Here is a 42,587-nt window from a genome sequence, read left to right on the forward strand (position 1 = left end):
ACGACAGCGCGGGATGTCGCTGTCGTTGTTGTGCCTGTCATCCGGGAGCCGGAGAAGATGACAGTGGTGAAAAGAGTTGCAGGCGTTCACAGTATCTACCGTTCGGCAAATGGCGGTAGAGCTGTAGCCCGGATAAGCGCAGCGCGACCCGGGAAAAAGCCTTACTGATGCGTGAATCTCGGGCGTTTTGTCCGGGTCATTCTGCTGTCATTTTTCTTGCGCATGCTCTCGCGAGGCGCCGTGGCCGATAAGGGAAAATAAACGATGGGTAAAACGCTGACCATTTTCGATCTGGATAATACGTTAATTAAGGGAGACAGCAGTACGCTGTGGAGCCGCTTTATGGTGCGCGAGGGCTGGGTAAACGATCCCGATTACCTGGCGCGGGAAGCGCGGCTGATGGAGGACTACGACCGCGGCGAAATGAATATCGCCGATTACGTGGCCCTGATCCAGGCGCCGCTGATTGGCGTGGCAAAGCGGGATGTGGACGCGCTGCTGGCGCGCTGCGTACGCGAAGAGGTTATGCCGCGCGTGTATCCGCAGGCGTGGGATTTGATTCGGACTTTACAGGCGAAAGGCGAGCAGATGCTGGTGATCTCGGCGTCGGTCAGCCTGCTGGTACAGGCAGTTGCGGCGGAGCTGGGCATCGAGCAGGCGCTGGGCATTGACGTTGTGATGGCCGACGGCGGCTATAGCGGCGTGATTGCCGGTACGCCGAGCTATCAGCAGGGGAAAGTCGTGCGCCTTGAGCAGTGGCTGGCGGCCCATCCCGACTATTCGGGTGAGATAACCTTCTACACCGATTCGATTAACGATCTGCCGCTGTGCCTGCGCGCCGATCGCGTACGGCTGGTCAATCCCTGCCCGCAGCTGGCGGCGACGAACGCGCAGCACCGGTGGCCGGTGCTGGCGTGGCGGCTGTGATTTTCCCCCGGGTGGCGGCGTAAACGCCTTACCCGGGCTACTTTTTCGTGCAGTTTGGGTAGCCTGGACAGGCGCAATGCGCCGCCTCCGGGAATGTCGCGATATCAGGCCCCCCGGGGAAGCGCAGCGCGACCCGGGAAAAAATTAACCAGCTTTAAACAGCGGCACCGCGCTGCCGCCGATATAGCGGCGGCGCAGCCAGGCGGACAGCGTATCCATCGCCATCACCACCGCCACCAGCAGCAGGGTAATAAACATCACCACGTCCCAGTTCCACAGGCGCATATTTTCCGCATAAATCAGGCCGATGCCCCCCGCGCCGACAAAACCGAGTACCGCAGCGGAACGGGTATTCGATTCAATCTGATACAGGCTGAGCGCCAGAAACGTCGGAAAGGACTGGGTAAAAATGCTGAAGCGATGTTTCTGCAAACCGTTCGCCCCCACCGCCGTCAGGCCGCGTCCCGGCGAACGGTCAACCGCCTCATGCCCCTCGGCATACAGACGGCCCAGCAGCCCGGTATCCTGCATGATAATCGCCAGCACCCCGGCCAGCGGCCCGAGCCCAACGGCGCGGACAAAAATCAGCCCCCAGATAGCCATATCGATGCCGCGCAGCACGTCGAACAGGCGGCGCATCAGCAGGGCGATGAGCCCCGGAACAACGCCGCGCATAATGTTGCGCGCCGCGAGAAACGAGAGCAGCAGGGCGATGACCGTTGCGGTAAGCGTCCCGGCGAAAACAATCGCCAGGGTAATGGCGATTTGCGTGAAGTAATAGCGAAACGGCCAGTTGAAAAAGTCGTGCCAGACGAACATCCGCAGTAGATAGCGGCTGATTTGCTGCAGCCCGGCGGCGAGCTGCCCGCCGCTGATGCCGAACTGCATAAAGAACCAGACATAATAGAGCAGGCTGGCCAGCGCCAGCAGGCCGACATAGCGCAGATAGCGCCCCTGGGCCTGATATAAATGCCGATGCTGGCGGCGGCTGGCGGCGATATCCGGTTGTTTTTGCCACTGATTCATTTTTTTCCCTCCAGAACCCACTGCCGCAGGCGGCCGGACAGCATATCCAGCAGCGATACCACGATAATAATCAGCAGCAGCGTGATGCTGACCTGATCGTAACGATCCAGTTTGATGTTGGTCATCAGCTCCTGGCCGATGCCGCCCGCGCCCACCAGCCCGAGGATCGTTGAGGAGCGGAAGTTAATTTCGAGCCGCATAAAGCCGTAGGAGAGAAAAATAGGTTTCACCTGCGGCCACAGGGCAAAGCGAATACGCTGCAGATGCGACGCGCCGCAGGCGGCCAGGCCGCGCACCGGTTTATCCTGGGCGCTCTCCACCGCTTCATAGAACAGCTTGGTCAGGCTGCCGATGGTGTGCAGCATCAATGCCAGAAAGCCCGGTATCGCCCCGATACCAAAAGCCATCACGAAAATGACCGCCCACGCCAGCTCCGGCATGGTGCGCAGAAAAGCCACCAGCACGCGGACGGCAACCCGCAGCGGGGCAGGGGACCAGGCGTTGCTGGCGGCAACGAACCCCAGCAGGGTGGCTATCGCCACCGCCACCAGCGTGGACGCCAGCGCCAGCTGCAGCGTCTCCCAGATCAGCGGCAGCTGTATCGGCAGACGATAGCCCCAGTAAGCCAGCGAACCTTTGGTATGCGAATCGGCAAACAGGTCGGCGACGCGCAGCGTCGGCAGCGTCTCAAACATGTAGTCGAAAAAGTTGGGCAGCGAGTGCCAGATAGTAAAGAGATTAAACTCGGCCATGCTGCCGGCGGCAAAATAGAGCGCCAGCAGCAGCAGGGATCCGCTCAAGGTATCGCGCTTTTGTCGCGAGCGGACCTGCTGGTAATAGCGTTCGAATTCGGTATGGGTGTTATTCATGCGTCGCGGTGTCTTCAACGAGTCGCCGCTGCCCGCGATAGCCCGCGGGCGGCGGCGTCAGGGGCGGGATTAACGCGCGCTAACCAGCTCGCGTTTCATATCGATGATCTGCTGAAAATCAGCCACGCTGCCCGGGCCGATATGCTGAGTACCGCCCATCGCCTTGATAAAGCAGGCGTGATCGTCAGTATCGAGCTTTTTAATCGCGGTAACGACTTTGGCCTTAAAGTCCGCCGGCAGGGCATTGCTGACGAGGATCGGACCGTTCGGGATCAGCGGCGATTGCCAGATAATGCGAATTTGCTTCATCAAATCCGGGTGATCCATGCGAATCAGGCGGTTAAAGGCGCCGACGCTGTAGCCGCTGTTATAGTCGCCGACCATGGAGGTCCAGGTCACCGCGCCGGCAAACTGGCCGTTCAGCACCCCCAGAATGTCCTGCTCGTGGCCGCCGGAGAAGGTCACGCTGGAGAAGAAGTTATTATATTTGTTATCCGAGGTGCCGCCGAACTGCTGTTTAAAGGCGTGGTTCGGAATTAAAAAGCCGGAAGTGGAGTCCGGGTCGGCGAAGCCAAAGGCTTTGCCCTTCAGATCTTCTAACTTTTTATACGGACTGTCGGCTTTGACAATCACCACCGAGTGGTAGCCGCGGGACTGGTCTTTATCATCTACGGCAATCCCGACAATATCGACGGCCTTAGGATTGTTAATATAAACCGAAGCGTACGACGACGGCGACATGCTTAATACGACGTCAACTTTTCCGCCCAGCAATCCCTGAATCACGCCGGAGTAGTCGGACGAGTTACGCAACTTCGTATCGACGTTGAGTTCTTTATCGAGAAACTGTTTAACGCACTGGTTATCACCAATTTGCTGCGTTGCGTTCTGACCGCCAAGGATGCCCAGATTTAATTCCTTCGGTTGTTCAGCAGCGCCTGCCTGCCACGCCATCATAATGCCTGCAACCGCTGCGGATAAACGAACTGCGCCAGTGATGTACTTTTTCATTATTTTGCCCGTGTGAGTGAAATTTAATGCAATTGGCTAATTTCATCGCCGTACAGCCGGTGCAGAATTTCCTGATTCAGCTGCGTGGGATGGTCGTCAAAAATAATCTGGCCTTTGGCCACGCCGATAACCCGCGTGCAATATTCACGCACCAGCTCCACCGAATGCAGGTTTACCATTACGCTGATGCCCTGTTCGCTAATTTCGCGCAGGACATTCATAATTCGCTGCGTATTTTTCGGGTCAAGAGACGCGACCGGTTCATCGGCCAGCAAAATACCGGGGTTTTGCATTAATGCCCGGCAAATGGCCACGCGCTGCATCTGGCCGCCGGAGAGGTTTTCCGCCCGCTGTAGCGCCTGCGGCAGCATATTCATCCACTCCAGCAGGGAGATCGCGCGGGCGCGGTCGGCGTCGGGGAAGACTTTGAATAAGGATTTCAGGGTGGAAGTCTGGCTCAGGCGCCCCAGCAGCACGTTGGTCAAAACGTCGAGGCGCGGGACCAGACAGAAATCCTGAAAGATCATGCCGCACCGGCTGCGCCAGGCGTTTAACGCGCGGCCTGACAGCTTTGATACGTCCTGCGGCGTCCCCACTTCCGGGAAGCTCAGGATCTCGCCGCCGCTGGCGCTATGGGTGCCGTTCAGAAGGTGCAGAAGCGTCGATTTACCGGCGCCGGAACGGCCAATCACGCCAACCAGTTCGCCCGCATGAAGATCGAAACTGATGCTATCCAGGACGGTTTGCTGCGCGTTCCAGGATTTGCTCAGGTTACGTACGCTCAGGACCTTGCGTTGCCGGTCGGTATAGGGGGGCGTAAACGGTTGAAACTCGGTTTCTGCAACCGCAGCCAGAGAACTGTTCATAAATGCGTCCAGGTTCGTCAGTCAACTGGGCACTATTAATGGTGTTTTATATGACTGCCGGATGACAGTAAGACGAACAAATAGTGAACGGACGCAAGAGTTGGGGTAGTGGGTGGCGAAAAAGCCCGACAGGGCTCACACTTTTGTATCCACAAGCGGGAATTCGCGCAGGGTCTGCTACCTTTAATACGCTTTGGCAATGAGATTAATAATGATACGTATTTCCTCTGATAAAGATAAGGCGTTGTATGCGACATTAGCGGGGGAAATTTACCGCCTTGGGCGCAGAGGCATCATTCAGGATGTTCGTGCCAGGCTTCATGCTGAGTCGGTTTAACCGAATAGTTAATCTTTTCGTGCTTGATTACGATTGACCTCGATAAATTTTTAGTCGGCGACCAGGCCTTTTGTGCGGCGTGTAATTTCATTATTTACGCCAGTTAATGGAATTAACCACTGACTTTGTGTTGATTATTGGCATTATATTCTTATTTTTTGACTTTGTTTGACTTTTTTGCATTTTCGAATGAAACCCTCGTTAAGAATAGTCTTAACTGATAATGGCTAAGATCCTGGAACATATAATATTCACTTAAGAATCCCCGTACGCAGTCACAATAACCCTATGAAAATAAATGCTTTTTGTTTTTAACTCAATATTCTTATTTTTATTGTTTTGGCTTAAATTGACCTGTTCGGTAATTAGCCCTGAGAGCACTTATTGACACACATAGCGAAAAATCCTAAATTTGATAACACAAGAAACAAGCAAGTCATTTAGCGTTCTTTGTCTCAAGCAATACTATTTTGAGTTTTGGGTTGAATATATTAAAGAGGGAATTTGCTGACTTAGACTTTGCAGGCCTGGGCTATCAGCAGTGTTGTGATACGTTCAAGATTTCCAGGACTATGGGGTTTAACTTTATATGGATTATAAATATTCTTTGGATCAGTGCATCTGGCCAGCGCATGACAGTTATTTTCTTAAAGGACTCGCTGAGCTAATTATTGATATCGATAACTTAATTTACCTGTCACTTGAAAAGGTACGCCGGGAATTTGTATTTATTAATCTTAGCGCCAGTTCGCTGAACTATTTTATCCGCCGCGATAATGAGTGGCTGGCTGAAATGAAAGGCAAACAAATTGTATTAATTGCCGCAAGGCGCTCGGAAGCGCTGGCCAATTACTGGTATTACAATGGCTCTATTCGTGGCGTGGTTTATGTCGACTTAACGAAAGATATTCGTCAGGAGCTGGCATACGTTATTAATGGTCGTTTTCTACGCAAAGATATAAAGAAAGACAAAATTACCAACAGGGAAATGCAGATAATTCGTATGACGGCGCAGGGAATGCATCCAAAATCTATCGCCAAAATTGAAAATTGTAGTGTGAAAACGGTTTATACCCATCGGCGAAATGCCGAGGCGAAACTGTATTCAAAGATATATAAGCTCGCGCTGTAATTAGTAACAGACGTTAATTTTAAAATTGTGCACCAGGTCGTAACCCCAAAATAATTTGTGCCGCAATAAACATTATGCGGCCTGAACTATGGCGGGAAATGCACACAGACGTGGGACATCAGGTCCCTTAATAAACTCAGGATGAAAAAGCTATGAAAAAAAAGGTTCTTGCAATTGCTCTGGTAACCGCGTTTGCCGGTATGGGTGTCGCTCAGGCAGCTGACGTTACTGCTCAGGCAGTCGCTACCTGGTCCGCAACCGCCAAAAAAGACACTACCAGCAAGCTGGTGGTGACTCCGCTGGGCAGCCTGGCTTTCCAGTATGCCGAAGGGATTAAAGGCTTTAACTCACAGAAAGGCCTGTTTGATGTGGCTATCGAAGGTGACGCCACCGCGACCGCATTCAAACTGACCTCTCGTCTGATCACCAACACCCTGACTCAGCTGGATACCTCTGGTTCCACCCTGAGCGTGGGCGTTGACTACAACGGCGTTGCGGTCGAAAAAACGGCTGACACCACCATGATCGACACCGCGGCGGGCACGCTGGGCGGCAACCTCAGCGCGCTGTCTAACGGCTATAACACCGCTGGCCGTACCACCGCGCAGGACGGCTTCACGTTCTCCATCATCAGCGGCACGACCAATGGCTCTACGGCTGTCACTGACTACAGCGCCCTGCCGGAAGGTATCTGGAGCGGTGACGTCAGCGTACAGTTCGACGCGACCTGGACCAGCTGATCCTCTCGTAGCACCAGGCAGGGGGTATTCCCCCTGCCTTATTTCACGGACTGAATTCATATGAAAAAACACATTCTGGCCATCAGCCTGTTGCTCAGCACAATGACGCCAGCCCTGGCGCTGGATGTGGGCGATATCTCTTCATTTATGAACAGCGAAAGCAGCACGCTGAGTAAAGAGATCAAGAACACGACCGACAGCGGTCGCTTAATTAACATCCATATGGAACGCCTCTCTTCGCCGCTGGATGGCGGCAAGGTCATCCCGATGGATAAGCAGGACGAGATTTTACTGACCCCGGCCAGTCTGCTGCTGCCCGCGAAAGCCAGCGACGTGATCCGCTTTTTCTACAAAGGCCCGGCGGACGATAAAGAGCGCTATTACCGTATCGTCTGGTTCGATCAGGCGCTCAGCGATGCCCAGCGCAATGGCTCGACCCGCAGCGCGGTCGCCACGGCCTCGGCACGCATCGGCACTATCCTGGTGGTGGCGCCAAGAAAAGCAAACTTCCGCTATCAGTACGCCAACGGCACGCTGGTCAATACCGGTAACGCGACGTTGCGCATTCTTGCCTACGGCCCGTGTCTGAAGCCGGCTGACGGTAAAGAGTGCAAGGAAAATTACTTCCTGATGCCGGGTAAAGAGCGTCGCTTCACGCGCGTGAACGTTGCGGACAAAAAAGGACGGGTCGCGCTCTGGCAGGGCGAGCAGTTTGTTCCCGTGAAATAGACATTTCTTATGACGGATCAACATTATGGCTCAACCAGGGATCGCTCCAGGATTAAAAACACTCTTTGCCTCCGGCATGGTCATTTTGCTGGTTCCATTTAGCGTCACTGCCGCCTCCGACAAAGTACAGCAAATCGGCGGCGTGATTATCCCCCAGGCCTTCAGCCAGGCGCTGCAGGACGGAATGAGCATTCCTCTGTTTATTCACCTTAAAGGCAGCACCGGTACCCAGGACGATCAGCGGATCGGCAATGCCTTTATCTGGCTGGATAACGGCGTGTTGCGCGTACGGCAAATTCAGCTGGAAGAAAACGATAATAACGCCACCGTCAGCGAACAGACCCGCAAACAGCTCACCGCGCTGGCCAATGAAGCTTTCAGCAAAGAACTCAATATTAGCCTCACAGATGATGCGCAGCTACAGCTCAGCCTGCGCCAGCTGCTGCTGCAGCTGGTGGTGAAGAAGGAGGCGCTGGGTACGGTGCTGCGTTCGCGCAGCGAAGATATCGGCCAGTCCAGCGTCAACACCCTCAGCAGCACCCTGAACTATAACCTCGGGGTCTATAACAACCAGATGCGCAACGGCGGCAATAATACCTCCAGCTATCTGTCGTTGAACAACGTCACCGCGCTGCGCGAGCACCACCTGGTGCTCGACGGCTCGCTGTACGGTATTGGCTCCGGCAATCAGGACAGCGAAGTCTATAAAGCGATGTATGAGCGCGACTTTGCCGGTCACCGTTTTGCGGGCGGGATGCTGGATACCTGGAATCTACAGTCCCTTGGCCCGATGACCGCCGTTTCGGCGGGGAAGATCTACGGCGCTTCCTGGGGCAACCAGGCCAGTTCGACGGTATTCGATAACAGCCAGTCGGCCACGCCGGTGGTCGCCTTTTTACCCGCCGCCGGGGAGGTCCATCTGACCCGCGACGGGCGCCTGATGAGCGTGCAGAACTTTGCCATGGGTAACCACGAAGTGGACACCCGCGGCCTGCCGTATGGGATTTATGATGTCGATGTTGAAGTGATTGTGAACGGCCGGGTGGTCAGCAAGCGTACCCAGCGGGTCAATAAATTGTTCAGCCGCGGACGCGGCGCCGGCGCGCCGCTGGCCTGGCAGTTCTGGGGCGGCAGCTTCCATATGGACCGCTGGTCCGAAAGCGGTAAAAAGACGCTGCCGGCAAAAGACAGCTGGCTGGCGGGCGCCTCGGCCTCCGGGTCGCTCAGCACCTTAAGCTGGGCGGCGACCGGCTACGGCTATGACAACAACGCCGTTGCCGAGACGCGCCTGACGCTGCCGCTGACCGAATCCATTAGCGTGAATCTGCAGAATATGCTGGCCAGCGACAGCTCCTGGAGCAGCATCGGCAGCATCAGCGCCACGCTCCCCGGCGGCTTCAGCTCGGTATGGGTCAACCAGGAAAAAACGCAGATTGGCGACAGAATACGCCGCAGCAATGCCGATAACCGGGCTATCGGCGGCACGCTGAATCTCAATTCATTATGGTCAAAGCTGGGTACGTTCAGCATCAGCTATAACGATGACCGCCGCTATAACAGCCACTACTACACGGCGGACTACTATCAGACGCTTTATACCGGCTCGTGGGGATCGCTGGGCCTGCGCGCGGGCCTGCAGCGCTTTAATAACGGCGACAGCAGCGCCAGTACCGGGAAATATATTGCGCTCGACTTCTCGCTGCCGCTCGGCAACTGGTTCAGCGCCGGCATGACGCACCAGAACGGCTACACCATGGCCAACCTGTCGGCGCGTAAACAGTTTGATGAAGGCAGCATTCGCACCATCGGCGCCAACGTTTCACGGGCGATTTCCGGCGACACCGGCGATGACAAAACCCTCAGCGGCGGCGCGTATGCCCAGTTTGATACCCGCTACTCCACCGGTACGCTGAATGTGAATAGCGGCGTGGATGGCTATGTGAATACCAACCTGACTGCCAACGGCAGCGTGGGCTGGCAGGGGAAAAATATTGCCGCCAGCGGCCGCACCGACGGTAATGCCGGGGTGATTTTCAAAACCGGTCTTGAAGACGACGGCAAGCTGAGCGCTAAGGTGAACGGCCGTATTGTGCAGCTCTCTGGCAACCGTAATTACCTGCCGCTGTCGCCGTACAACCGCTATGAAGTGGAGCTGCAGAACAGCAAAAATTCGCTCGATAGCTACGACATCGTGACCGGGCGCAAGAGCCAACTGACCCTTTATCCGGGGAACGTGGCGGTGATTGAGCCGGAAGTGAAGCAGATGGTCACGGTCTCCGGGCGGATTCGCGCGGAAGACGGCACGCTGCTGGCCAACGCGCGGATTAATAACCACATCGGTCGTACCCGCACCGATGAGAACGGTGAGTTTGTGATGGACGTGGATAAAAAGTATCCCACCATCGATTTCAGTTACGGTAAAAACCAGAGCTGCGAAGTGGCGCTGGAGCTGAGCCAGGCGCGCGGCGCGGTGTGGGTGGGCGATGTGGTCTGCAGCGGCCTCTCCACTTATGCCCGCGTGCAGCAGACAGGAGAAGGTAATGAAAGCTAAATGGCTGGCATGTTTAATCATGTTAACGGCGGCGCTGTGCGTGACGCGGGTCAACGCTGCGGTAAACAAAACCACCTGGCCCGATGCGGCGGCCATGCAGTTTGTTTTTGTGGAAAACAACTCGGACGATAACTTCTTCGTCACCCCAGGCGGCGCGCTGGACCCGCGGATGACCGGGGCTAACCGCTGGACCGGGCTGAAATATAACGGCTCGGGCACCATTTATCAGCAGAGCCTCGGCTATATCGACAATGGCTATAACACCGGCCTGTACGCTAACTGGTTCTTCGATATGTGGCTGGATAACTCGCCGGCTTCCCATCCTTTGAGCGGCCTGCGCTGCATCAACTGGTATGCGGGCTGCGATATGGCGACCAGCCTGATCCAGCCGCAAACCAGCGATGCCAGCGGCTTCTACGGCGCAACGGTAACACCCGGCGGGCAAAAGTGGATGCACGGCATGATGTCCGACTCTTTCTACCAGTATCTGCAGCAGATGTCGGTGGGCAGCAGCTTCTCAATGACCATCAACTCCTGCATGACGTCGGTGAGCTATGACGCCAGCAGCGGCGCACGCTGCAAAGACCAGGCCTCAGGTTACTGGTACGTACGTAATGTCACCCATACTAAAGCGGCCAATCTGCGGTTAATTAATACCCATGCGCTGGCGGAAGTCTTTATCAACAGCGACGGGGTTCCGACGCTGGGTGAAGGCAACGCCGACTGCCGCACGCAGACGATTGGCACGCGTTCCGGTCTGAGCTGCAAAATGGTGAACTACAATTTGCAGCATAATGGCCTGAGTAATACCTCAATTCATATTTTCCCGGCTATCAGCAACTCGGCGCTGGCTTCCGCGGTGGGAAGCTACGATATGCAGTTCAGCCTCGACGGTAACTCATGGAAGCCGGTAAGCGGCATCGCTCAGTACTATACGTTTAACGAGATGAAATCATCAGATTCAGTGTATGTTTTCTTCTCAAGCAACTTTTTTAAGCAGATGGTGACGCTGGGCATCAGCGACGTGAACACTAAGGACCTGTTTAATTTCCGTTTCTATAACACCACCTCGCCGGAGTCAGGGTGGTATGAGTTTTCGACGTCCAACACGCTGATCATTAAACCGCGTGACTTCAGCATCAGCATTATTTCCGATGAGTATATCTCAACGCCGACGCGTGAGGGCTACGTGGGTAGCGGCGAACCGTCGCTGGACTTCGGCTATATTGTCACCACCAGCGGTAAGACCGCCGCCGATGAAGTGCTTATCAAAGTGAAGGGACCAACGCAGGCGATCGGCGGACGTTCATACTGTATTTTCACTTCACCGGACGGTACGTCGAGAGTGCCGTTCCCGGCGACCCTGGCGTTTACCACCCAGACCGGGGCTATCAAAACGTATGACGCCGGATGTGATGATACCTGGCATGATATGACCGATGCCCTGTGGTTAACCACGCCGTGGACGGATATTTCCGGCGACGTTGGGCAGATGGACAAAACGACGGTGAAGTTTTCCATTCCGATGGATAACCCGATATCGTTGCGCACGGTGGAAGATAACGGCTGGTTTGGTGAAGTGAGTGCTTCAGGAGAAATTCATGTTCAGGCGACGTGGCGTAACATTAACTAATTTGCTGCGGATGCTTATCTGCCTGCTGTCGCTCGGACTGGCGACCGCGGCGCAGGCCATCTCGGTCGGTAATTTAACTTTCTCGATGGCGGCGGAAGATGATTTTGCGTCTAAACGGGTGATTAATAACAATAAAAGCGCCAGATTGTATCGGGTCTCTATTGTCGCTATCGACCGCCCCGGCGGCAAAGAGGTGCGCTCCCGTCCGGCGGACGGCGAGCTGTTGTTTGCCCCGCGCCAGCTCACCCTTCAGGCGGGGGAGAGCGAATATTTTAAGTTTTACTACCACGGCCCGAAAGATAACCGTGAGCGCTATTACCGGGTATCGTTCCGTGAAATACCCACCCGCAATTACGTGATGCGTAATCAAAGCGGGACGGAAGTGAGTATGGATCCGGTGGTAGTGATGGACACAATTCTCGTTGTTCGCCCGCGCGAGGTGCAGTTCAAGTGGGCCTACGATCGTGCGGCGGGTACCGTCAGCAATACCGGGAATACCTGGTTTAAGCTGCTGATCAAGCCCGGGTGTGATACGACGGAAGAGGAAGGAGACGCATGGTATTTACGGCCCGGGGACGTTGTTCGCCAGGCTTCGCTGCGCCAACCAGGGAACCACTACATAATCTATAACGATAAATTTATTAAGATGACCAAAGACTGCCCGGTTAAGTAACCGGGCAGCTTTTTTCGCACTTCGTCGCTAAGCCGCACGACCGGCATAGCGACGGTTCGCCAGCAGGCTCAGGCCGCAGCACAGTAGATAATAAACCGCGCCGGTAAAGACAAATATCGCCAGCGGGTATATCTGCACTCGGTTATTGACCTGGCCGGCAACGGTGGTCAATTCCGGTACGTTGACGATAAACGCCAGCGACGTGTCTTTGAGCAGGCCGATCAATATACCTACCAGCGAGGGCTGAACGTTACGCAGGGCCTGCGGCAGCAGGATCAGGCGCAGCGTCTGTCCGGGGGTAAAACCCTGGGTCAGCGCCGCTTCGTATTGCCCGCCGGGAAGCGATTGCAGGCCCGCCAGCACCGAATGCATCACCGACGCGGCGGTAAACCACGCCAGCGCCACCGTGACGGTGACCGCGCCCGGCAGATCGCTGCCGGTGAGCATGGGCAGCAGATACCACAGCCAGAAAATCACGAAGATCAGCGGGATGCCGCGAATAACCTCCGCCCACAGGAAGAGCAGCCGCCGCACGATCCCGTCGTAGCGCCAGGCGATCCCCGCCAGCAGGACCCCGCCCGGCAAAGCCAGCGCGGCGGCGCCGATCGCCATCAGCAGCGTCAGCACCACGCCGCCGGGAATACCGTCCGCCAGCCGTCCCCACAGCAGATAATCGAGGTTATCAACGATCACCGCCAGATTAGCGTTCATACCCGGCTCTCCTTTGCTGATTTCTTCCCGGGCCGAGACGCGTCAGCGCCACGCCCATCACCACCCCAAGCGCCAGATACAGCGCGGTGCCGACGGCAAACGCCTCCAGTGCATGCGCGTTGTAGCTCTCGATTTGCCGTACCTGGTAGGTGAGTTCGGCGAAGCCGATGCCGCTCGCCAGCGAAGAGAGCTTCATCAGATTCAGATACTGGCCGATAATCGGCTGCCAGGCGTTTGCCAGCCCCTGCGGCAGCAGAATGTGGCGCAGTTCCTGCCAGGGGGTAAACCCCTGCGACAGCGCCGCTTCCCGCTGACCGTGGCTAACGGCGCGCAGCCCGGAGGCGATCTCTTCGATCAGAAACGCCGAAGTAAAGACCCCAAGCCCCCACATGGAGCAGAGAAACTCCGGCGTCAGCCACCAGACGTTGCCCGGCAGAATCGACCAGCTGTGGTCGTCGTTAATAAAATCGCGCGCCCCCAGCGGCAGCAGATTCCAGGCGGCAAAATACCAGAACAGCAGCTGCACCAGCAGCGGCGTATTGCGGAACAGCGATACCCAGGCCGCCACCAGCCAGCGTCCGGGCCGGCCGCCGCCGAGACGCAGCGCCAGCAGCAGGATAGCCAGCACGGTCGCCAGAATCATCCCGGCGACGCTCACCCAGACGGTGGTGAGAAAGCCGGAGATTATCCACTGCAGCGGCTGCCCGCTCAGCACGCCATGCCAGTCAAGATGCGGGATCACGCCTCACTCTCCTGGTGCAGCGGGTCGAGCACCTTCTGCAGGAAACGGCGGGTGCGGGCGTGCTGCGGTCGGGCGAAAAACTCGGCCGGCGGCGCGACTTCGAGAATATCGCCGCCGTCGATAAACACCACCCGATCGGCAATTTCGCGGGCGAACTGCATTTCGTGGGTCACGACCACCATGGTGATCCCGCTGTGGGCGAGGGTTTTCATCACCTGCAGCACTTCGCCGATCATCTCTGGGTCCAGCGCCGACGTAGGTTCATCAAACAGAATAATCTGCGGCGAGGAGGCGAGGGCGCGGGCGATCGCCACCCGCTGCTGCTGGCCGCCGGAGAGCTGGGCGGGCATCTGCCCGGCTTTATCCGCGAGGCCAACCTGGCTGAGCAGCGCCAGCGAGCGCTCGCGGGCGGCGCTTTTGCCCCAGCCGTGGACGCGTTCCAGCGCGAGGGTGATATTCTCCTGCGCCGTCAGGTGGGCGTAGAGATTAAACTGCTGAAAGACGAAGCCGACCCGACTGCGCAGCTGGCGCAGGGCGCTGCCGGTAAGCTGGCGCGTCGGTTTACCGTCGATCAAAATCTCGCCGCCGCTGAGGGACTCCAGCTGGTTGATCAGGCGGATCAGGGTGGATTTGCCCGATCCCGAAGGGCCGAGGATCGCCACCACTTCGCCGGGTTCAACCTGTAAATTTACGCCGTTCAGCACCCGATGATCGCCGTAGCTTTTGGCGACATCGCGGAACTCAATGCTGGCGCGCTGCAGATGCGAAAAATCCGCGGACGATGCCGCGGAGCGTGAAAATAGAGCCGATAACATAATCTTTTTCTGCTTATTTAGCTTCGATAGTAAAGGCGCGCGGCTGCGGGGTTTTGGTGCTCGGGCCAAACCAGACGTCGTAAATTTTTGCCGCTTCACCGGATTTTTCCAGCTTGACCAGCTCGTCATTTACCGCTTTCAGCAGGGTCGGTTCGCCTTTCTTCACGCCGACGCCAATCTCTTCTTTACTCAGTAGGTCGGGGATGATTTTGAAGTTGGCCTTGTCGGGCGCTTCCGCCAGCAGTCCGGCGAGGATGGTGCTGTCCTGGGTAATGGCCTGCACGTTGCCGTTGCGCAGGGCGGTCAGCGCCAGCGGAATGTCGTCATAAGAGAGTACGCGCGATTGCGGGAAACGCTGATGCAGCGCCTGTTCGCCGGTAGTGCCTTTTACCGCGCCGATGCGCGCTTTGCTGTAATCATCAAGCTTATCCGGGGATTTCGCCGGGACGAGGAACTGCTGGCCGGTCACGAAGTAAGGCGTTGAGAAATCAATCACCTGGGCGCGCTCCGGGGTGATGGTGATATCGGCGACGATCAGGTCGGCCTTACCGGACTGCAGCAGCGGAATACGGTTGGCCGGGTTGGTGGCGACCAGCTCCAGCTTAACGCCGAGAGATTTCGCCAGCGCTTCGGCGAAGTCCACGTCGTAGCCGACGATTTTATGCGTTTTTGGGTCTACCGAGCCGAACGGCGGGTTGGCGTCGAAGGTGGCGACTTTGACCACCCCGGCGGCTTTGATATCGGCTAATTGATCGGCCTGAGCCTGCGCGGCGAGCACCAGCATGCCCAGCGCCAGCGCGATTTTTGTTTTTGCAATGCGCATAGTTTTCCCCTGAATCCCTGTTTTGTTTTGTGTTTATCACGCTCCCACAAATCGCCCGTCGGCGGCAAAGAAGAAAAAGTTCTTATCTATAACGAAAAAGAACTTAACAAATCTGTGGATATTGTTTACCCGCATGGGGCTACCAGACTGGAGAAAAGTAGCCCGGACAGGTGCGCAGCACCGCCTCCGGGAAGATCCTCTCCCCCTTAATATGCATCCCACAGAATTACAAATCCGGAATTGATATTTCCCGCCCGCCGTCAACTGTGGTTGAAATAGACCGAGGCAAAAACGCTTCCCGACGGAGGAGAAAAATGAAAGTGGCGCTGTGGCAACGCATAACGGGCTGGCTGGCTTCTTTATCTGGATCTGGCGGAGAAGCCGGGCAGCAGGATACCCAACGCATTATGGAGGCGATATTACCGGTCGCCAGTCTCTACGGAATTGAGCTTGGCAACGTAGAAACAAGGTGGTTTCGCCATGATAAAACATACTGAGCGGCGCAGGACGCGTGAAGCCTACTGGAACGAGGTGTGCTTTGTGTAGCGCGAGGCTGTTTGCGGTTGCGGCGACGCAGGAAGCGATGCCGCAGCCCTGAACAGCTTTATCCCCCAAGATACATCCGCTTAATCTCCGGATTCGCCAGCACCTCCGCCGCCGGGCCAGAGAGCATAATCTTCCCATTCTCCAGCACATAGGCGCGATCGGCGATGGTCAACGCCGCCGTGGCGTTTTGCTCCACCAGCAGCACGGTAATATTCTCCTCCCGCAGCTGCTTAATCGTTGCGAACAGCTCACCGACAATTTTCGGCGCCAGTCCGAGGCTTGGCTCATCGAGCATCAGCAGTACCGGCTCGCTCATCAACGCTCTGGCGATCGCCAGCATCTGCTGCTCGCCGCCGCTCATGGTCCCCGCCATCTGGGTACGCCGCTCTTTCAGCCGGGGAAACAGACTGTACATGCGATCGCGCAGGCGGGGAAAGCCGGCGAGGTTGTTGTAGGCCCCCATGCGCAGGTTTTCTTCGATGGTCAGGTTGGTGAAGATGCGTCGCCCCTCGGGCACCAGCGCCAGCCCCTTACGCACAATCTGATGCGTCTGGCTGCGGGAAATATCCTCGTTGAGAAAATTGACCCGCCCGGTGGAACGCACCAGGTTGACGATCCCGTTGAGGGTGGAGGTTTTCCCCGCGCCGTTACTGCCGATAAGGGTCACAATCTCCCGGTCGTGAATATCAATGTCCACCCCTTTCAGCCCCTGAATCACGCCGTAAAACACTTTTAACTCGCGCGCGCTAAGCATAACGAACGTCCCCCAGGTAGGCGGAAATCACGTCCGGATCCTGAATGGCTTCGGACATCAGGCCGCTGAACAGCGGTTTGCCGTACTCCAGCACCATCACCCGCTCGCACAGCTTGTTGACGAACGGCATATCGTGCTCGATCAGCAGCACGCTGAGCCGGTAGTCGTTGCGCATGCGGAAGATCAGATTCGCCAGATCTTCCGTTTCTTTCGGGTTCATTCCGGCGGCGGGTTCGTCGAGCAGCAGTAATTTTGGCGACGTCGCCAGCGCGCGGGCGATCTCCACCTTGCGCTGGTTGCCGTAGCTGAGGTTGGTGGCCTGCACGTCGGCGAAATGGGCGATGCCGATATCGTCCAGAATCGCCATCGCTTTGGCCTTTGCCGCCCGCTCGGCGGGGAAGTAGCGGCCAATATGCAGCGCCGCTTCCAGCAGCGAATAGCGGCTGGCGCTGTCGAGGCCGACCATCACGTTTTCTAATACCGTCATCGAGTTAAACAGGCGGATATTCTGAAAGGTGCGGGCGATCCCGGCGTTGACCACCCGGTTCGGCTTCAGCCCTTTTAGCGATTTTCCCGCCAGGGTCACGCTGCCGCTGGTCGGTTTATAGTTGGCGGTAATCACGTTAAACATCGTGGTTTTGCCCGCGCCGTTAGGGCCAATCAGGCCAAAAATTTCCGCCTCGTCGACGTGGAAACTGACGCTGTCGATGGCCCGCAGGCCGCCGAACTGCATGGTCACGTCCTGTACCTCTAAAATGACCTTATTTTGCGCCATAGCCGCGGCCCCTTTTGCCCACTTGCCAAATCTCTTTTTTGCCCAGCAGACCTTCGCGGGCGAACAGCATGATGATCAGCAGCAGCAGCGAGAACACCACCATTCGCAGCCCCGGATACGCGCCCAGATCGTGACCGAAGAACTGGAGCGGCTGGTCGAGAAAGCGCAGCCACTCGCCGCTGCCGACCACCAGCACGGTGCCGAGCAGCGCGCCGGTAGTGCTGCCCAGGCCGCCGAGCACGATAATAATCAGCAGCTGGAAGGTGAGCATAAAGTCGAACAGGCCCGGCGAGATGGTGGTCAGCAGCGAGGCCAGCAGGCCGCCGCCGATCCCTTCGAAGAAGGCGCTGGTGGCGAAGGCGCAGGTTTTAATGCGAAACGTGTTCACCCCCATGGCGATAGCGGCGTCTTCGTCGTCGCGCACCGCCTTCATCATTCGCCCGTACTTCGACCACACCAGCTGCAGAATCATCCCGGTCGCCAGCAGGGCGAACAGTCCGCACCAGAACAGCAGGTGCGGCTGCTGCGGGATGTCGTTGAGGCCAATCGCGCCGTTGGTGATCTGCGGGTTGTTGATAGCGAGGATTTTAATGATAAAGCCGAAGCCGAGGGTCACAATCGCCAGGTAGTCGCCGCGCACGCGGAAGACCGGCAGAGCCAGGCACACCGCCAGCGCCGCCGCGCACAGGCCGCTAATCAGCAAGGCGGGCAGGAAACCGGCGTGCAGCACGAGGATCCACGGGCTGGGCGCGGCCATCTCAAACATATCCAGCTTGCTGTCGCTGGAGAGGATCAGCAGGGCGGTGACGTAAGCGCCGACCGCCACAAAGCCGTTGGGCTCCAGCGACAGCTGCCCGGTCACGCCGTTGATCAGGTTGTAGCTGACCGCGAGGATCATAAAGACAAAAATAGTGCTGATGACGCGAATAATGTAGTCGTTGAAGACGACGTTGATCCCGGCCAGCAGCGCGACGCAGAGAACAATAATGACCAGGTTGCGCAGCTGCGCCCCGGCGGTAGTCGTAGCGTTGAGCATCAGAAACGGCTCCTTTCCAGACGTTCATCGCCCATAATGCCAACCGGGCGGAACAAGAGGACCAGAATCAAGAACATAAAGGCAAAGGCGTCTTTGTAGCCGCCCAGCTCGGGAAAGAGGGCGACCGCCACCACTTCGGTAAAGCCGAGAATAAAGCCGCCGAGCACCGCGCCGGTGACGCTGCCGATCCCGCCGAGTACCGCGGCGGCGAACGCCTTCAGGCCAATCAGTACCCCCATCAGCGGGTCGATGGTGGGGTAGCTGATGGAGTAGAACACCCCGCCCAGCGCCGCGAGGCTGCTGCCGAGGGCGAACACCAGTGAGATAATGCGGTTGGCGTCGATGCCCATCAGGCGCACGGTATTGACGTCGAAGGCCACCGCGCGGATCGCCATCCCGTAGCGGGTACGGTACAGCAGCCAGAGGATCGCCAGCAGCAGCAGGACGGTAATCAGCGGCACGATCCACGCCACGTTGGTGATAATCACGTCGCCAAAGGCGCGGGTGTTATTGAAAAAGTCCGGTGCGGAAAAGAAGCGCGAGCTGCCGCCAAACAGCACGTTGAACAGGTTTTCGAGGAAGAAGCTGACGCCGATGGCGGTGATCAGCATTGAGATTTTGGAGGCCTGGCGCAGCGGGCGATAGGCTACCCGGTCGATCAGCATCCCGAACAGGCCGCACAGCGCGAGGGTCAGGAAAACGGCTACCCCGAAGGGTAGCCCAATGGAAGAAAACAAAAACAGGGTGGTAAACGCCCCGACCATCATCACGTCCGCATGGGCGAAGTTGATCAGGCGCAGCACCCCATAAACCATCGTATAACCGATGGCAATCAGGGCGTACATGCCCCCAAGGCTCATTCCATTGACCACTTGCTGGAGAAAAATGGCACCATCCATCTGATATCCCTTATAAAACCTTAAGGATTAACCACGGTACGAAACGCCAGCTTGCCATCCTTCACTTCGTTGATGACCGCGCTGCGGATAGCGTCGCCGTTTTGTAACGTCAGCGTGCCGGTCACGCCCTGGAAGTCCTTAGTGGCGCGAATTTTTTCGTTAACGCAAACCCGGTCGTGCGGGTCGCTGCACTGGTTCATGGCGTTGATAATGACGTTATAAGCGTCCGCCGCCATTGCGCCCCAGGTATGGGTCGGCTGCTGGTATTTGGCTTCCCAGGCTTTGATAAACACCTCGCCCGCCGGCGTTTGCTCTTTGGCGTTCGGCGAGTAGTAGTCGGTGGTCATATAGCCGTTGACCGCGTCTTTACCAACGTCAAAAAAGACCTGATCCGCCGCCAGTCCGTCGCCGCCGACCACCGGTTTGCTCAGCCCCAGCTGTTTAGCCTGTACGGCGATGAGCGCCCCTTCGGTGTAGTAAATCGGCATATAAATCATGTCGACGTTCTTCGCCTTCACGCTGGCCAACTGGGCCTTAAAGTCTTTGCTGCCGCCAGGGGCCTGAACTTCGATAGGTATGGTGCCGCCGTTTTTCAGGAACTGCGTGCGGAAGGCCTTCGCCAGGCCGACGGAGTAGTCGTTGCTGCTGTCGAAGACGATGGCGGCGGTTTTGGCCTTCAGATCGCGCGAGGCGAGGTTAGCGCCGACCACGCCCTGGAAGCTGTCGGAGAAGCAGACCCGGCTGACGTAAGGATGGTTGCGAGTGACGCGGTCGTTGGTGGCGGTTGAGGAGACCAGCGGCGTTTTGCTGTCGTCGGCGATTTTGGTCATCGCCAGGGTATTGGAGGAGGTGACTTCGCCGATCACCGCGTCGACTTTATCGCTGGAGACCAGGCGCTGCATGGCGTTAGCGGCTTCGACCTTGTCGCTCTTATCGTCAATCACGATAAGCTTCACGGTGTCGCCGTTTTTTAACGTCGGCGTAATGCTCTGGATAATATCCAGCCCTTTTTGCGAAGGCTGACCGTAGCCGCTCAGCGCGCCGCTCAGCGGCAATACCACGCCGATTTTAATTTCAGCCGCCTGCGCGCTGCTGGCACCGACCCACGCGGCAACCAGCGTGGCCATTAAAGACGCTTTCCCGGAAAACTTGTTCATTGCTACCTCACCGTCGGTCGATTATTTATCTTTAACCATCAATGACTGCATAACATTGAAAAATAATTCGCCAGCGTACCCGGCGAATTATTGGCTGTTATGTTGAATAGATAACGAGATATATTTAATGCGCAGAATTACCTTACAACGTCCGTTTCATTTTTACTCATGCAATATTCTTATTACCTGCAGGAAAGGGCATAAGGCTGATGACAACCCTGTTTTGGGTACGCTGAACGCATTTTGCCGGGTGGCGGCTGACGCCTTACCCGGCCTGGAAAATCCGCAATTTTAGCGCGCGCCAGAATATAATATTCAGGTGCGCCCGATAATATTAAAAATCTATTCTGCTGCTCGCGTGACTTATTATTTTAATTGGCTCAAAGGTTTTATTTTTCCATGCAGCGCCGGATTATCGCTTTCATCTTTCAGGCGCACCCCGGTAAGCCGCCGCAAAAAGGCCTGCTCCAGCAGCCAGGCCAGCTTAAAAGCGGCGGCATCAAAGCTCAGCCCTTCCGGACGAATATTAGAAATACAGTTGCGCTCCGACTCCAGCCGCTGGCGATGCGGCTGCCAGGTTAAATACACCCCGAGGCTGTCCGGCGAGGAGAGCCCGGGCCTTTCGCCAATTAATATCGCCACCGCTCTGGCCTTCAGCGTTTCGCCTATATCATCGCCGAGCGCGACCCGCGACTGGTGCGCCAGCACCACCGGGGCGAGGCTCAGCCCGAGGGTTTTCAGGTACGGCAGCAGAGCGCGGATCAGCGGCACCGCCTGGCGCTGCACGGCGTACGACGACAGCCCGTCGCCAATCACCAGCAGCAGGTCGGCGGGGCGTGCGCCGCTGGCGGCGAGGTCGGCGCGGCTCTCCTCGTTCAGCTGTCGCCCGAGATCCGGGCGATTCAGATAAATATGGCGATCGCTGGCGGCGCTGCGCACGGTCAGCGTCGACAGCCCCAGCTCCACCAGCGGCTGGACTAACTGGTCGCTGGCGAAAGGCTGGTGGATAGCGTCGCGCGCCCGGGCGTGGGCGAGGCCGAAATTCAGCACTTCGCGGGTCGGCAGGCTGGCGCCGCTGCGGCCCAGCGCAATCCGCGCATCGGTAAATTCGCGCAGCGGGTTCCAGGCGTCGGGAGGGTTCATACCGGTTCTCCTTGCGGCAGGACGGAAAGCAGCGGATGGCGGGCATCGGTCAGACGCAGCGCGCCGTGGCGGTCAATAATCTGCATCTTCGTTAGCCAGTCGGCGAACTCAGGCGCATGTTGCAAACCCAGCAGACGGCGGGCGTAAAGGGCATCGTGGAACGAAGTGCTTTGGTAGTTGAGCATAATATCGTCAGCCCCCGGCACGCCGATCAAAAAGGTCAGTCCGGCGGCGCACAGCAGCGTCAGCAGGGTATCCATATCGTCCTGATCCGCTTCGGCGTGATTGGTGTAGCAAACGTCGCAGCCGATAGGCAGCCCCATCAGCTTGCCGCAGAAATGATCTTCCAGCCCGGCGCGGATAATCTGCTTACCATCGTACAGATACTCCGGGCCGATAAAGCCCACCACCGTATTGACCAGCAGCGGCTCGAAATGGCGGGCGACGGCGTAGGCGCGGGCTTCGCAGGTCTGCTGATCAACGCCGTGGTGGGCGTTGGCGGAAAGGCAGCTGCCCTGGCCGGTTTCAAAATACATCACGTTGTTGCCCAGCGTGCCGCGGTTCAGGCTAAGCGCCGCTTCTTTGGCCTCCTGCAGCAGCGCCAGATTAATGCCGAAACCGCTGTTGGCGGCTTCGGTACCGGCCACCGACTGGAACACCAGATCCACCGGCGCGCCGCGTTCAATCAGCTGCAGGGTGTTGGTGATGTGGGTCAAAATGCACGACTGGGTGGGGATGGCGAAGCGCTGAATAATATCGTCGAGCATATGGTTCAGTTGCGCCAGCACCGGCAGGCTGTCGCTGGCCGGGTTAATGCCGATCACCGCGTCTCCGGCGCCGTACAGCAGGCCGTCGAGCATGCTGGCGGCGATGCCTTTCATATCATCGGTCGGGTGATTGGGCTGCAGGCGCACGCTCAGGCGCCCCGGCAGGCCGATAGTGTTGCGAAAACGGGTCACCACCCGGCATTTGCTGGCGGCGAGGATCAGATCCTGATTGCGCATCAGCTTGCTGACCGCGGCGGCCATCTCCGGGGTTATCGCGCGGGCGACCTGGCGCAGCGCCGCTTCGTCGGTGGCGTCGTCGAGCAGCCAGTCGCGAAAATCGCCGACCGTCAGATGACGAATCGCCGCGAAGCCCCGGGCGTCGTGGGTATCGAGGATCAGCCGGGTCACCTCATCCTGCTCGTAGGGGATCAGCGGATTATCGAGAATCTCGGTGAGCGGAACCTCCGCCAGCGCCATTTTTGCCGCCATCCGCTCTTCGGCGGACCCGGCGATAACCCCCGCCAGCGCGTCGCCGGAACGCGCGGGAGAGGCTTTCGCCATCAGCGTTTTCAGACTATCAAAGCGCCATACCTGGCCCGATAGCGTAGTTTTATACATGTGTCGCCTCCTCAGGAGACCGTACGCAGCTGCGGATCCACCGCCGCGCGCTGGCGGGCCGCTGCGGTCTTGCGAAACCACAGATAGCCGCCGAGCATCATGGCGGCGAAAATCAGCGCCAGCAGCGGGTTGTACCAGACCATCGCCACCAGGCAGAGTACCGCCATCGCCAGGGCGAAGGCCGGCGCCCACGGATAGAGCGGCGCGCGGAACGGTCGAATCAGCTTCGGCTCGCTGCGGCGCAGTTTAAACAGCGCCGCCATCGAGGTGATATACATAACAATAGCGCCAAATACCGACATCGTAACGATACAGGCGGTCAGCGGCATCCCACTAATAGTGATCAGCGAATCGGAGAAAATGGCGGCGATGCCGACCACGCCGCCGGCGAGGATCGCCAGATGCGGCGTGCGGGTGCGGCGGTTCAGCGTCGCCAGGCTGGCGGGGAGATAGCCCGCGCGCGCCAGCGAGTAAATCTGTCGCGAGTAGCCCATGATAATGCCGTGGAATGACGCCACCAGGCCGAACAGCCCCAGCCACACCAGCATATGCAGCCAGCCGCTGCTGTTGCCGACCACCATTTTCATCGCCTGCGGCAGCGGGTCGTTAATATTGGCCAGGGTTCGCCAGTCGCCCACGCCGCCGGCAAAGATCATCACGCCAATCGCCAGTACGGTCAGGGTCAGAATGCCGCCGCCCAGCGCCCGGGGAATGGTGCGCTGCGGATCTTTAGCCTCTTCGGCGGCCATCGATGCGCCTTCAATCGCCAGAAAAAACCAGATAGCAAACGGGATGGCGGCAAACATGCCCGGCAGCGCCAGGCCGCTGAAGCTCTCCGCGCCCGCCCAGCCGTTAGCGGTAAAGTGGCTCCACGAGAAGCCCGGCGCGACCACGCCCATAAATACCAGCAGCTCGAAGATCGCTAATAACGTCACCACCAGCTCAAAGGTGGCGGCAATGCCCACGCCGAGAATATTCAGCGTCATAAAGATAATATAGGCGCCGCAGGCTACCCATTTGGGTTCGAGCGCCGGAAACTGCACGTTAAGGTAGGCGCCGATGGCCATGGCGATGGCGGGCGGGGCGAAGACGAATTCAATCAGGGTCGCGAAGCCGGCGATAAACCCGCCGGTCGGGCCAAAGGCGCGGTAGGCGTAGGCAAATGGCCCGCCCGCATGCGGAATGGCGGTGGTCAGCTCGGTAAAGCTAAAAATAAAGGCGCAGTACATCGCGGCGATGGCCAGCGCGACGATCATAAAGCCCAGCGTCCCGGCCTGGGACCAGCCGTAGCTCCAGCCGAAATACTCCCCGGAAATAACCAGCCCAACGGCGATCCCCCATAAGCGGAAACTGCCGAGCGTTCTTTTTAGCGTTGTGGTTTGCTCTGTCATGTTCGTTGCCTCGCCAGATAAAGATATCGGGAGAGTTGCAAAGAGAATGCCAGGGCATACCGCTGATAAACGCGGCGGTTTAAGAACCTATCCCATTAGGGCTATCTTATTTGCCAGTTTGGCCCTGGGCAGTGCTCAGAGTCCTCACGTACTACGTGTACGTTCCGGTTCTTGCGCGCTGTCCGTGTCCAAACTGTCTGCAACGATTACGCCTGTTGGGATAGGCTCTACGCCAACGAGGATCAAAAAAGGGGCAGACCGCGCCCGGCGGGAGAGTCGCCGTGGTGCAGCTGCCCGCAAATGTGGCGTTACTGGTGCACGATGGCGCCAGCGTCTTTTTGAATTACCGGGCCTGCTTTCACCTGCAGGTTAAGTCCTTTACTCTCCAGCTCGGCGTTGCGAATGCGCAGGCCGCGGTCGGCTTCAATATTGACGTTGCTAAAATGGAAACCGCTGAGCGGCGCTTCCGGGGTACCGATAATATAGGCCGCCGCTTTGCTGTCGCCGGTGGAGGTTAAATTCTCAACGGTGATATTGCTGAAGTGCGGGGTCTTGTATTTGTCGAAGGGCTGTTTCGGGTCGCTGTCCGGCGGATAGATCTGCTCGCCGAGGGTAAAGCCGCCCGCCTGCAGCAGCTTATCGACCTCGGCCTGCACAATCGGCGCGGCTTTGTAATAGGCGGAGAACACCAGCGGCACCTCAACGTTATGCATTCTGGTGTTGCGGTAGACGATATTTTTTACCTCGCCGCCTTTGCCGCGCGGGCTTTTAATTCGAATGCCGTACATCGAACCTTCGAAAGTATTATTTTCCACCAGTACGTTATTCACGCCGCCTGCGCTCTCGCTGCCGATGGAGATCCCGCGCCCCTGCTTCAGAGTGTTGTTGGCGATATAGATGTTATCCACCACGCCGTCCGGGAAGCGCGGGTCGGCTTTCTCCGCCTTGATGGCAATATGGTCGTCGTTACAGTCGATATAGTTGTTGGTAATACGGATATTCTGGCTATCGATAGGGTCGATGGCGTCGGTGTTTGGCGCATGCCACGGTGAAAGAATACGCGTGCCGTTGATATCGACATCGTGCGCGTAGCGGGTGACGACGTGGAAGCTGGGTGAATGGGTGAGGGTCACGCCGTCAATAAGCACGTTGCTGGCGCGGGTGATATAAATCAGCCGCGGCCGGTCGGTACCGCCTTTCTTGCCGGTGGCGCGGATATTTTCCCGCCAGCGCTCCCACCATACCGCGCCCTGGCCGTCGATAGTGCCTTCACCGACGATGGCCACGTTTTGCGCGTCGGCGATGCTGATAAACGGCAGCCAGCCGTTCTCCGCTTCGGCGTATCGGGTTTTATCATCGCCGCGATAGGCGGCCTCTTCGGTTGAGGCCACCAGGGTGGCGTCTTTCTCCAGCTTAAGCTGAATATTGTTTTTCAGAAACAGCGGGTTGGTCAGGAAATTGCCTTTCGGCACCCGCACCGTTCCCCCTCCGGCGGCAGCGCAGTCATCAATCGCTTTTTGAATGGCATCGGTGTTGAGCGCGATTTGCAGCCGGTGGCCCTCTGCGCCGTAGTGGGTGATATCACAGACTTTATCGGGAAACTTCACGGAACTCGCGGCCTGAGCGGCGTGCAGCGGTAGAAGGCCGACGGCGGCAGCGGCGGCCCACAGAGGCAAAGCGCGGGGTATCATGGCATTATCCTTTTCTGGTTTATTGTTTTGTAAAATTAGCACCAGTGTTTTGATTTGTTGAGTGCGGCGATCACGATTTCTCTTTTGTCGTTATTCTGCCCATAAGTGGCGATGATGATTTGGGCGAATGCATAGATGACAGGCCCGGCGGCTTTGCAATTTGGCGATAGGCGGGGTATAAGGAATCTCTTATCTGGATGTTTAGATGTCTATACGCCCATGAGGTCAAATGCAAACAACACAACAACAAGGTGGGCAGCTTAAGCGCACCATGAAGACCCGCCACCTGATCATGCTGTCGCTGGGTGGCGTTATTGGCACAGGGTTATTCTTTAATACCGGCTATATCATCTCCACCACCGGAGCGGCGGGCACGCTGCTGGCCTATCTGATCGGCGCGCTGGTGGTCTGGCTGGTGATGCAGTGTCTGGGCGAACTCTCGGTGGCGATGCCGGAAACCGGGGCGTTTCACGTCTACGCCGCACGCTATCTCGGCCCGGCGACCGGCTATACCGTGGCCTGGCTCTACTGGCTGACCTGGACCGTGGCGCTTGGCTCCAGCTTCACCGCCGCCGGATTCTGCATGCAGTACTGGTTCCCGCAGGTGCCGGTATGGGTCTGGTGCGTGGTGTTCTGCGCGGTGATTTTCGCCCTCAACGTTATCTCTACCCGCTTCTTTGCCGAAGGTGAATTCTGGTTCTCGCTGGTGAAAGTGATCACCATTATTGCCTTTATCATTCTCGGCGGGGCGGCGATCTTTGGCATTATTCCGATGCAGGATGGCTCGCCGGCGCCGGGGCTGCGCAATATCACCGCCGAAGGCTGGTTCCCGCACGGCGGTCTGCCGATCCTGATGACCATGGTGGCGGTCAACTTCGCTTTCTCCGGCACCGAGCTTATCGGCATTGCGGCCGGGGAAACGGAAAATCCGCATAAAGTCATTCCGGTGGCCATTCGCACCACCATCGCCCGGCTGATTATCTTTTTTATCGGCACCGTCTTCGTGCTGGCGGCGCTGATCCCGATGCAGCAGGCGGGGGTAGAGAAGAGCCCGTTTGTGCTGGTGTTCGAAAAGGTCGGCATTCCTTACGCGGCGGATATCTTTAACTTCGTGATCCTGACGGCGATTCTGTCGGCGGCCAACTCCGGCCTCTACGCCTCCGGTCGGATGCTGTGGTCGCTCTCCAATGAAAACACGCTGCCGGCCTGTTTTACCAAATTGACCAGGAACGGCGTGCCGCTGACGGCGATTTCGGTGAGCATGCTCGGCGGCGTGCTGGCGCTGTTCTCCAGCGTCGTGGCCCCGGATACGGTGTTTGTCGCGCTGTCGGCGATTTCCGGCTTTGCGGTGGTGGCGGTATGGCTGAGCATCTGCGCCTCGCACTTTATGTTCCGCCGCCGTCATCTGCAGCAGGGGAAGGCGCTAAGCGAACTGCACTACCGCGCGCCGTGGTATCCGCTGGTGCCGGCGCTGGGATTTGTCCTTTGCCTGGTGGCCTGCGTGGGTCTGGCGTTTGACCCGAGTCAGAGGATTGCGCTGTGGTGCGGGATCCCGTTCGTGGCCCTGTGTTATGGTGCGTATTATCTGACTCGTTCACGGAAACTCACTCAGGAGCCTCAACATGTCGCAGAATAATCCGTTAACCGCCCTCCTTGACGCAAGGCCCTTTATCCTGCTGGACGGCGCGATGGCGACGGAGCTGGAAGCGCGCGGCTGTAATCTTGCCGACAGCCTGTGGTCGGCGAAAGTGCTGGTCGACAACCCGGAGCTTATCCGCGAAGTTCACCTCGACTATTTCCGCGCCGGCGCGCAGGTGGCGATCACCGCCAGCTATCAGGCGACGCCGGCGGGCTTTGCCGCCCGCGGGCTGGATGAAGCGCAGTCGAAAGCGCTGATCGGCAAAAGCGTCGAGCTGGCCCGCAAGGCGCGGGAGGCGTACCTGGCGGAAAACCCGCAGGCGGGCGCGCTGCTGGTTGCCGGTTCGGTCGGGCCGTACGGCGCCTACCTGGCGGACGGCTCGGAGTATCGCGGCGATTATCTCCGCAGCCATGAAGAATTTCAGGCGTTTCATCGTCCGCGCGTGGAAGCGCTGCTCGACGCCGGGGCCGATCTGCTGGCCTGCGAAACCCTACCCAACTTCGCCGAGATTAAAGCGCTGGCGGAGCTGCTGACCGCGTATCCGCGCGCGCGGGCGTGGTTCTCGTTTACCCTGCGCGATGCGCAGCACCTCAGCGACGGCACGCCGCTGCGGGAAGTAATTGGTGTGCTGGCAAACTATCCGCAGGTGGTGGCGTTGGGAATTAACTGTATCGCGCTGGAGAACACCACCGCCGCGCTGGCGCATCTGCATAGCCTGACGGCGCTGCCGCTGGTGGTTTATCCTAATTCCGGCGAGCACTATGACCCGGTCTCCAAAACCTGGCATCACCACGGCGAAGCCTGTGAAACGCTGGCGGGATATTTACCCCAGTGGCTGGCGGCGGGGGCGAAGCTGATTGGCGGCTGCTGCCGCACGACGCCGAAGGATATTGCCGAACTGAACGCGCGGCGTTGAGTTTGCGCCGGGTGGCGGCTGATGCCTTACCCGGCCTACAACCTGCACGAACCGTAGGCCGGCTAAGCGTGAGCGCTACCCGGCCTCAATCACCCAGCGTCCGCTAACACAAACATCCCGTACGGATGGATTTCGAGATAATAGTGCTCGCCGACGTCCGGCTGCAGACGGGTGGCGTTAACCTGCAATAAGATCTCCTGCCCGTGCCACTCTACCGTCACCTCATACTGCGGCCCCATATAGGCCACGTGGCGGATCGTGCAGCGCTGGCTCTCCTCGCCGCGATCGCTCAGGGTGATCGCCTCCGGGCGGACGCCGACGCTGCCCTCGCCGTGGGCGGCAAAATGCGGCGGCCTCGGCAGCCGATAGCCATAAATATCGACAAAATCCTCGCTGAAGGCGGCCGGGAACAGGTTGGCGTCGCCCATAAAGCTCGCCATAAAGCGCGACGCGGGCTGGCGGTAAAGCTCCTGCGGCGAGCCGATCTGCATGATATGCCCCTTGTTCATCACCAGCACGGTATCGGAAACCGCAAAGGCTTCGCTCTGATCGTGGGTCACGTACAGCGAGGTGATATCAAACTGCTTTTGCAGTTCGCGGATCTTATCGCGCATGCTGCGCCGCAGGTTGGCGTCGAGGTTACTCAACGGCTCGTCAAACAGCAGCACCTTCGGCTTGAGGATCAGGGCGCGCGCCAGCGCCACGCGCTGCTGCTGGCCGCCGGAGATCTGATCGACATAGCGGTCTTCGAATCCTTCCAGATCGACCATCGCCAGCGCCTCTTTCACCCGCGCTTTCACGTCGCCGCGCGGCACGCCAAGCATTTTCAGGCCGTAGCCGACGTTATCCCCCAGCGACATATGCGGGAACAGGGCGTACGACTGAAACACCATACAGATATCGCGCTGCTGAATGGAGCGATGGGTGACGTCTTCACCGTCGATGTAAATCTGCCCTTCGCTCGGTTTTTCCAGCCCGGCCACCAGGCGCAGGATGGTGGTCTTGCCGCAGCCGGAAGGGCCGAGCAGCGTCACCATTTGCCCCTGCGGGATGGTGAGGTTGATATTGTCGATAACCATGTTGCTGCCGAATCGCTTGGTGACGTTGCGCAGCTCAACAAAATTTTTCTGACTCATAGAGCGCTCCATTACGCCTGGTTTTTGGCTTTTGAACGGGAGATACGCGCTTCCCCGATCAGCCAGTCAAAGAGGAAAATAATCGCCAGCATCACAACGATCAGAATCGATCCGTAGGCGATCGCCACGCCGTATTCGCCGTCTTCCACCCGGTTGAGGATATAGGCGGTAGCGACGCGGGTGTCCGGCGTCACGAGGAACACAATGGCGCTGACGGTGGTAATGGCGCGCACAAAGCTGTAGATCAGCGCCGAGAGGATCGCCGGGCGTAGCAGCGGCAGCAGAATGTGCGTAATGGTGCGCAGGGAACCCGCGCGCAGGCTGAGCGAGGCTTCGTCGAGCGATTTGTCGATCTGGCCTAAACCGGCAATGCCCGCCCGAATGCCCACCGGCACGTTACGCATCACCATCGAGATAATCACTATCGCCGCCGTTCCGGTGAGGTACACCGGCGCGCTGTTAAAGGCGAGAATATAGGAGACTCCCGCCACGGTGCCCGGCACCGCGAAGCACAGCATGGTGGTGAACTCGATGGTCTTTTTGCCTTTAAACTGCTGACGCACCACGATCCAGGCGATCAGCAGGCCGAAGGCGGCGGTGATCGGCGCGGCGATCCCGGCATACAGCAGAGTATCGAGCAGCGAAGGCCAGGCGCCGTCACTCATCCCCTGGCCGAACAGCTTGATAAAGTTATCCAGCGTCAGGGTGTAGTCCACGCCCCAGTTAACGGTAAAGCTGCCGTAGAAAATGCTGCCGTAGAGCAGGGCATTGAAGGCGATCCACACCGCCAGAATGGCGATCACGCTCCACACCAGGGGCACCGGCAGCGGCTGCACGTCGCCGCGATAGGACTTGCCGGAAACCGTGACGTACGAACGCTTGCCGATCCACATATACTGAATGCAGAACACCAGCAGCGAGAACAGCAGCAGGAACGCGCCGAGGGTACTGGCGGCCTGATAATCGAGCTGCGAACCGGTGATATAGAAGTAGATTTGCGTCGCCAGCACGTCGAAGTTGCCGCCGAGCACCAGCGGGTTGCTGAAGTCGGCCAGCGACTGAACGATGACGATTAAAAACGCGTTCGCCAGCGCTGGTTTCAGCAGCGGGACGAAGACGCCGTTGAAGGTCTGCCAGCGGCTGGCGCGCAGGGTGTACGACGCCTCCTCCAACGACGGATGAATGGTCTTAATCGCGCCGTCGAGGATCATAAACGCCATCGGGGTGAACGCCAGCACCTGCGCCAGCCAGATGCCGGTAAATCCGTACAGCCAGTTGGTGTTGGTTAAGCCGAACCAGTCGACCATCAGTTCGGTGACGTAGCCGGAACGGCCCATCATCAGGGTGACGCCGAGGCCGACGACAAACGGCGGGGTGACGATCGGCAGAATCGAGAAAATGCGGCCGATAATCGCGCTGCGCTTCGCGATGCGGGTGGTGTAAATCGCCAGCACCAGGCCAAAGAAGGTGCAGCCGACGCCTACCGCAATTGACAGGCCGATCGAGTTAATAATGACCTGGACAATATGCGCCTGCGACAGCACGGCCATAAACGCCAGCGGAGCAAATTCGCCCGCGTCGTTGGTGAACATCGGGATAAAAATAGCGATGCTCGGCCAGACGATAAAGACGCCGATTAACGCCACGATGGCGACCAGCGAACCGATCACAAAGCGGTCGCCGCCCAGCCATTCCAGGCGGGTGAGCGCCAGGGTCATGATGGCCCCCAGCGCGACAAACAGCACGATGGTGGCGTAGCCTAACCCGCGGCCTTCCACGGTGGCGCTGACGACGATAAACGCCATACATAAAAACGCCCAGCCGGCATCGAGATAGTGGCGGCTGCGCTGCTCCCGCCTCGCCTCCTGCCATGGACGAATCAGCAGCAGGCTCGGCAGCAGATACCACAGCCAGCTGATATTCAGCTGTGACCAGCCGTAGGCCGCGAGAATTTCATCGCTCGTGGACTCCAGCAGACCGTAATCCAGGCTCCAGCTCGGCAGCAGGGCAAACGCCAGCCAGCCGAATAAAACCCAAAGGAATATCGCATCCCGCTTTTTCACGGGATGGAGTGCAAGCGTGTGTGACATAAGTTTTCCGGTGTCGTAGGCCGGGTAGGGCGTTGATGCCGCCACCCGGCAAATGAACGCAATGCGGGCTTATTTACCCATCTTCACTTCGCTAACCCATTTATTGATGAGCGCTTTACGCACGTCCGTTGAGCCGTATTTATCCATGTCATAGTTGATGAGCTTCAGGTCGTCGAGCTTCAGCGAGTTCGGCGAGGTTTCGGCGGTGGTGTTGGTCAGGATCTGATAAGACTTACCTTTCTTCCACGCCAGCTCCTGGGCCTCTTTCGACAGCACCCAGTCGACAAACAGTTTGGCGTTGTCGAGGTTGCGCGCGCCCTTCAGGATACTGACGCCGCCAATTTCATAGCCGGTGCCTTCGCACGGCGAGATCAGCTCCAGCGGCGCGCCCTGTTCTTTTTCCAGCGAATAGTCGTGCAGGAAGCCGATGCCGATGGCCGTTTCACCGCGGGCGGCGTTGCGCGCCGGGGCGATACCGGATTTCGTGTACTGGGAGACGTTAGCGTTGAGCTGTTTAAGATAATCGAAAGCCTGATCGTCCCCCCACAGCTGGGCGAAGGTCGCCAGCGCGGTGTAGGCGGTGCCGGAACTCTGCGGGTCGGCAATCTGGATTTCGCCTTTATATTCCGGTTTGGTCAGATCTTTCCAGCATTTCGGCACCGGCAGATTTTTCTCTTTCAGGCGCTGGGTGTTCACGCCGAAGCCGAGAATGCCAACGTACACCGCCGAGGAGTAGTTGCCTTTCAGCTTCGCCGGATCGCGGAACTGCTCCATGACCTGCGTAAGATTCGGCGATTTATAGGGCTGCAGCAGGCCCATTTCACCGGCCTGGGACTGCGGGTCGAGGGTGCCGCCGTACCAGACATCCGCCTGCGGGTTTTTCTTCTCGGCATCGACCTTCGCCAGCGTGCTGCCGGAACCGTTGCGAATAAATGAGGTTTTCACGTCATATTTTTCGCCGAAGGCTTTGGTTTCCGCCTCACACATTTCGTTGGTGGCGCTGCAATAGACCACCAGACGACCTTTGGCGTGCGCCGCGCCGCTTAACGTCGCCAGCGCAATGCCGGAAGCAATCAGGGTAGTGACCAGCGTTTTTTTCATTATTTTATCCTTTGAGCAGCAGAGGTAGTAATGCTCGCCATCAGCAGCGGCATCAGCAATAAACCCATCAGAACTGCGGCGACCGAGAGCAAACTGAACATCCCCGACCAGCCGTAGCGTTCAATGACCAGCGACAGAGGCCAGCCCGCCAGCGCTGCCCCCAAATAGGCGAACAGGCCGAGAAATCCGCTGATGGAACCCGCCGCCGCTTTGTGTCCGCACTCCACCGCCGCGAGGCCAATCAGCATTTGCGGGCCAAAAACGAAGAAGCCCACCGTAAAGAAACAGACCGCCAGCAGCGCGTAGTGGTGCACCGGCGCCAGCCAGAGCGCGGCGACGGAGACCATCAGCCCCAGCGTGAACAATAAAATCATCGGCGCCCGCTGGCCGCTGAACAGCAGATCCGAACCCCATCCGGCGAACAGCGCCCCGAGCAGGCCGCCCGCTTCAAACAGCATCACCGTGGCGTTGGCGCTGAGCAGATTGACGCCGTGGCTCTCCGTCAGCCAGATGTTGCCCCAGTCGTTGAGCGCGATGCGGATCAGGTAGACCAGCACGTAAGAGACGCCCAGCAGCCAGATCATCGGATTCTTCAGCATCGTGGTGCGCAGCATCTGCCATAGCCCCATCGGCGGGCTTTGCCGCTCCTGGCGCAGCTCCAGCGGGTCGTTACGCCAGCTGCCTACTGAAGGCAATCCCTCTTCGCGGGGCGTTCCTTTCAGCTGTAGCGTTAACCAGATGCCTGATGCCATGCTGATCATCCCCGGTGCCAGCATCGCCGCCTGCCAGCCCCACCAGTGGGCGGCAAAGGCGCTAATCAGCGGGATAATCGCCCCGCCGATATTGATCGACATATTCCAGCAGCCCCACCAGAAGCCGCGTTCGTTGCGCGAGTACCAGTGGGTCAGCAGGCGGGCGCAGGGAGGCCAGCCCCAGCCCTGAAAAAATCCGTTCAGCGTCCAGACCGCCAGCAGCAGCGTCAGCGACTCGCCGAAGGCGAACACCACGTTCAGTAAACCGGTGGCGAACAGGCCCGCGCCCATAAACCAGCGCTGCCCGTGGCTGTCGTGCCACAGCCCGGCGGCAAACTTCGACAGGCCGTAGGTCAGATAAAACAGCGACCCCAGCAGGCCAATATCGCCTTTATCCAGCCCCAGATCCGTTTGCAGCGCCGGCAATACGTAGTTGACGCTTTTGCGCGTCAGGTAAAACGCCGCATATCCGATGACCATGTACATCAGCAGCTGCGGACGCAGCGTCCGGTAATGGTGATTGATGTCGGTTGCTGAGCGTGCGTGCATAGCCGTCTCCGTTTTGCTGACTATATGAAAGTGAAATCGAAAGGGGATGAGAGAAAGTCCGCAGTGACTAAGACTTTTTCCTGGTTAGCCGGCTGTTTGTTGCAAATTTGTGGGCAAGTTAACAATTACGCGTGTGCCGCGCTGCGACTCCAGCGTCAGCTCTCCGCCGAGGGCGCTGACCCGTTCACGCATGCCCTGAATGCCGAAGCCGGCCATTTGGTCGGCGCGAAGTCCGATGCCGTTGTCTTTTACCTCCAGGCGCAGCAGCGCGCCCTGCTGAAACAGGGCAATGGCGACTTCGCTGGCGTCGGCGTGCTTACAGACGTTATTAAGCAGCTCCTGCAGCAGCCGATAGAGGGTGAAGCGTACCGTTTCGCTCTCCGGCGTGGCGGTGAGCCGGTAGTCAAAGCGGCAGCGGATACCGCGCTCGGCAAAGGCAAACTCATTGAGCAGATGGTGCAGCGCCTCTTTAAACGACAGCTCATCGAGGGCCGGAGGGCGCAACTGGCGCAGCAGCTGGCGGGTGGAGTGGTGAATGCGTCGGGCGAGATCGTTAATCTGGCTGGCGGCGGCCTGAGTTTGCGCCGGATCGCGCGCCCGCTTTACCAGCTGCGACTGGATCTGAATGGCGGTAATATTCTGGCCGATTTCATCGTGCAGCTCGCGCGCCAGGCTTTTGCGCGTATCCTCTTCGGTATGGATCAGCTTTTCGGCCAGCGCCCGCCGCGCCGCCAGCTCCGCTTCCAGCCGTTGGCGATAGTGGTGCAGGTTTTGCGCGAGGTGCTGCTGGCGGCTGATGGCAATCCCCAGCCCGATGCCGAGCAGCGCCTGGGTGGCCAGAAAAATCTCCAGCTCCACCAGATTGCTGAATCCAACGCCAACCTGGCGGGCGATGGTGATCATCATGCTGCCCAGCAGGCCGGAAAGGACGCCGCCCTGCCAGCCGAACTTCCACGCCATCACCACGTTAGGCAGAAATACCACAATCAGCAGCAGGCGCTCGATTTCCGGCGACAGCACCATTTGGGTGCCGATACCGATGATAAAGAACAGGCTGCACCAGATGATCAGCGAGGTGCGCAGCGGCGGATTGTTGGTATCCAGCCCCAGCAGGTGGTAGCGGTGCTGCTGGCGCAGGAATTCAAAGATCAGATAGACAAACGGCGTCAGCAGCACGCCGCCGGTAAACGAGGCCAGGCCGAGCATCATCGCCGGGCTTTTCACAAACGGCGACAGCAGGGCGGTGTTGAGTAATGCGCTGGCGGTAACCGTGGCCAGCAGCAGCGTCAGCCGCTGCCAGTAAAGGGGGAAGCGGTGCCAGAACTGCTGGGCGATGCCGGCGGGGAGCAGGCCGATCAAGGGCGCGGCCAGCAGAAGATAGCCGTTCAGCAGCTGTTCGCCGTGCAGCCAGAGCAGCATCAGCATGGGAGGCAGCGCCAGCGCGGGCCAGTAGCGGCGCGAAAGCAGGATCAGCAGCGCCAGATAGACGCCGTGTGGCAGGAACAGCGCCGCCTGCTGGCCGTTATGGGTCAGGTAAAACCCGAGCGTCCACAGCATTAGCCAGCCGCTTCCCCAGGCCAGCACGATGAACAGCGAAATCACCCCGTGGCGAAGGCTGCGCGACATTAATGACCCGCCAGCAGCTGGTGGTCGAGGGCGAAATGGACCAGATCAATGGTGCTGTGACACTGCAGTTTGCCCAGCACGTTGGCGCGATGGACGTGCACCGTCTTATGGCTGAGCTCGAGCTTGAAGGCGATCTCCTTGACGCTGTCGCCTTTAACCAGCAAATCAAAGACTTCGCGTTCACGCGGGGTGAGCACCTCCAGCACTTGCGCCGGTTGCTCTCCGCCGCGCAGCGCCCGCAGCGCATCGGCGCACAGGTAGTGTCCGCCCATACCGACGGAACGCACCGCCTGCACGAGCTCCTCCGGGCCGCAGCGTTTGGTCAGATAGCCGCTGGCGCCGGCATCAAGTGCGCTCTGCACGAAAGTGGGGGTGTCGTAAATACTGAGAATGATGGCGCGGAACTGCGGCTTTTGCGCGCGCAGGCGCTTTAGCAGGCTCAGGCCGTTCTCATCCGGCATGGCGATATCCATGACCGCCACGTCGACATCGTCGCGCAGCAGCGCCGGCCAGGCTTGCGCCGAGCTGCTGAACTGGCCAACCACCTCGAGATCTTCTTCGAGGCTGAGTAACTGCGCAAAGCCTGAACGCACCACCACATGGTCATCGACCAGCACCACTCGAATCATGTTTCTTCTCTCTTAGCGCATCATGGTTCTATGATGCCTGCCGCCGCTGCGCTGGCAATCAATCAGGCGCAGTTATGCAATCCAAGTAACAGAATCGCAATAAAAGCCAGGTCGCGGTTTTTGTGAAAATTAACTAACCATTGCCATTTTTTTTCTAAAAACGCTTTGTTCTTAGCAAGAATTTTTAATTACTTCATCAAACGCATCGCGCCGGAAATACTGCACCCATAACAACTATGGGAAGCAGACACTATGGCACTATCATCGCGTATCACACTCATTGCCGCGCTGGCGCTGGCGGCATTTCAGGCCCAGGCGGTCAACGTCACCGTGGCGTACCAGACCTCCGCCGAGCCGGCGAAAGTCGCCCAGGCGGACAACACTTTCGCTAAAGCCAGCGGGGCGACCGTCGACTGGCGCAAGTTTGACAGCGGCGCGAGCATCGTGCGGGCGCTGGCTTCCGGCGACGTGCAGATCGGCAACCTCGGCTCCAGCCCGCTGGCGGTCGCCGCCACCCAGCAGGTGCCGATTGAAGTGTTTCTGCTGGCCTCAAAGCTCGGTAACTCCGAAGCGCTGGTGGTGAAGAAGAGCATCACCAAACCGCAGGACCTGATCGGCAAACGCATCGCCGTTCCTTTTATCTCCACCACCCACTACAGCCTGCTGTCGGCGCTGAAGCACTGGGGGATTAAACCGGGCCAGGTGCAGATCCTTAACCTGCAGCCGCCGGCGATTATCGCCGCCTGGCAGCGCGGCGACATTGACGGCGCCTACGTCTGGGCGCCAGCGGTTAACTCGCTGGAAAAAGAGGGCACGGTTCTCACCGACTCGTCGCAGGTGGGCGAGTGGGGCGCGCCGACGCTGGACGTGTGGGTAGTACGCAAAGACTTTGCCGAAAAGCATCCTGATATTGTCAAAGCCTTCGCCAAAAGCGCCATTGACGCGCAGCAACCCTATATCGCCAACCCGGACGAATGGCTGAAGCAGCCGGAAAACATCAGCAAGCTGGCGCGCTTAAGCGGCGTACCGGAAGCCGACGTGCCGGGGCTGGTGAAAGGCAATACCTACCTGACCGCCGCCCAGCAGGCGCAGGAGCTGAACGGGCCGGTGAATAAAGCCATCATCGACACCGCGAAGTTCCTTAAAGAGCAGGGCAAAGTGCCCGCCGCCGGCAGCGACTACAGCCAGTACGTTACCGACCGTTTTGTAAAGTAAAGGGGGTCATGATGCTGCAAATCTCGCATCTTTCCGCCGACTACGGCGGTAAACCAGCGCTGGCGGATATCAACCTGACGCTGGACAGCGGCGAACTGCTGGTGGTGCTGGGGCCCTCCGGCTGCGGTAAAACCACGCTGCTAAACCTAATTGCCGGATTCGTGCCTTATCAGCACGGCAGCATCACCCTCGAAGGCCAGCGGGTTGAAGGACCGGGAGCCGATCGCGGCGTGGTCTTTCAGCATGAAGGGCTGCTGCCGTGGCGCAACGTGCAGGATAACGTCGCGCTCGGGCTGCAGCTGGCCGGGGTCGACAAAACGCAGCGCCGGGCAACCGCCGCGCGGATGCTGAAAAAAGTGGGCCTTGAAGGGGCGGAAAAACGCTTTATCTGGCAGCTCTCCGGCGGCCAGCGTCAGCGGGTCGGCATTGCCCGCGCGCTGGCGGCAAATCCGCAGCTGCTGCTGCTCGACGAGCCCTTTGGCGCGCTGGATGCCTTTACCCGCGAGCAGATGCAAACCCTGTTGCTTAGCCTGTGGCATGAGACCGGTAAGAAGGTACTGCTGATCACCCACGATATCGAAGAGGCGGTGTTTATGGCCACCGAACTGGTACTGCTCTCGCCGGGGCCGGGGCGCGTGCTCGAACGGCTGTCCCTCGATTTTGGCCGCCGCTTCGTCGCCGGTGAATCCTGCCGCAGCATTAAATCGGACCCGCGGTTTATCGAACAGCGCGAATACGTCCTCAGCCGGGTATTTGAACAACGGGAGGCTTTCTCATGAGCGTGGTCATCAATGACAAACCGCGTCAGCGGGGACTGAAGTGGCGCTGGCCGCTCTCGCGTCAGCTCAGCCTGAGCGTGGCGACCCTGGTGGTACTGCTGGCTATCTGGTGGGCCGTTGCCGCCCTGCAGTTGATTAGTCCGCTGTTTCTGCCGCCGCCGGGACAGGTATGGCAGAAACTGATCGCTATTGCCGGTCCGCAGGGCTTTATGGACGCCACCCTCTGGCAGCACCTGGCGGCGAGCCTGACGCGTATCGTCATCGCGCTGCTGGCGGCGGTGCTGCTCGGCGTGCCGGTGGGGATCGCCATGGGGCTGAGCACCACGGTGCGCGGGATCCTCGACCCGCTGATCGAGCTTTATCGCCCGGTGCCGCCGCTGGCCTATTTACCGCTGATGGTGATCTGGTTCGGCATCGGTGAGACCTCCAAGATCCTGCTGATCTACCTGGCGATATTCGCGCCGGTGGCGATGTCGGCGCTGGCGGGGGTTAAGAGCGCCCAGCAGGTGCGCATTCGCGCCGCGCAGGCTTTAGGCGCCAGCCGGGCGCAGGTGCTGTGGCTGGTGATCCTGCCCGGCGCGCTGCCGGAGATCCTCACCGGCCTGCGTATTGGGCTTGGCGTGGGCTGGTCGACGCTGGTGGCCGCGGAGCTGATTGCCGCCACCCGCGGGTTAGGTTTTATGGTGCAGTCCGCCGGTGAGTTCCTCGCCACCGATGTGGTGCTGGCCGGTATCGCGGTGATTGCCATCATCGCTTTTTTACTGGAACTGGGGCTGCGCGCGCTGCAGCGTCGCCTGACGCCCTGGCATGGAGAAGTACAATGAGCGAACGTTTAAGCATTACCCCGCTGGGGCCGTATATTGGCGCGCAGGTATCCGGCGTCGACATCACCCGCCCGCTGAGCGACAACCAGTTTGAGCAGCTGTATCACGCGGTGCTGCGCCATCAGGTGGTGTTCCTGCGCGAGCAGAACATCACTCCCGAGCAGCAGCGCGATCTCGCCCTGCGCTTTGGCGACCTGCATATTCATCCGGTCTATCCGCACGCGCCCGGCGTGGATGAGATTATCGTTCTCGATACCCACGACGATAATCCGCCGGATAACGATAACTGGCACACCGATGTCACCTTTATTGACACGCCGCCCGCCGGGGCGATCCTCGCGGCAAAAGAGCTGCCTTCGACCGGCGGCGATACCCTGTGGACCAGCGGTATTGCGGCGTATGAGGCGCTCTCCGCGCCTTTGCGCCAGCTGTTAAGCGGCCTGCGCGCGGAGCATGATTTCCGCAAATCGTTTCAGGAGTACAAATACCGCAAAAGCGAAGAGGAGCATCAGCGCTGGCTGGAGGCGGTGGCGAAAAATCCGCCGCTGCTGCATCCGGTGGTGCGCACCCATCCGGTGACCGGGAAGCAGGCGCTATTTGTCAATGAGGGCTTTACTACCCGCATCGTCGACGTGACGGAGAAAGAGAGCGAGGCGCTGCTCGGCTTCCTGTTTGCTCACGTCACTAAACCGGACTTCCAGGTACGCTGGCGCTGGCAGCCGAACGATGTGGCGATTTGGGATAACCGCGTCACCCAGCACTACGCCAACGCCGATTACCTGCCGCAGCGGCGCATTATGCACCGGGCGACGATTCTCGGGGATAAACCCTATTACCGGGCGGGGTAATGGGTGTAGCCCGGCCGCGCGCCGCGGAGAAAAGCGGAAGCGGTATTGCGCGCGGCTTCCCGGGGGCAGCGCATGACGCGCCTTGTCCGGGCTATCGGTCCGCAGAACGCTGTAAACCCGTAGCCCGGCTAAGGCGCAATGCGCCGCAAGCCGGGATACAACCTACGATAAACGCGCCGCCTCCGGGAAAAGGCTTTTATGCCGATTTTTGCGCGTCCAAATGCGTGCCAATATAGCGCTGATAGCGGTTGGCCTTCAGATAGGTCAAATCCACCAGCACCAGCCCATCCACGCAGTTGTTGAAATCCGGATCGCTGCCGAAATCGATAAACTGCACGCCGCCCGGCTCGCAGACTTCTGAATACTGCTTATACAGCGGCGGGATCGCGCAGCCGAGGTTGCCGAGCAGGGACTTCAGCCGCGCCAGATCGTCGTTGTAATCTTCTCCGCCAAACTGCGCCAGCACATCGGGCAGCGAGGCCGGATAAGGACGGCGCGACTCCGCCAGCGGATGCGTCGCCGGGAACCACAGTCGATAGAACGCGACCAGCAGATCGCGCGCCGACGGCGGCAGCCCGCCGGAAATCGACACCGGGCCGAACAGATAGCGATAGTGCGGATAGCGCGCCAGATACGCGCCGATGCCGGACCACAGGTAGTCCAGCCCGCGGCGGCCCCAGTAGCGCGGCTGGATAAAGCTGCGCCCCAGCTCTATACCGTGTTGCAGAATATCGTCCATCCGCGCGTCGTAATGGAACAGGCTGTAGCTGTAGATGCCGTTCAGGCCGCGCTTTGCCAGCTGCATCGCGGTCGGCATAAAGCGGTAGGCGCCGACGATTTCAAGGTCTGCTTCATCCCACAGAATCAGATGCAGATAGTCGTCGTCATAGCCGTCAACGTCGCGTCGTTTGCCGCTGCCTTCCCCCACCGCGCGAAAGGCGATTTCCCGCAGGCGGCCCAGTTCGCGCAGCACCGGCGCATCTTCCTGGCCGTGGCGCTGCCAGAGATAAATCACTTTGCCGTCCGCCGTGCGCCCCAGGGTTTCCGCCCGGCCCAGTTCGCGCTTGAGCAGGGCGCGGTCTTCGGGACGGGCGATAGCGCTTTCGCTTTTAAATACGCCGGGCTGCCCCTTTGAAAGCAGTTGCAGGTGGTGATAGCAGCGCTCGGTCAGCTCGCGCGTAGAGCGCTGGGGATCGAACCAGCTTGACCAGGCAATCTGTTGGCCGAAATTAACCGGCAGGCTGCCGTTGCGGCGACGAAACATTTGCTGCATCAGCAGCAGCAGCGGCAAGCTATCGGAAATCAACGTGCTGGCGTAAAACAGCGCGCTGTTGCGCGCGCGGATCCACGCCGGCAGCAGCGGGGCGCGATATTTCGCCGCCAGCTTAATAAATCCGGAGTGCCATTTTTTATCGCGAATGCCGCGTCGGGTGAGGCGTGAAACTTCGCCTGCCGGGAAGAAAATCAGCACGCCGCCGTTTTGCAGCTGCTGGTCCATCTGCTGCAGCGCCGCTTTGGCGGTTCGGCCGTTGATATTATCGACCGGAATAAACAGCGAGCTCAGCGGTTCAAGGTGGGTCAGCATGCGGTTGGTGACCACTTTGACGTCGCGGCGCACGCGGGACACCGCGTAGAGCAGGGCCAGTCCGTCGAGGGTACCGGTGGGGTGGTTGGCGATAATGACCAGCGGGCCATATTCAGGGATTTGTTCGAGATCGTGCGCCGGGATAGCACAGCGAATATTGAGATGTTCGAGCACCTGTTCGACCGTATCCAGTCCTTTCAGGTGATGATGACGCGCGGCAAACTGCTGAAACTCTTCCTCATGCAGGAGCTTTTTCAGCACCTTTTTCTGCCAGGGGGCTGGCTTTGCCTGAGGCCACAGGTCATCGATAACATTGTCGAGACTAAACATAGCGGCACCTCCTCCGTCCTGCCCAGACAGTAGAAGGCGCAGATGTCGCTCAGATTACAGTTGGGTGAAGATTTGGGATTGGCGGGAACCGCGGAGGCTGGTAGCAGGTAGATACTGTGAACGCCTGCAACTCTTTTCACCACTGTCATCTTCTCCGGCTCCCGGATGACAGGCACAACAACGACAGCGACATCCCGCGCTGTCGT

At 58.8% G+C, this 42,587-nt stretch carries 39 protein-coding genes; 15 read left to right on the forward strand and 24 right to left on the reverse strand.

Annotated features, from left to right (window positions below; all coding sequences use genetic code 11):
* Positions 1-264 precede the first annotated feature (264 nt).
* Complete coding sequence (locus CMQ96_RS26785; protein ID WP_098067581.1) at positions 265-927, forward strand: HAD family phosphatase; 663 nt, start codon at positions 265-267, stop codon at positions 925-927.
* Positions 928-1,071: 144 nt separating this feature from the next.
* Here the strand turns inward: CMQ96_RS26785 and phnE (CMQ96_RS26790) are convergent, their stop codons facing one another.
* The 4 genes from phnE (CMQ96_RS26790) to phnC all read right to left on the reverse strand — a co-directional run bounded on the left by phnE (CMQ96_RS26790) (position 1,072) and on the right by phnC (position 4,699).
* Positions 1,072-1,953, reverse strand: coding sequence for a phosphonate ABC transporter, permease protein PhnE (gene phnE / locus CMQ96_RS26790; RefSeq protein ID WP_098067582.1), 882 nt, complete (start codon positions 1,951-1,953; stop codon positions 1,072-1,074).
* Positions 1,950-2,822 (reverse strand): phosphonate ABC transporter, permease protein PhnE, encoded by an 873-nt coding sequence (gene phnE / locus CMQ96_RS26795; RefSeq protein ID WP_004132516.1) that lies wholly within the window; start codon positions 2,820-2,822, stop codon positions 1,950-1,952. Before phnE (CMQ96_RS26795) ends, phnE (CMQ96_RS26790) begins: the two co-directional genes overlap by 4 nt.
* A gap of 69 nt (positions 2,823-2,891) precedes the next feature.
* Positions 2,892-3,833, reverse strand: coding sequence for a phosphonate ABC transporter substrate-binding protein (gene phnD, locus CMQ96_RS26800; RefSeq protein ID WP_029669800.1), 942 nt, complete (start codon positions 3,831-3,833; stop codon positions 2,892-2,894).
* A gap of 23 nt (positions 3,834-3,856) precedes the next feature.
* Positions 3,857-4,699: a phosphonate ABC transporter ATP-binding protein gene (phnC, locus tag CMQ96_RS26805; RefSeq protein WP_024359099.1), complete on the reverse strand. Its 843-nt coding sequence runs from the start codon at positions 4,697-4,699 to the stop codon at positions 3,857-3,859.
* Between the two features lie 926 nt (positions 4,700-5,625).
* Between phnC and CMQ96_RS26810 the strand changes: the two genes are divergently transcribed.
* The 6 genes from CMQ96_RS26810 to CMQ96_RS26835 all read left to right on the forward strand — a co-directional run bounded on the left by CMQ96_RS26810 (position 5,626) and on the right by CMQ96_RS26835 (position 12,494).
* Positions 5,626-6,168, forward strand: a complete 543-nt coding sequence (locus CMQ96_RS26810; protein ID WP_049085727.1) for a helix-turn-helix transcriptional regulator — start codon at positions 5,626-5,628, stop codon at positions 6,166-6,168.
* 152 nt (positions 6,169-6,320) lie between these two features.
* Positions 6,321-6,908, forward strand: coding sequence for a common pilus major fimbrillin subunit EcpA (locus CMQ96_RS26815; RefSeq protein ID WP_049085728.1), 588 nt, complete (start codon positions 6,321-6,323; stop codon positions 6,906-6,908).
* Between the two features lie 60 nt (positions 6,909-6,968).
* Positions 6,969-7,637, forward strand: coding sequence for a hypothetical protein (locus CMQ96_RS26820; RefSeq protein ID WP_004133761.1), 669 nt, complete (start codon positions 6,969-6,971; stop codon positions 7,635-7,637).
* A gap of 25 nt (positions 7,638-7,662) precedes the next feature.
* Positions 7,663-10,188 (forward strand): fimbrial biogenesis outer membrane usher protein, encoded by a 2,526-nt coding sequence (locus tag CMQ96_RS26825; RefSeq protein WP_024359098.1) that lies wholly within the window; start codon positions 7,663-7,665, stop codon positions 10,186-10,188.
* A 19-nt stretch (positions 10,189-10,207) separates the two neighbouring features.
* Entirely contained in the window at positions 10,208-11,821 is a 1,614-nt protein-coding gene (locus CMQ96_RS26830; protein ID WP_223226924.1) for a hypothetical protein, read from the forward strand.
* On the forward strand, positions 11,790-12,494 hold the full coding sequence (locus tag CMQ96_RS26835; RefSeq protein ID WP_049087350.1) for a fimbria/pilus periplasmic chaperone: 705 nt from the start codon (positions 11,790-11,792) through the stop codon (positions 12,492-12,494). Before CMQ96_RS26830 ends, CMQ96_RS26835 begins: the two co-directional genes overlap by 32 nt.
* 27 nt (positions 12,495-12,521) lie before the next feature.
* Here the strand turns inward: CMQ96_RS26835 and CMQ96_RS26840 are convergent, their stop codons facing one another.
* Genes CMQ96_RS26840 through CMQ96_RS26855 form a run of 4 tightly spaced genes read right to left on the reverse strand, consistent with a single transcriptional unit; the run spans position 12,522 to position 15,585 of the window.
* Positions 12,522-13,205 carry an amino acid ABC transporter permease gene (locus CMQ96_RS26840; RefSeq protein WP_049087351.1) on the reverse strand — a complete coding sequence of 228 codons (684 nt, stop codon included), beginning with the start codon at positions 13,203-13,205 and terminating at the stop codon, positions 12,522-12,524.
* Positions 13,195-13,947, reverse strand: a complete 753-nt coding sequence (locus CMQ96_RS26845) for an amino acid ABC transporter permease (protein ID WP_004133751.1) — start codon at positions 13,945-13,947, stop codon at positions 13,195-13,197. The genes CMQ96_RS26840 and CMQ96_RS26845 overlap by 11 nt, the downstream gene beginning before the upstream one ends.
* Positions 13,944-14,762, reverse strand: coding sequence for an amino acid ABC transporter ATP-binding protein (locus CMQ96_RS26850; protein ID WP_004133749.1), 819 nt, complete (start codon positions 14,760-14,762; stop codon positions 13,944-13,946). Before CMQ96_RS26850 ends, CMQ96_RS26845 begins: the two co-directional genes overlap by 4 nt.
* 13 nt (positions 14,763-14,775) lie before the next feature.
* Positions 14,776-15,585, reverse strand: coding sequence for an ABC transporter substrate-binding protein (locus CMQ96_RS26855; RefSeq protein WP_004133747.1), 810 nt, complete (start codon positions 15,583-15,585; stop codon positions 14,776-14,778).
* Between the two features lie 314 nt (positions 15,586-15,899).
* Here CMQ96_RS26855 and CMQ96_RS26865 point away from each other — a divergent pair, with 314 nt between their 5' ends.
* A complete protein-coding gene (locus tag CMQ96_RS26865) occupies positions 15,900-16,082 on the forward strand; it encodes a hypothetical protein (RefSeq protein ID WP_004129481.1) in 183 nt (60 codons plus the stop codon).
* A gap of 107 nt (positions 16,083-16,189) precedes the next feature.
* On the opposite strand, the gene CMQ96_RS26870 is transcribed toward CMQ96_RS26865, so the two are convergent.
* Genes CMQ96_RS26870 through CMQ96_RS26890 form a run of 5 tightly spaced genes read right to left on the reverse strand, consistent with a single transcriptional unit; the run spans position 16,190 to position 20,722 of the window.
* A complete protein-coding gene (locus tag CMQ96_RS26870; RefSeq protein WP_004129484.1) occupies positions 16,190-16,885 on the reverse strand; it encodes an ABC transporter ATP-binding protein in 696 nt (231 codons plus the stop codon).
* On the reverse strand, positions 16,878-17,660 hold the full coding sequence (locus CMQ96_RS26875) for an ABC transporter ATP-binding protein (protein WP_098067583.1): 783 nt from the start codon (positions 17,658-17,660) through the stop codon (positions 16,878-16,880). Before CMQ96_RS26875 ends, CMQ96_RS26870 begins: the two co-directional genes overlap by 8 nt.
* A complete protein-coding gene (locus CMQ96_RS26880; protein ID WP_004133743.1) occupies positions 17,647-18,696 on the reverse strand; it encodes a branched-chain amino acid ABC transporter permease in 1,050 nt (349 codons plus the stop codon). The genes CMQ96_RS26875 and CMQ96_RS26880 overlap by 14 nt, the downstream gene beginning before the upstream one ends.
* The gene (locus tag CMQ96_RS26885) at positions 18,696-19,595 is read right to left on the reverse strand and encodes a branched-chain amino acid ABC transporter permease (protein ID WP_004129493.1); all 900 of its coding nucleotides are present in this window, start codon (positions 19,593-19,595) and stop codon (positions 18,696-18,698) included. Before CMQ96_RS26885 ends, CMQ96_RS26880 begins: the two co-directional genes overlap by 1 nt.
* A gap of 20 nt (positions 19,596-19,615) precedes the next feature.
* A complete protein-coding gene (locus tag CMQ96_RS26890; RefSeq protein ID WP_024359092.1) occupies positions 19,616-20,722 on the reverse strand; it encodes an ABC transporter substrate-binding protein in 1,107 nt (368 codons plus the stop codon).
* On the opposite strand from CMQ96_RS26890, the gene CMQ96_RS28740 reads away from it, so the two are divergent.
* Positions 20,715-20,858 (forward strand): hypothetical protein, encoded by a 144-nt coding sequence (locus tag CMQ96_RS28740; RefSeq protein ID WP_162685300.1) that lies wholly within the window; start codon positions 20,715-20,717, stop codon positions 20,856-20,858. The two genes, CMQ96_RS26890 and CMQ96_RS28740, sit on opposite strands and share 8 nt — an antisense overlap.
* A 260-nt stretch (positions 20,859-21,118) precedes the next feature.
* Here CMQ96_RS28740 and eutC read toward each other — a convergent pair whose 3' ends face one another.
* The 4 genes from eutC to CMQ96_RS26915 form a co-directional block, all read right to left on the reverse strand.
* The gene (gene eutC / locus CMQ96_RS26895; protein WP_049089388.1) at positions 21,119-21,895 is read right to left on the reverse strand and encodes an ethanolamine ammonia-lyase subunit EutC; all 777 of its coding nucleotides are present in this window, start codon (positions 21,893-21,895) and stop codon (positions 21,119-21,121) included.
* Positions 21,892-23,280: an ethanolamine ammonia-lyase subunit EutB gene (locus tag CMQ96_RS26900; RefSeq protein WP_098067584.1), complete on the reverse strand. Its 1,389-nt coding sequence runs from the start codon at positions 23,278-23,280 to the stop codon at positions 21,892-21,894. The genes eutC and CMQ96_RS26900 overlap by 4 nt, the downstream gene beginning before the upstream one ends.
* A gap of 11 nt (positions 23,281-23,291) precedes the next feature.
* Positions 23,292-24,671, reverse strand: a complete 1,380-nt coding sequence (gene eat / locus CMQ96_RS26905) for an ethanolamine permease (protein WP_098067585.1) — start codon at positions 24,669-24,671, stop codon at positions 23,292-23,294.
* 308 nt (positions 24,672-24,979) lie between these two features.
* The gene (locus CMQ96_RS26915; RefSeq protein ID WP_098067586.1) at positions 24,980-26,362 is read right to left on the reverse strand and encodes a glycoside hydrolase family 28 protein; all 1,383 of its coding nucleotides are present in this window, start codon (positions 26,360-26,362) and stop codon (positions 24,980-24,982) included.
* 229 nt (positions 26,363-26,591) lie between these two features.
* Between CMQ96_RS26915 and mmuP the strand changes: the two genes are divergently transcribed.
* Positions 26,592-27,998: an S-methylmethionine permease gene (gene mmuP, locus CMQ96_RS26920; protein ID WP_024359090.1), complete on the forward strand. Its 1,407-nt coding sequence runs from the start codon at positions 26,592-26,594 to the stop codon at positions 27,996-27,998.
* Entirely contained in the window at positions 27,985-28,917 is a 933-nt protein-coding gene (gene mmuM, locus CMQ96_RS26925; RefSeq protein WP_024359089.1) for a homocysteine S-methyltransferase, read from the forward strand. The genes mmuP and mmuM overlap by 14 nt, the downstream gene beginning before the upstream one ends.
* Positions 28,918-29,006: 89 nt before the next feature.
* Here mmuM and fbpC read toward each other — a convergent pair whose 3' ends face one another.
* From fbpC to CMQ96_RS26955, 6 genes are all read right to left on the reverse strand, one after another.
* On the reverse strand, positions 29,007-30,053 hold the full coding sequence (gene fbpC / locus CMQ96_RS26930) for a ferric ABC transporter ATP-binding protein (protein WP_004133729.1): 1,047 nt from the start codon (positions 30,051-30,053) through the stop codon (positions 29,007-29,009).
* An 11-nt stretch (positions 30,054-30,064) separates the two neighbouring features.
* Positions 30,065-32,143, reverse strand: a complete 2,079-nt coding sequence (locus CMQ96_RS26935; protein WP_098067587.1) for an iron ABC transporter permease — start codon at positions 32,141-32,143, stop codon at positions 30,065-30,067.
* Between the two features lie 69 nt (positions 32,144-32,212).
* Positions 32,213-33,244, reverse strand: coding sequence for an ABC transporter substrate-binding protein (locus CMQ96_RS26940; RefSeq protein WP_004133724.1), 1,032 nt, complete (start codon positions 33,242-33,244; stop codon positions 32,213-32,215).
* Positions 33,244-34,569 carry an MFS transporter family glucose-6-phosphate receptor UhpC gene (uhpC, locus tag CMQ96_RS26945; protein ID WP_224239970.1) on the reverse strand — a complete coding sequence of 442 codons (1,326 nt, stop codon included), beginning with the start codon at positions 34,567-34,569 and terminating at the stop codon, positions 33,244-33,246. The genes CMQ96_RS26940 and uhpC overlap by 1 nt, the downstream gene beginning before the upstream one ends.
* A 60-nt stretch (positions 34,570-34,629) precedes the next feature.
* Entirely contained in the window at positions 34,630-36,171 is a 1,542-nt protein-coding gene (locus CMQ96_RS26950) for an MASE1 domain-containing protein (RefSeq protein ID WP_064371480.1), read from the reverse strand.
* Positions 36,171-36,800, reverse strand: coding sequence for a response regulator transcription factor (locus CMQ96_RS26955; protein WP_004133720.1), 630 nt, complete (start codon positions 36,798-36,800; stop codon positions 36,171-36,173). The genes CMQ96_RS26950 and CMQ96_RS26955 overlap by 1 nt, the downstream gene beginning before the upstream one ends.
* Positions 36,801-37,052: 252 nt before the next feature.
* Between CMQ96_RS26955 and tauA the strand changes: the two genes are divergently transcribed.
* The 4 genes from tauA to tauD are packed head-to-tail and all read left to right on the forward strand — an operon-like array spanning position 37,053 to position 40,466.
* Complete coding sequence (gene tauA, locus CMQ96_RS26960) at positions 37,053-38,015, forward strand: taurine ABC transporter substrate-binding protein (RefSeq protein WP_098067588.1); 963 nt, start codon at positions 37,053-37,055, stop codon at positions 38,013-38,015.
* 11 nt (positions 38,016-38,026) lie between these two features.
* The gene (tauB, locus tag CMQ96_RS26965) at positions 38,027-38,794 is read left to right on the forward strand and encodes a taurine ABC transporter ATP-binding subunit (protein WP_024359085.1); all 768 of its coding nucleotides are present in this window, start codon (positions 38,027-38,029) and stop codon (positions 38,792-38,794) included.
* Positions 38,791-39,618: a taurine ABC transporter permease TauC gene (gene tauC, locus CMQ96_RS26970; protein ID WP_098067589.1), complete on the forward strand. Its 828-nt coding sequence runs from the start codon at positions 38,791-38,793 to the stop codon at positions 39,616-39,618. The genes tauB and tauC overlap by 4 nt, the downstream gene beginning before the upstream one ends.
* Positions 39,615-40,466 carry a taurine dioxygenase gene (gene tauD, locus CMQ96_RS26975; RefSeq protein ID WP_004133713.1) on the forward strand — a complete coding sequence of 284 codons (852 nt, stop codon included), beginning with the start codon at positions 39,615-39,617 and terminating at the stop codon, positions 40,464-40,466. The genes tauC and tauD overlap by 4 nt, the downstream gene beginning before the upstream one ends.
* 196 nt (positions 40,467-40,662) lie before the next feature.
* Here tauD and CMQ96_RS26980 read toward each other — a convergent pair whose 3' ends face one another.
* Positions 40,663-42,381 carry a lysophospholipid acyltransferase family protein gene (locus CMQ96_RS26980; RefSeq protein ID WP_098067590.1) on the reverse strand — a complete coding sequence of 573 codons (1,719 nt, stop codon included), beginning with the start codon at positions 42,379-42,381 and terminating at the stop codon, positions 40,663-40,665.
* Between the last annotated feature and the right edge of the window lie 206 nt (positions 42,382-42,587).

The organism is Klebsiella sp. MBT K-1, from assembly GCF_002556465.1.
Classification (GTDB): domain Bacteria; phylum Pseudomonadota; class Gammaproteobacteria; order Enterobacterales; family Enterobacteriaceae; genus Klebsiella; species Klebsiella grimontii.

Bases quoted from the DNA above. Each gene is read 5' to 3' on its own strand.
- CMQ96_RS26810 (WP_049085727.1), top strand. From the start codon at position 5,626: ATGGATTATAAATATTCTTTGGATCAGTGCATCTGGCCAGCGCATGAC.
- CMQ96_RS26855 (WP_004133747.1), bottom strand. From the start codon at position 15,585: ATGCGCATTGCAAAAACAAAAATCGCGCTGGCGCTGGGCATGCTGGTG.
- CMQ96_RS26900 (WP_098067584.1), bottom strand. From the start codon at position 23,280: ATGTATAAAACTACGCTATCGGGCCAGGTATGGCGCTTTGATAGTCTG.
- phnE (WP_004132516.1), bottom strand. From the start codon at position 2,822: ATGAATAACACCCATACCGAATTCGAACGCTATTACCAGCAGGTCCGC.
- fbpC (WP_004133729.1), bottom strand. From the start codon at position 30,053: ATGAGTCAGAAAAATTTTGTTGAGCTGCGCAACGTCACCAAGCGATTC.
- CMQ96_RS26865 (WP_004129481.1), top strand. From the start codon at position 15,900: ATGAAAGTGGCGCTGTGGCAACGCATAACGGGCTGGCTGGCTTCTTTA.
- CMQ96_RS26880 (WP_004133743.1), bottom strand. From the start codon at position 18,696: ATGCTCAACGCTACGACTACCGCCGGGGCGCAGCTGCGCAACCTGGTC.
- eat (WP_098067585.1), bottom strand. From the start codon at position 24,671: ATGACAGAGCAAACCACAACGCTAAAAAGAACGCTCGGCAGTTTCCGC.
- tauA (WP_098067588.1), top strand. From the start codon at position 37,053: ATGGCACTATCATCGCGTATCACACTCATTGCCGCGCTGGCGCTGGCG.
- CMQ96_RS26815 (WP_049085728.1), top strand. From the start codon at position 6,321: ATGAAAAAAAAGGTTCTTGCAATTGCTCTGGTAACCGCGTTTGCCGGT.
- tauD (WP_004133713.1), top strand. From the start codon at position 39,615: ATGAGCGAACGTTTAAGCATTACCCCGCTGGGGCCGTATATTGGCGCG.
- CMQ96_RS26885 (WP_004129493.1), bottom strand. From the start codon at position 19,595: ATGGATGGTGCCATTTTTCTCCAGCAAGTGGTCAATGGAATGAGCCTT.
- CMQ96_RS26825 (WP_024359098.1), top strand. From the start codon at position 7,663: ATGGCTCAACCAGGGATCGCTCCAGGATTAAAAACACTCTTTGCCTCC.
- CMQ96_RS26820 (WP_004133761.1), top strand. From the start codon at position 6,969: ATGAAAAAACACATTCTGGCCATCAGCCTGTTGCTCAGCACAATGACG.
- mmuP (WP_024359090.1), top strand. From the start codon at position 26,592: ATGCAAACAACACAACAACAAGGTGGGCAGCTTAAGCGCACCATGAAG.
- phnC (WP_024359099.1), bottom strand. From the start codon at position 4,699: ATGAACAGTTCTCTGGCTGCGGTTGCAGAAACCGAGTTTCAACCGTTT.
- CMQ96_RS26785 (WP_098067581.1), top strand. From the start codon at position 265: ATGGGTAAAACGCTGACCATTTTCGATCTGGATAATACGTTAATTAAG.
- eutC (WP_049089388.1), bottom strand. From the start codon at position 21,895: ATGAACCCTCCCGACGCCTGGAACCCGCTGCGCGAATTTACCGATGCG.
- phnE (WP_098067582.1), bottom strand. From the start codon at position 1,953: ATGAATCAGTGGCAAAAACAACCGGATATCGCCGCCAGCCGCCGCCAG.
- CMQ96_RS26955 (WP_004133720.1), bottom strand. From the start codon at position 36,800: ATGATTCGAGTGGTGCTGGTCGATGACCATGTGGTGGTGCGTTCAGGC.
- CMQ96_RS26875 (WP_098067583.1), bottom strand. From the start codon at position 17,660: ATGGCGCAAAATAAGGTCATTTTAGAGGTACAGGACGTGACCATGCAG.
- tauC (WP_098067589.1), top strand. From the start codon at position 38,791: ATGAGCGTGGTCATCAATGACAAACCGCGTCAGCGGGGACTGAAGTGG.
- CMQ96_RS26870 (WP_004129484.1), bottom strand. From the start codon at position 16,885: ATGCTTAGCGCGCGCGAGTTAAAAGTGTTTTACGGCGTGATTCAGGGG.
- tauB (WP_024359085.1), top strand. From the start codon at position 38,027: ATGCTGCAAATCTCGCATCTTTCCGCCGACTACGGCGGTAAACCAGCG.
- CMQ96_RS26940 (WP_004133724.1), bottom strand. From the start codon at position 33,244: ATGAAAAAAACGCTGGTCACTACCCTGATTGCTTCCGGCATTGCGCTG.
- CMQ96_RS26890 (WP_024359092.1), bottom strand. From the start codon at position 20,722: ATGGCCACGCTGGTTGCCGCGTGGGTCGGTGCCAGCAGCGCGCAGGCG.
- phnD (WP_029669800.1), bottom strand. From the start codon at position 3,833: ATGAAAAAGTACATCACTGGCGCAGTTCGTTTATCCGCAGCGGTTGCA.
- CMQ96_RS26830 (WP_223226924.1), top strand. From the start codon at position 10,208: ATGTTAACGGCGGCGCTGTGCGTGACGCGGGTCAACGCTGCGGTAAAC.
- CMQ96_RS26850 (WP_004133749.1), bottom strand. From the start codon at position 14,762: ATGTTATCGGCTCTATTTTCACGCTCCGCGGCATCGTCCGCGGATTTT.
- mmuM (WP_024359089.1), top strand. From the start codon at position 27,985: ATGTCGCAGAATAATCCGTTAACCGCCCTCCTTGACGCAAGGCCCTTT.
- CMQ96_RS26950 (WP_064371480.1), bottom strand. From the start codon at position 36,171: ATGTCGCGCAGCCTTCGCCACGGGGTGATTTCGCTGTTCATCGTGCTG.
- CMQ96_RS26935 (WP_098067587.1), bottom strand. From the start codon at position 32,143: ATGTCACACACGCTTGCACTCCATCCCGTGAAAAAGCGGGATGCGATA.
- CMQ96_RS26980 (WP_098067590.1), bottom strand. From the start codon at position 42,381: ATGTTTAGTCTCGACAATGTTATCGATGACCTGTGGCCTCAGGCAAAG.
- CMQ96_RS26840 (WP_049087351.1), bottom strand. From the start codon at position 13,205: ATGAACGCTAATCTGGCGGTGATCGTTGATAACCTCGATTATCTGCTG.
- CMQ96_RS26835 (WP_049087350.1), top strand. From the start codon at position 11,790: ATGTTCAGGCGACGTGGCGTAACATTAACTAATTTGCTGCGGATGCTT.
- CMQ96_RS26915 (WP_098067586.1), bottom strand. From the start codon at position 26,362: ATGATACCCCGCGCTTTGCCTCTGTGGGCCGCCGCTGCCGCCGTCGGC.